Genomic DNA, 57,671 nt, shown 5'->3' with positions numbered 1-57,671 from the left:
CCTTCCCAAAAATCATCCTGATAATAACAAGTCTTCGCTTTTAGCGGCTTTGAAGGCTAAGGAAATTTTACGTGAAATGGGTTTTCCAGAAGAGAAATTGGACTCTGTGGGGCATGCGATCGAGGCGCACAGTTTCTCTGCTAATAAGCAGCCGGAAACGATAGAAGCAAAAATTGTCCAGGATTCTGATCGGATGGAGGCATTGGGTGCTCTTGGAATTATGCGAACCTTCTATGTTTCTGGAAGGTTGAACAGAGAACCTTATGACTCAAAAGATCCCTTTGCCAAAAACCGACCTCTTGATGATAAACAGTTTGGACTTGACCATTTTTATTGCAAATTATTTAAACTTCCGGAACTCTTGCAAACAGAAGGAGGCCGTCAGTTGGCTATCAAAAGAACGGACACTTTACACCTGTTTGTTAATGAACTTGCCAAAAACCTGGCTGCAGGAGAAGGAGAGGCTTTGGTCTTGGTCCGTGCATGTTACAAAGCAGGTAATGAGGGGTATGCGTTGTTTCATCATTCCGATCCTTTGGCTTTACAACGACCTCTTGAGGAAAATCGTTACGCTTTAGATACTTTACTCAAAGCTGAAGAGAAACCTTCATCCTTTATCATGCCATTTCTGAGTCGGCTTTACGAGGAAATCAGGGCAGACGAAAATCATTAATAGCGGATCCAAATCAATGGGTTCCGAAGCAAGAAAATTTATCGGGTTTGCAGGGTTTGTAGCCCGGTCTGCTTGCAGCCGGGATTTGTACTGGTACGATCCCGGCTGCAAGCAGACCGGGCTACACGTACTCTATTGATAATATAAGGTCTTTTTGTCTTTTATTTGACAATTTAATGTTAAGTAAATACACTTAAAATAATATTTATACATGGAGAATGGAATCATGCCTGAGCCAATAATATCAAATGAGCAAAAACTAGCCAAATTGGTTGTACTAAAGGTACTTGATAAATTGGGCGAAGGGATTGAAAAGACGGACGTGAATCTAGTGCTTGAACAAATACCCGAACCTAATGTTATGGTATGCGCATTAGATTTAGGTCAAAAAAGTCAGGACGAGGTTATAGCGATTCGATCAAAATTGTGGAAGGCACTTGAGTCAATTACAGGTTCAAAGATCGATAACATAACTATGGAAACCCCAGATAAACACTTTATGACGAAGCCTGCACATTGGACGATTAAAATCCGCGTTGATGAGTTAATTAAACATTACCCGAGTCTGTTCAATTCTCTCCTGTCAAACGCTTTTTCGTATGATGAGCAACAAACCCTGGAGCCTCGTTTTAAGGTAAATGGAATGGAAATGGGTGATTTTGAAATTGTGACCAAGTTAATGGGGCAAGATGAAGCGGAACAATTGGCGAGTCAATTGAGATCTGAGTTACCTAACCATGACATATATGCTTCTGTATCACGAAATGTTCAAGACAGATATCGAGTGATCATTCCACATGGGGTTCAGTTAATCGAAAAAGCCATGGATGCACGACAAAATTCAGCAGAGAAATCACTGCGATTTTTTCAGACTGACTCAGCATCTGTGAGTCATTCAGGAGAGGTTCCTGCCCCTGACTCATTCACTAAAAAATAGAATATTGCTTTATCCAGTCGTTACTTCGATGCCGTTCGGGCTGAGGAGCGCGATAGCGCTGTCTCGAATCCTTGGCACTGTACTAAGGCTTCGAGACGAGGCTACCGCCTCTCCTCAGCCCGAACGGCATCGAAGTAACGACTGGATAAAAAGCTTGATTTAAATATCTAAAAAACTGTAGCCTTGATGCAGCGATAGCGTAATCAAGGTTTTCCTATGGTTACTGCATGAAAACCTTGATTACGCTATCGCTGCATCAAGGCTACGCCTATTTTTAAATTAATTCTCTTAATGGCAGTGAGACTACCACCCTTGATTATTTCTGTCCGAGAATAACTATATATTGGCCTAAGGCAACCTGAAGTATCAAGTCATTAAGAATAAACTGTGCTCAGTATGATCAAATAAGATGTTTTTGTTTTTTAGTGAGCCAATGTATGAAAAAATACGCCATATATAAAAAAGATAAGAGAAATGTTTTATTCCAGACCCCAACAGGTATTTACGAAGTGTCTGAATTTATTTGGGCTTTGGTCTATTCAGAACCTTTCGAGCTGACGCCGTTACATGACAATTTTGATCTTTATGATGTGGCGCATACTAAAGCACATAAACGCCTCAGTGTATTTGAATTATTCTGTGAAACACCTGAAGAGGTTGCAACTCTTTTCAGAAACTATTTCTTAAAAATCTCCTTTCTTCTTTCTCAGGAGAGTATTGATTTTCTAGCCAAAAATCCTGCAAAACGTGCTTTATTAACTGATGCAGATCTGCTCATTACTTATTATAAAAGACTTAATCCCAATGATTCAGGAGATAGGGTTCTGAGCGCTGTAAATGCTCTTTCTTATGAAAACAAATTACATAAGTTTTTCTACTCACTAACAAGTTATGGCCAGCACCTGAAGCACCATTTTTACTCTGGCTATGTTGAATTGATGTCGCCAGTTACTTTGTTCATTGTAAGCCTTCACTTTCGTCTCATAGAAAAAGAACGACATACTAACATCCCGCAACAATTACTGACTCTGGAACAATGCAAGCGGTTTGCTGCAGGTATGAATTTAAATGATATTCCGGTTCGTTTTAGAGTGCTGCTTTACTGCTTAGATAACATGCCTGTGCCGAGTAGTGTTGCAGACGCATGCTCTATGTTAACCAGCATAGAAAGCTTTCCTATTATTAACAAAGAGCACAAGGCGAACTGTGCAAGTTGGATATTAAATAACGTTACCCCTTTTCCAACAACCCCTCAAGACGTGGCTGTAATGGTTGCTTCTGTTCAGCAAGCATTGGGTCAAAACACCTTAAATTTGATTTCATCCAGATTTCTTAATCCTCGTGTCTGTTATCTATATCTGCTGATACATATAAGTTGTACTCCTCTTGATAAACAACCAAAGCTAGAGGGATATGAACGATTTTTAACTAACAGACAAGAATGGCTAAATGTTCTTGCAGCTTATATCCCATTAATGGCTGATCCAGATGACTTTTTGGCAAGAATGATTGGTTTTTCACAAGGAAAAGAGTGGTTTGCAGACTTGCAACTGTCGGTTGGTTTCTGTACGGACTTAATGAATTCTATGGTCGGTAAGGTGGAATCAAGAAATAACGCTTCTGTAGTCAAATATTATTTTGATTTGATGCCTTTAGTATTGGCAAGGACTGAATTTGACCCCTGGTTTATCAGTGCCTTGACGCAACATAAATTTGAATTATTTTTTAAATCTTCTTTTTCATCAGGGAGTTATGGATACTGTCTTGAGGACTGTCAGGTCATTACAGATAAAACAGTTATTCAGAGTCTTTATGGGCGAATCAAGCCAGGATTAAATCAACGACAGAAAATCAGGTTTCATATTCTTTTTTCGAGACTGATGAGCGATGAGACAGAGCTATTAAATAATATCGTACTGGATATTCAGTTGTTGGAAGACGTATTAATACCTCTGGCACCATCTTATCCCAAAAATTCATTTATTAACCGTCTTCTGAATATTAATTACAACACGAGCCAGGAATTATTTTATAAAAACATTCTGAATAGAAATTTCGTATTCGCGGAATGGTTGCTTCTCCGTGGTTTTACGGTAAATCTGGATTGTTTCGCTTTAAAGCTAAATGAAGGCTTGTCTCTTGAACATAAAGCAGCACTACAGACCTTTTTAGCAAGGTCAAGTGTTACCACGACTCTGAGTAGCAGCAAAATTAAAATCATCAATGACGTGATTGATAAACAAGAACCAACCTTGTCTCTTCTTCCCGAAAGTGCGCGGGTCTTATTTGCACATGCTCACCTTACAGTGTTTAGAAAATTAAAATTGTTACCTAAAGACCTGAATGAATTTAATTATTTGCATCAGAGTAAGGAAATATTGGTTAATATGCTCATTCAATTATTTGAAAACATGGAGGCCATTCATCAAATTCAGGCTCTGGCTTTATGCGATCATGAGTTCATGACTTTTTTGTGGCATCTCTACAGTTGGCAAGAAGGAGATATTTCTATTTTAAATATCATGAAAACTATCATTACAACCGCACGTAATGCAACGTCTATGGAACGTTCATTTGCCCGGGCTTTTTTGGTATCGCAAGATCAGGTTCAGGATTTGCAGCAAGATGTTCAGGATCTTAAACAAGAGATTGCGGGTGTTTCAAAGCAATTAGATAGTGTACTAAAATTATTACAGCCCTCAAGAAACACTCCAGAGCCTGAACCAAGACCAGGCTCAAGAAATGAACTGCAATTTTTTTAAAGAAATCAATCGCATTTGCCCAGAGTGGCACTGTGTCGTAGCCCGTATTAGCGAAGCGTAATACGGGAAATTGCTTGACCACGTTATTGCCACTTCGATCCTGTATTACGCTTCGCTAATACAGGCTACAAAAACTTGCCTGAATGTGGAAAGGGGGCGTAAGCTATGCCGGTGTAATCTGGTTTAGGAGTTTTGATGAAGAAGCAACAGATGTATCAGGTAGATGCCTTCGCTGGTAAATTATTTGGCGGAAATCCGGCTGCGGTTTGCCCTTTGACTCATTGGTTGGATGATGAGCTCATGCAATCCATTGCTGCTGAGAATAATCTTTCTGAAACGGCCTTTATCGTTCCGACAGGTGAGCATTATGAAATTCGCTGGTTTACACCTAATACTGAGGTGGCCTTGTGTGGTCATGCGACTTTAGCCAGTGCTTTTGTTTTGTTTGAATTTTTAAATTATAAACACGATGAAATTCTGTTTCGTAGCAAAAGTGGGGAGTTGCGTGTCAGGAAAGCTGGCGATCTGTTACAAATGGATTTTCCGGCACTGACTTATACTAAAATAGATCCAACACCTTCTTTGTTAGAAGCGGTTAAGGTGAACCCTGTGGAAGTCTATGAAAGTACTTTTGATATGTTGTTCATTCTGGATAATGAAGAAGAGGTTACACAGGCAAATCCAGATCTGCAGGCAATTGGCAAGTTAAACAGCCGGGGTATCATTTTATCCGCACCGACAAATAGAGCAGATGTTTACTCGCGTTGTTTTTATCCTGGTTGTGATGTTCCCGAAGATCCTGTGACGGGATCAGCGCATTGCGTTATTGCACCTTACTGGTGTAATCGTTTAGGTAAAAATTCAATTCATGCATTGCAGGGAGGGAAGCGTCAGGGCGAGTTGTGGTGTGAGATAAGAAACGACAGGGTTTTATTATCAGGCACATGCCAACTTTATTTAGAAGGGACTATAGTGTTACCTTGAGCATAGCCATTTTAATATCGGCTCATTCGAGCAGGGAATGGCACAGGGTCGTAGCCCGTATTAGCGGAGCGTAATACGGGAAATTGCCACTTCGATCCTGTATTACGCTCCGCTAATACAGGCTACACACCTTGGAGAACTCACGGTGGGGCTTAGGTCGCTTAATTTAAAAGATAACTTTTATTGCCATACCTAATGCCATGCCAATCATCATCAGGTTTTCTGTTAATGAAATAAATCCTAAAGGCACGTTGCTGTCTCCGCCAACGCAAGCGCATTTTAATTCGCGCTTATCTATGTACACTGCTTTGAAGACGGAAACAGCTCCTATGAGTCCGATAAATAAAGCCACTGGAATGGAAATCCAGTGTAAAGCGCTGGCAATCATTAACAAGCCAGCCAATGCTTCGGCAAAAGGGTAAATATAGCTGTAAGGAACCCAGCGTTGGGCAAGCAAGTCATAATTCAAAAACATAGTGGAAAACCCTTCTATGTTTTGTAATTTTAACAAGGCGAGAACAACCATGCTTAATGAAATAAACCAACCCAGAGTGCGATTGGTAAAAAGATTGCCTGTAAACGCATAGCTCATCGCAATTGCCATTAAGGCGGTTATTGCGAAAAGAACGATTACGGGTCTATAACTTGTTGCTTTGGGATCCTGTAACTTTTTACCAAAAAAGCGGCATAAATCATCGTATCCACCAATACGTTCCCCATTGATAAATGTTTGTGGCGTTGTTTTGACATTATGTTTCGCCTTAAATTCATCCACTTGATCACGATTGGTTAACCAAATATCTTCAACGGCATAACCCTGTCGTTGCAACAGATCTTTGCTTTTAAGGCCGTATGGACAAATATGCTTTTCCATGACCATGCGATACAGGGTGGCTTTTTTAGTTAATTCGGTATTCATTGTGAGCCTGACGTGCCAAATAGAGAAGTCTTTTGATCATAAGCTGTAGACCGGTTGCTTGCAACTGACTCTTTTACCCATCTTTGTCATTCCCCGACCCACGTCGTCCTGACGACGTAGATCGGACTACTGCAAAGTATAGGTTGAAGAGACGACCGTTGCTTGCTATCGGCACGCTTCCCGGTTGCGAGCAACCGGGCTACGCCTCACTCTGATTCGTGTTCCTGCCAGTATAACTGTTCCGCTTCCTAACGGTCGCGGCTCGGTTTTCGTGCGTTCGTAGATACTTCATCGTGCACCAGAAACCGAGCCGCGACCGTTAGGAAGCGGAACAGTTATACTGGCAGGGACAGTGTTTCTGCTCTGAAGCCTTGGTTCCCTCAGACAAGCAGACCGGGTTACAGCTCTTGTGAGCTAGCGGCGGTCAAAAAACGTCACTTCGCCGGTTGTGATATCGTATAAACCGCCAATAATTTTGATGGTTTTGGCTTTTACCATATCCGCTAAAATGCTGCTTTTATCCAAAATGGTATTGATGCTGTTATGTACGTTGATTTTTGCTACTTCATTAACATAACACATGTTGCTTCCGTTGCGTTCTTCTGTAAAGGTTTTTTCCTGTTCAATGGCAGGGGTAATTTTATGTAACAGTTGGGTTAAATGCCCTAATTCCGCTTCGTCACAGGCGCCTTTAATCGCACCGCAATTGGTATGACCAAGCACTACGATTAATTTGGAACCTGCAATTTTACAGGCGAATTCCAAACTGCCAATAATATCTTCATTAACAATATTAGCTGCAATACGAATACTGAAAATATCGCCGAGCCCCTGATCGAAGATTAATTCTGCAGTGGTGCGTGAGTCTATGCAGCTTAAAATGGAAGCAAAAGGAAACTGGCCGTCAGCCGTGTCATTCATTTGTTGCAATAAATTGCGATTAAAACGCAGATTTTGCATGAAGCGTTGATTGCCTTTGCGCAATAAATCAATGGCCTGATTGGGCGTGATTTTTTGTTGTTCTTCTTTGCTTAGAGTCTTCATCTCGAATAAGCTCCTCTTTGGTGTGTATTATTCAGGCTTTAGTTGAAGATAGCTATTTTATACGGAATTGTAAATTTATTTCATAAATTATTTCAAAATCGTTAACGAAAATGCGTTTTAACTTAAGAGAGGTTGATTTAAAATAGGCGTAGCCTTAATTACGCTATCGCTGCATCAAGGCTACAATGTATTACTTTTATTTTCGTTTAGGGCTGGATTGTTTTAATCTGCTGCTGCCTTCTGTTTCCACCGCTGCTTCCTCTTTCTCCTTTTCTTTGCCTCTGGATATTTTAGGCGGCAGTTTCATGAAAAAATTTTTCAGACCGCGAGGTGAGGTATCACTTGAAGTCCCCGAGGCGGAGTGCTTAGGTGAATTTGGATCAGATGAACTGCCTGATTTAGGTGAATCCGGATCACTCATATTATTTCGTCCAGGTGAGCTGTTAGGGCTGCCTGAATCACTGTGATCGGGCGATGGTGAATGCGCCCTTGATTTTCGTTTGGGAGAGGTTTCATCTGAAGAACTGCCAGAAGAGCGATCCAGTTTCTTAAAGCCTGCACTCAAGCGTCCCAGAAAACTTTTTCTGGGGTTTGATGTAATCAGAGATGGCGGTTTACTACTGGCTGGCTGCTCATTTTCCCGTGCCGCAACCAATTGATCCATACTGGGAGTTCGTTTGGCAAAAAACACTTCGGGTTCTTTGGGTATATCATACTCATCTTCAGTAAAATCCTCTTCAGGATGAGTTTGTTCGCTGTTAAATGCATCGATGTCTTCCCCGCTGTAACTCTCAAGATTCAAATGACTATCATGTTCCGTTGGCGGTAAAAATTCATTTGAGGGCATCCAGCTGCTTAGTGAATGGATGGATATTGAAGAAGGTATACCTATAGTCTCATGGGATTGCTGACGCGAAAGCTGTTTCTCTGGAAATTGAATATTATAGGCTTTGATAAAGAGTAACTGGTATTTTTTCATTGCCAGACGAGACTGATTCAGCAAAGCCAATGTTTGCATATCCGGCGGAGTTTCAAGATCTTCCAGATTTAATTTAGGCAAACCAATTTCTGGCATGTCCAGATTTGCCAGATTTTTGGTGGTTAATTGAAAGCCAGGAATTCCGAGACTGTCCAAATCATGCTGAGTTAATTCAATTCTTTTTGCTGGATCAAAGTGTCCCATTTGTGAAATAGCCGCAGTGATGTATTTTTTTGCCGTGCTTTTGAGACCAGGCAGATCCTGGCAAAGTCCACTGAAATCATTCTGCATTGCAATTTTATAGCCTTTGGGAATATCACTGGTGTATTTATCAAGATTGTCTCTCCATAAGCCACCAAGCATACGTGACTCAGTAAAAAAATCACGCGCAGGTGTTGCATCGGGAGGCATAGGCACAACTGCTTCAGGAGCTACCCACAGGGCTGTGCCCAGATTTTCAGGTACATTTCTCTTATTTAGATCTTTGGCGAAATCATAGTCAATAATAAAGCATTTGAGTGTATTCTCATCAACACGCACATTATCGGGTTTCAGATCTCGATGAATGAGCCCTTTGTTAAGGATGCTTTCTTCACACGCCTTAAGCAAATTAATTGACAGAATGAGGCGTTGTTCCAGCGTCAACGCTTCCTTTTTATCATTCCATTTGGATATGTCCTTATTGATTATCTCAAGCAAGTCCACATCACCAACCGAGCGCATGACGGTATAACTGCTGTCATCAAAAAATACAGGCTCCTTGATGTGCAAATGTCCTGCTCTGGCCGTGGTTTTATATTCTGCGTTACGCGCGTTGATAAAAGCTGACGGTGTATGTTTTGCAGTATCACGTCGTTGCTTTTTCACTACTCTTTTTTTATCTTCCGGTTTTGTTTTAAATACATAATGCTTTGTGGGCGCGGCTTCAGGATTTTTGGGATCGTTTTCTTCCCACATTTTAATTGTATAAAGAATGGGATAGAGAAAAGAATAGCCACCGCTGCTGATAGGACGTTTACTCATCACATCATAACGATAACCGTTCCCATGCGTTGACTTTCTTTTAAAAATTTCTATGCTGTTATCAGAATAATAAAAGCCAACAGTGTTACTTTCATCGAAGCTGCCTGGCTGCATTCCAGGTATAAACGTAGCGTTTTTTTGTAAAAGGTATTTGACTAATAACTCTTGTTCTAAAGTGCCGGGGTTGGTTAAATCCATTTTCATTTTCATATGTCTGTCCTTGACATAACTCGCTTCATCTAAGTATAGTTAATGTGCAATATTTAATCAATTTTTGTGTTTTTTGTTTATTTTGCCCTGAGGCAATTTGTAAATAAAAATACCTTGGCTTATGATGCTGCCATTGTGTTTTTTATAGTGGATGTGAATCATGGGGCGCGGTTTTTTTCTTGCAGGGAGTAAACCATCATATTGTTTAAGAATTTATGACTTTGATAAAGTCATCACCATAAAACCGTCATTTGAAGTAGAAACAGATAATGCTTCAGTACAGAAGAATACTAAAAAAGACATTAAATCAGTCTTGGTTCAACCCGATCCTATCTTTGCTATTTGCTCCTATCTCGATTCACCAGATAATATTGTTACTTATCTTTCCTTGATTTTCAGGCAAAAACCGGTAGTTGTAATGGAAAAGGAATTCAAGGTGCACAGTGAGCGCATGAAACAGGAAATACACGCTTTTACCTTAACTGAGTTGTCTTTTGAGAACCTGCCTTATCCTGTGTGTGTTACTACCTTGCCCAAACGTACTGGCACAGTGGATGAAAAAACAGGCGAGAAGAATTCTGCTTATAAGAATGCCCGCGAGGCCTTAAAAGAAAGCAGAAAAAATATCCCTATGACAGCTATTATTCAATACTATATAGAAAGGAACATGCTGGATCCTCATCAATTAAGGCTTAGCTTTTATGATGATGACAGGAGCAATGTTGATACATTCCTGGAATTGAGTATTCCGGGTTTGAACCTATCTGTAGAAGGCTATTATGTTATTCCTGATAGAGAGGATTTCGAAACAGAAAAAGCAGGCTTTGGGCTTGTGTCTTCGAGGATATAGGATCGGCTGAGGATGAAAAGGATGAAAGGCAGGCAGGAACTTTTATATTGTTATGGGCGTTCCCATCAAACCAGGGCGGAATGCTTCAGGCCGGAAAGTGCCAGAGATCTGCAGAGCCTTGTTCATAATGACTATGAAGGCAGCCTGTTAGGGCGAGGCCGTGGGCTGAGTTACTCTGATGTATGTCTTAATAAAAAAGTCATATTAAGCGACAGGTTAAACCATTTTATTCACGCTGATGGAACACGTATTACTGCCCAACCGGGAGTCACACTTTCGGAATTATTTTCTCTTTATCCTGATAAATCACTGGCCGTAATTCCCGGTACTCTAAGGGCATCCCTTGGAGGTGCTGTTGCAAATGATGTTCATGGAAAGAATAACCCCAAATACGGCAATATAGGGCATCATATTAACTCCATTCAATTGATCATTCCCGATGGCCGGATCAAGACAAGCCCTGAGGAACATGCGGATCTCTTTTTTGCAACCATTGGGGGCTTGGGCCTTACCGGATTTATTGAAGAAGTGAATTTGAACTTATGCGACAAAAGCAAGTTTGTGCGCGTAAAAACAAAAGCGCTCCGTGACATTAGTGAGCTTTTTAACGATCTAAAGCACAGCCAGGACGAATATGCAGTATGCTGGTTGGATATGCTGAACCACAACCGTTTTTTATTAATGGAAGCGGAGCATATCAGTCGGGAATGTAATTTTCACCACAGGATAAAAAAAATTCCCTTTACATTACCGTTTAATCTGGTTCGTGAATGGAATATGAAATTGTTTAATAAATTGTATTTCAAGTTGCATCAAAGCGGGGAGTTTGAGACAGACATAGTCTTTTATAACAATCCCTTAGACACTATTTACGGATGGGACAGGATTTATGGCCCGCGAGGATTGGTACAATTTCAATGTGTATTTCCTTTTGAAAATGCGGAACATCATTATCAATCCATTTTAAAGATCATCGATCAATATGACGCAACTCCAGCTCTGGCGGTATTAAAAAAATTTACCAGGCCGGGGTTAGGTTTATTGTCTTTTACGCAACCTGGTTTTAGCCTGGCGATTGATTTTGCGAATAATACCCAAAATGGTGCAGCCATCAGACATCTTAATGAATACATCACTGAGATTACAGGAACAATTTATTTGGCAAAAGACAGTTTTTTAACCAAAGCACAATTTGAGTCCATGTATAAAAACAGCGACCAATTTAAAGAGGTGCTCGAAAAGTACAAAATCAATTCCAAATATACGTCTCATTTGTCAACACGATTGGGGATTACAGCATGACAACATGGATCATTTCAGGAGCCACATCCAAAATTGCCGAATCCTTTGCGTTAAAAGCAGCACAGGAAGGAAATCAACTGCTACTTGTGGGTCGTGTATTGGAAGACCTTGAGATTATTGCAAATGATATACGTATACGAACTCAAGCGCAGTGCGAGATTATGGTCAGCGATTTAGCATCTGGAACAATAGATCCATTAATCAAGTTCATTCAAAATAATGAGTGTTCTTTATTTCTTGCCCACGCACAAATGATTGCAAACGCAGATTTAAATGAAAAACACTGTGCCAGTCTTATTGAAACCAATTGCACTTCAACCGTTCAGATGATTAATGCCTATTTAAATTCAAAGCAACCGTTTTACAGAATTATTTATTTAAGTTCCGTAGCAGGGGATAGGGGCCGCTTTAAAAACAGTTTTTATGGGGCAACCAAGAAAATGGTTGATACTTATCTGGAAGGGTTGCTTAATACGCCTGATAGTTCCATAACTATAGCCAGACTTGGATTTATCGATACTCGCCTGACTTATGGAGAGCCTGGTATCTTTTATGCAGCAAAGCCCGAAGACTGCGGTCAATATTTGTTTTCAGCCAATCAGAAAGGGAAAAATCTGCTCTATTATCCTAAATTCTGGTTCTTTATTATGTTTATTATTAAAAGCCTGCCCTTGATGATATTCAAGCGGTTGAAATTTTAACCAATTTAAAATGCATCCATAATGTTCCGCTTCCTGACGGTCGCGGCTCGGTTTCCGGTGCACGATGAAGTTTATACGAACGCACGAAAACCGAGCCGCGACCGTGAGGAAGCGGAATTTTTGTTAAGGCACAAAGCCTGATTTAGCATTGGCGTAGTGCATAGACCAAGAGGCGATCAAGCGACAGTTGCTCGCAACCTCTGTATCGGCTTCCCGGCTTGCTTGCAACCGGGAATGGGTTTGGTTTTGTATTGACTTCATCTCACGAGCAGCGTCACTAAATTCGATTTTTAAATTATTGTAGCCTTGATGCAGCGATAGCGAAATCAAGGTTTTCCTTTTGTTTTAATAGCATATATGAATATGAAAACCTTGATTACGCTATCGCTGCATCAAGGCTACGGTTGTTTTATTAAAATGAAAAGACGTGGCTTACCTCTTCTTCCGTTTCAAAATCATGGCTGTATGCCAAACGGATAAGCTCGAGCTTTTTATGCAAATCTTCTACATTTACAGGCTCTTCAACCACATCAGTTTTAGGGGCTGGTTTATTGTTCTTTCCGGGTTGTTCCTGAGTTTTGCTTATTGGTGTTTCTACTATAGGTGCAAAAGGTTTCATGAACGTACCTAACTCCACTGGAGTGTCGCTTTCGCTATCATCCAGCCATTCTTCTTCAGATTGAAGATCACTACTTTCATCCAGTTCATCGTTTTCACTGACCTGCCTTTGAAACAATTGGCTTTTTTCAAGCATTGCCAAAGTATCATCACTGCTGGAATAAGGTTTGTTTTGTATTGTTGGCTTTAATTTTGTTCCCTGAATAATGGCCAACAAGAGAGCTTGTTTATCTTCTGACTCCGCTTTTTGTTGTGAATTTTTAGCTGAAGCCCCACTGTCTTTAACCTCAGTTTTTGTTTGGGACTGATCACTAGGCTTGGGATGAACATAAGGCTCGGGTGCTGGCGGTGCATTGGGGATATTTTCTGAGCCTGTGGTTTGTGCCTTAGTCTCTTGTTTCTTCGGTTCTGCCGCAGTCACTGTTGCCTGACCAACATTCAATTTGCCTTGGCAAGCATCAATTAATTGCTCCAGTTCCGTTTTAACCTCAGGAGATATATCAATGAGGATACCGAGTATGCGTGCTTTGCGGCACAAAGCCAGGATGTTATCACTGTTTTCTTTCAGAAAAGCTTTGTCATCTATTTTTAAAAAGACTAACAAGGCCTGTGTTATTAAAGTAAATTCCGTATTTTGTAATTTAGTTACGGTATTTAATGCTGATTTATACCTTTTTTGTTTGAATAATAGCTTCCTCTGAGCTTTATTCTTCAGGTTTTTTGCTTTATCCGCAAGAGCTGAAATCACTTTAGGTTTGGGGAAAAAGCGTCCTCCCTTGCCTTGCTTTTTATGTTCCTCGGTAGCCGATGATTCGCCAGGCGTTGCTTTCACTTCATCCTGTAGTTTTTTTGCTTTTTCCAGACAATCTACGGTTTTCTTTTCATAATGAGTTACTTTAGTGCAGATATCTTTAAATTCTTTAATTAACTCTGATTGCGGAATTTGCGTGGGCTTTTTTGCAGCGTTTGATGGCGCTGGCTTTTTATCCACTGGGGGTGCTGGAATGTGACTTACGGGTACAGCCGGCTCAGATTTTTTCACCAGTGGTGCTTCAGAACGCTTTGGTTCTACTGTGGGTAATGCAGGCAGAGGACGAGCCGGCGGAGTAACCGACTTTGTCTGCTGAACTTTATCTTCTTTTGGCGGTTCGGGCGCATGATAAGCGGGCGGAGTAAGGGGATCCGCTTCTTTTTTACGGTAAGGCTGCCCTGCGGTATACACTGGGGCCGCCGGAACGGAGGCTGGCTTATTCTCTTCTTTAGTTTGCACAGCGGTTTCGGTGTTCTGGGCTTTTTCACCTACCGGAGGTTGGGGGGCTGGGTAGGAGGGGGCTTTTATATGCTGTTCTGTAGCTTTTTTCTTATTTACTGGAGTTGGATTGTTCTTTACAGGAACCGTGGTTTGTCGCTCTTTGAACTTTGGTGCAGGAGGAGCCACTGGTGGCTTGGAGCTTACTTCTTGTTCGGGGCTGGTTACTGGCTTTTCATTGCTTTTTGCCTGGGTTCCTGGATTGGTATTTAATTGCGTGATTAATTCGTTGATATCCGCAATCCATGGGTTTGTTGTTAACTTGGGATCTTGATTTTCTATTGTTGCGGTCAAATCAGAGGTCGTTCTGGTTTTGATATCCTGGCTAAACAGGGCATTGATGCAAGAGATTAAGCGCGTCAGGAAAGTAGTTTCACCATCGGCTGCGCCAAACCATCTGCTGAAAAAGCTTTGTTGCGATTGGTGTTCTGATAATGCCAATTCCGACATGCTTTTGATTTTTTGTACACTTTGCTGTTGTTGTTCAGGAACAGTATTAGCCTTTTGTAATGGATAAAGATGGTGTAAATGTTCCAGAATATCTTGAGTTGCTGAGGAAAAATCACTGCTGTTTTTATAGAGTTCAAGAAGTTCACGAACAGTAGTTTCACTAATGTCACTATTAGATTTTTCTAATGCGATCAAATCCTGAATTGGTTTATCAAAATAACTGCTAAAACCAAGCCAAAATAAAAAGCGGGGTATAAAGCCAACATTAGCTTTGTAACGTAAAATAGATACCTGAATAATTAATTTATCGCTGATGTTCATGGCATTATCCTTTCAAAAAAAGAGCACTACTCAATATGATTCAAATAAGGTCAAAATGAATTATACATGACAACAAGAGAGTAATACTACCGTATAAAATACGATAATGAACAGCAGAAAAGTTTATTTTGATGCAATTCTATTAAATCTATTCGTAGCCCGGTCTGCTTGCAGCCGGGAATTGTGCTACTTCGATCCCGGCTGCAAGCAGGCCTGGCTACGCACTGTCTCTTGATCACATCTTTGCCATTACCCGATCTACGTCGTCCTGAGCGCGTCTTTTTGCGCGAAGGATCTCCAAATACTGTGGCACCATGCCACTTTCAGGAGATCCTTCGCGCAAAAAGACGCGCTCAGGACGACGTCGATCGGACTACACTTAAATGGACCAGGTGCATTCTGGCTCTTTGGCTTGTTTTGCATCCTGGGCTTCTTTAGCAACGGAACCTTGAGCAAATAATTTGGGAGTCCATGGAGTTGTTGTTACAGATGGCATATGATAGCGGCCCTCAGAACTTATTAAAGCTTCTTGCAGTTTTTTTAAATCTTCCGGGTAAAGAGGCAAGAACGATTCACGCATGTTGGGTGCAAATAATGAGTCAAAAAAATCATCTACCAATTTGCGCGCTTCACTTTCTTTTACTTCATGGTTAACAGTGCTAATCCGTACACAATGGACATCCTTATGGATTAATTTTTCGTAATTCTCAGGGTCTTTAGCAACAAACTTGTTTATAAGTGGATGCGAAGAATACATGCTTTTTGTATTTATTTGGATTTGAATGTTTGATGGTTTGTCGAAAGGCAAATAGAACTCTATACTACGGATATTAAGTTTTTTTATGCCTTCATCACTTTCCAGCCTTAACTCTATGCTTCTGCCACTCCAACGGATGCGGGCACTATAAGCAGTTGGAAACATAAACCCTCCTTGGTTAATTGTCACGAATGATTGTAATTCAATTTTTTTCGAATTGAAAGAAAACAAAGTGCCCGACAGTAAGTGAGCCAGTGAGGTGATGCTATACTTATAGAATATCCCCGTTTATGAGATATCGCAGATGAAGGAAAAAAGCGAAGTTTCCGGTTATGCAGAGGCTATGTTTTGGGGGACGGAGGGTGACATAGATGCCTTTGAACACAAAAAGATAAAGCCGCAATATAAAAACTACCTCAAAAAAATCGCCCATGGTGAAAACTTTGGCCATGCAGCCTTGAAGATGGTACTGCCTAAAAATGAGGAAATAGAAAAAAGAATTGAAGACATGAAAAATGCGGGCATCCATGTCAATGAAATTACTACTTATAAGGCTGTTTCTGAAAATGGAAAAATGACCACGGTAGAAGTTCCCATGTATGAGGTTTATTTCACCTGGTGGCCGGAGGAGGCTTTCTCAAACCCTTTCCGTGCAATGCCAAAAGATTCCAATCGTTCTCTTGCTCACGATATGCGCGATGAATCTGAAGATGAATTCGACGGCCCCGCACACCAAATGCTTTCCATGGAAGAAACGCATCAACATGTGTTGGCTCAGTTTGATGAGGCCAGTTCAATGCTGGATAATCTGAAAGACGAACTTGATAATACTGATCTGGATAATATAGATTTTGTCGATGCACAAAGAATAGCTGATTATTCTCTTAAGTTTTTGCAAAATTCAGAGAAATTCCTCGATGTTTCTGACGAAATAGAGACTTTAGAGACGCTTATCGCCGATATGGAGGCAGATCACACTCCTGAGGAAGAGCAGGAATTAATAGATCGTGTCAAAAAAAGCATCAGTCAAACACAAAAGTTAATGGAAACTTATACAGAAAAAAGAGATATGGAAATCAGCCAGGTGGAACAAGTCCTGGAAAAAGCGCGGAGCAGCCTACAACACAGTGAAGAAAATGGACAAAGATTATCTGATATTTCCAATTTAATAGAAAATAATCAAGTGACGGATTATGCCGCACTCTCTTCTTTGTTAGAGGAATACAACAAAGCGAATCCGGAGCGCCCTATTGCCTGGAATGATAATGTACCGGTGCAGAAATTATCAGAAATCGTAGGACAGTTCCTGCAAGAAAATCAGACGGAACAAATGGTATTAAAAACTCAGCTGTATTCTTCAGATCAGATACAGACATTAAAGGAAGAGATTTCCCGGCTTACAGATGAAATCAAGTATCTGAATAGTGAAATTGATGTTCTTGAGGGTAAAATTGAAAATGCTGATGTGGATGAAGTTAGTGAATTAGAGCAGTCGTTGAAGGAGAAACAGCAGAAGCGAGATGAAAATGTAGCACAATTGGATGTACTCAATAATCAGAAGGATCAGATATTAGGTACTTATTTCGGAAAAAGAGCAGATCATACGGTGGGCATTCCATTTAAATCTGAAACGAATCCTCATGGCCTTGACCCAATCGCTATGATTGATCAGGCCATCCATCTTCACGAAAATAATAAGTATACCTTTACTGGTGTGAATTGCGCGCGTTCTGTGAGAATGATTCTCGAGGCGGGTGGGCCTGCAAAAAGTGAGCTCCCTTCATTATTAACCAAGAGGCCGGCAATTGATACACCGCAGTCAGCCAAACATTTTGCCATGTATTTAAGGGCGCATCTTGAAAATCAGTCACCACAAATGAAGGTAGGATCAGTTGAATATTATCAGATAATGATGCAGGAAAAATTGAATCATTGCGAAGAGAATGCCCCGAATAGGCAACTGATTGAACAATGCAAAAACGTAATAGACACAGCAGCCCAATTACAACAAACAGGTTCCATAAAGAAGCGTGCTGCTGAAGAGATTTCGGAGGCCGCATTTAATCTTGCTGCTAGCCCTACTTATAATTTGAGTGCTTATGTTGCTGTCATGGAGAAATACGAGCGCTCTGAAGATCGCAGTCTGTTTTTTATGGATTTTTTAAAGAAAGCTAAAGACAAGGCTTCAGAACTCATCTCAAAAGTTTTTTCCTCTGATTCCACGAAAACTGGACCGGAACAAAAGCAAGAAAAAGCAGCTGATACGACTTTTTCTCAATTCAAAAACAGATTCTCTGCGTTAAAACAAAGTGACAGTGCTGCAACGACAGCCAAAGAATCTGTAGCCTTAGAAAAAGATTCCCCCAACCAGGCTGCTTCATTATAATTTAATGTGAGTTATGGATAAGAAACTCACGTTAATTTACTGTAGTGCTCCTGGAATCACAACACGCGAGTGTTTTTCTTAATATTTATTTGTTAGTATGATAAATCAGCATCATTTGAAGGACTGTCTAATGAAAAAATCAGGGATAATATCAATAGTATCAATGGGACTTTTGTGCGGTAGTGTTTACGCAGGTACTATATGAATAGTGGTCTGAGGCTGAATCATACGTACACTAATGGTGTTATGTTTAATCTGACTTATGTGGTATAGATTGGTAGCCTGTATTAGCGAAGCGTAATACGGGAATTTTGCCAGGGTGATTCCCGGAGCCGTTGCCATTAAGTTAAGCGCTACTCCACCGTACCGCGGCTTGTCCGCGGGATCCAGAGATCTAAGTTCGGAGTGAGATTCCTGGATCCCGCGGACAAGCCGCGGGACGGCGGAACTCCTTAACTTAATGGCAGTGATTCCCGGAGCCACATTGTCTCCGAAATCTACGTCGTCCTGAGCGCGTCTTTTTGCGCGAAGGATCTCCAAATACTGGCACCATGCCACTTTAGGGAGATCCTTCGCGCAAAAAGACGCGCTCAGGACGACGTGGATCAGGGGCTGGGGCAATTAGGATAATTTGCCAAGAATTTTGCACCTGTCTTTTCTTAACTTGGCAGCTAAGCGCTAATACGAGTTACAAAAAATAATCCCATCCTGAGAGAATAAATGCATCTTGAATATGACCATTTAGTATTTTCCCCATCTGATTTAACCCAGTTTATGGATAGTCCCTTTGCTTCATGGATGGAACATCTTGCACTAAGCAATCCAGACTTATTACCAGTCCCTGATCAACATGATGAATTGCTTGATGTCTTGCATGACATGGGGGCTCAGCATGAGGCTGAGCTGTTGGCGGCCTTTGTGGCCAGTGGTTTAAGCGTTGTTGATTTACATAAGAGGGCTGATTCATATCAAGCTACTTTAGAGGCGATGAAGAATGGTGTTGATGTGATTTATCAGGCTCATTTAGCGTTATCACCGTTTAAAGGATACGCTGATTTTTTAATTAAGATTGAAGGCCACAGTATTTTTGGCGCTTATTGCTATGAAATCTGGGATACCAAATTAGCCAAGTCGGTCAAACCCAATTTTCTGGTGCAATTATGCTGCTATGCTGAAATGTTGGAAGCCATGCAACAGTCGCGCGCGGAATGCATCACTATTGTGCTGGGGAACAAGGAAAAAAAGCGGTTTCGAATTAATGATTATCTTTATTTCTACCAAAACCTGAAGCAAAAATTCTTACAAGTACATCAGAATTTTAACCACAACCAGCATCCCGAACCTGCTTCATCAAGAAGCTGGGGACGTTGGAGTGATTATGCTGAGCAGCTGTTGGTGAAGGCAGATCATTTGATCCAGGTGGCCACTATTACTTCAGGGCAAATCAAAAAACTCAATAAAGCTGGCATTACGACTATGACCGATTTGGCGAATAGTGAGGCCAAAATCATCAAAGGAATGAAACCGGAAGTGTTTGAGCGTTTGAAAGCACAAGCCAAAATTCAAAAAGAAAGCAGCGGCAAAGAAATACCTGTTTATAAGCTGATTCCTAATGAAGAAGGTAAAAAGCGGGGGCTGGCCATGTTGCCTCCTGCTTCAAAAAAGGATGTCTTTTTCGATATCGAAGGTTTTCCTCTGGAAGAGGGTGGTTTGGAATATCTTTGGGGACTGGCTTATTTTGACGATGAGAACCAGCGCCAATATATGGATTTCTGGGCTCATGATAAAGAACAGGAAAAAGAAAGTTTTCAAGCTTTTATTACCTGGGTGTATCAACGCTGGCAACAAGATCCTGCCATGCATATTTATCATTACGCCAGCTATGAAATTACCGCTTGCCGTAAATTGATGGGCAGGTATGGCGTCTGTGAATATGAAGTGGATCAATTGTTACGTAATGAGGTATTTGTTGATTTATATAAAATTGTAAAAGCTGCTCTGTTACTAGGTGAACCACGTTATTCCATTAAAAATGTAGAGCATTTGTATCGGGCCAAACGGGATACTGAAGTAGGGTCGGGCGGCGATTCGGTAGTGGTTTATGAACGGTGGCGCGAACATCCTGATGGGGATACCTGGCAAAGCTCAAAGATATTAAATGACATTCGTGTTTATAATATTGATGATTGTAATTCTACTCAGGAATTAGTGAGCTGGTTAAGAGAGCAGCAGCAATCCAGTGGCATCCATTTTCTGGGCAAAACGGAACTCGTTGAGCCTGAAATAAAAGAAGAGCTTACTGAGCGGATTAAGCTTCGTGACCGTTTGCTTGAGCAGGCTTTGCGCCTGGAAAAAGAAGGCCAACACCCGTTAGCAAAAATCAGCTCTGTAGTCGCCTGGTCCATTGAATTTCATCGTCGTGAAGCAAAACCGGTTTTTTGGCGTCTTTTTGATCGCTTAGGCTTGAGTGAGGATGAGTTATTTGAGGATATTGACTGCCTGGCTTATTGTCAGCGCACTGCCAAACCTTCATATAAGCCCACTTCCAGAGCCCGTAATTTGGTCTATGAATATTCTTTTGATCCCGATCAGGAATTCAAAGGCCATGCCAAAGACTATTATATTCTGGGCAGTGAAACTCCTGAGGGCAAACAGGTTAAGGCTGCGTGTCGTATTGAAGACAGTGATTTGGAACACGGTCTCATTGCCTTACAAATAAAGGATGAACCCGAGGGGACTATTACTCTGGTTCCAGATGAGTTTGTTAATCCCGATCCCATCCCGCAAGCGCTTACACAGCAGGCGGAAGCTTTTGAAAAGGGTGGGTTGCAGCATACCGCAATAATTGATTTTTTGGGTAAATCCATCCCCAGAATCAAAGGGCATAGTGCGGGGGCAGCTATAGCTCCATCCCATGAGCCGCAACAACGGTTAAATGAGATCATTCAGGCAGTTTTTCAGCTGGATAACAGTTATTTAACCATCCAGGGACCTCCAGGAGCTGGCAAGACTTATACTGGCAAACATTTGATTGCTGAATTGATTAAACGAGGGAAAAAAGTAGGTATAACGTCCAATAGCCACAAGGCCATTAATAATTTATTAATCAACACTGCAAAATACTGTCAAAAAGAAGGTATTCAAGGACATTTTGCCTGCACCCGTAATACTGACTCTGCTATTGATGAGTTACAGATCAGGGTGTTAAGCAATCAGGACATTGCTGGTTTTTTGCAAGCGGGTTGTGTGGTGGGTACCACAGCCTGGGGTTTTGCCAGAGATGATCTGGAACAGGCTTTTGATTATTTGTTTATTGATGAAGCAGGGCAGGTTAGTGTGGCTAATTTAATCGCTATAAGCCGTTCAACGGCCAACATTATTCTGATGGGCGATCAGATGCAATTGGGCCAGCCGTCGCAAGGGAATCATCCCGAAGACAGTGGTTTATCCATTTTAGATTACTTGTTGCATTCAACCCCTACTATTCCTGATTCAATGGGGGTCTTTCTGGGAACAACCTATCGCATGCATTCGGCGGTTAACCAATTTATCAGCGAGGCAGTCTATGAGGGCAAACTGGAGGCTGCGGCAGAAAATGACGAGCAAATAATCACTATTCCTGCGGGTTACGAGGGCATTTTAAATAAAGAGGCAGGAATCATTGCCGTACCCGTGTTGCACGAAGGCAATACTCAGGCCAGTGATGAAGAGGTGGCGCGTATTGTTTCTTTGGCACATGAATTATTAGGCCGGACTTTCCATGCCAAAAATGGCAAACAAAGACTTATAGATTGGGACGATATCTTGTTTGTTGCCCCTTATAACTATCAGGTGAATAAGCTGAAAGCAGCACTTGGTGAGCAGGCACGAGTGGGCAGTGTCGACAAATTTCAGGGGCAGGAAGCTCCCATTGTATTTTTAAGCATGTGTGCCAGTAACGCTCATGAATCACCACGGGGAGTCAATTTTCTTTTTGACAAGAATCGCATGAACGTTGCGGTTTCCAGAGCGCAATGTCTGGCAGTGATTGTCTACTCGCCAGCTTTATTAGAGTCCGTTCCCGGCTCTATCGAACAAATCAGTATGATGAATATGTTTTGTCAATTAGTGAAGTAACATTTCCCGGCTGCAAGCAGACCGGGCTACGATCTTACTGTTTAACCTCAATGCCAAATGGAACGAAAATTTCTTGTCCGCCGATCCGCATTTGCGCAAACAATTTTACGAAACCTGTTTTTTCGGGTTCTATGTGAAACTCCAGGGTAGGGCCACCTCGGTCACTGCTTTTCGTGGGTTCTTTCCCCATGGGGTGGATATGCAAGACGGAATGATACTCTTCGCCAAACCCCACGATGTGGGCAAAAGCTCCCATGACAGGTTCAAGGCTGGTGAAGGATTTGTTGTCTTTGGTGACCGTGATTGTTCCCATTGCTGGCTTGCCTGCCTTGACTTCGCCGTCGAATTTTAAGGCGAAGGTATACTCATTTAAATGAACAACTGTGTTCACCGTTTTATTGATAATGGGTATTTGTTTTGATGGTACACCCATATCAGCCATGACATAGGTTTGCTGATTTGTTGCAAGCGGCGTGACATCTGCCCAGAGGCGATAGGCTCCATTTGTTTGGGGCGTAAAATCAAAGACAAACATACCTGTTTTTTTATCCATGACGGGATGAATATGGTGGTAATCAGACAGCGTTGGATCGATGATTAATAAATGCAATTTTTCCGTGTGAACGGTTTTCAAATCTGCCAGGGTAAGTTGTTTATGGCTTTTGCTGTCGATTAATTCAAGTTGTATCGAGGTCATTTTGCCTTTGGCCAAGGGCTCTTTCAGGCTTATTTCCAAGGACAGTGAATTCGGTGCAGTTTGCGCCTCATGATGTGCGTGGTTGTTTGTATTTGCCTGAAGGCATCCTGCATGAAGTATCGCTGTCATGAAGAGAGCCACTATTTTATGAAACATGCAAACATCCTTAACGGTTATGGTTATCAACCTGTTGATCATTCACTAATCCTTTGTTTTTTACAATAGAATATTTGTAGCCCGGCCTACAAAAACAGCTTAAGTAAGTGCCAATAGAACTGTTCCGCTTCCTGACGGTCGCGGCTCGGTTTTCGTGGGTTCGTATTGACTTTATCGTGTACCAGAAAACCGAGCCGCGACTGTCAAGGAGCGGAACTTTTTGTTGAGGTATAGATATTGTTAATTTTTAAACAAATTATGTGGATTTTTGAGCTAAAATAAAGTACTTTTTTGCTTTGACAGCAAATGAAAGGACTAACCATGAAATCTATTTTCCTTTTGCTTTTGATTCTTATTGTTCCGCAGACTCATGCAAAAAATCTGCGGGTTGGCACCACGTCTTCATTTCCTCCGTTTAGCTATGCGGCTACTGATTCGGGGCATTTATTTGGTTTTGATGTGGAGTTGATTGAGCAAATTTGTAAGCGTATCGACACGTCCTGCGAATTTGTGGTGATGCCTTATAATGATCTCTTTGTGGGATTAAAAAAAGGAACAATAGATCTTGCTGTGTCTGCCATTATTATTACTCCTAAAATGAAGAATGATTTTATTTTCAGTATTCCTTACTTAAAAAGTTACGGACGGTTTGTAACCACTAAAGAGTCTCCGATTAAAACAGTGGCGCAGATCCGTAACCAAAAAGTCGGAACCCGTAAAGACACTCCTTTCAATGATGCGGCTTTGCAGTTATTCAACAATAAAGTAACAGTTCAGGTGTACCCTGTATTGGCAACTCTTTTGGAAGCGCTAAAAAACAAAACTATTGACGTGGCTTTTATGAATAATGAAGCTGCCGAATATTGGGTTGCCAATGGCAGTAATGCTTATCGTTTTGTAGGAAAAGAGATAGCTGTAGGTAATGGTTATGTCATAGTAGGCAATAAGAGGATGCGTAAACTGATGCCGAAAATTAATAGCGCAATTCATGATATTGCCACAGATGGGACTTTTTTGAAAATTCATAAGCGTAATTTAAAATAAGTCGTGACTCAGGGTTGTAACCCGGTCTGCTTGCAGCCGGGAATTGTGCCATTTCCGTCCCGGCTGCAAGCAACAAAAATTCCGCTTCCTGACGGTCGCGGCTCGGTTTCTGGTGCACAATGAAGTCCATACGAACACACGAAAACCGAGCCGCGACCGTCAGGAAGCGGAACAGTTATGCTGGCAGGGACAGTGTTTTTGCTCCCTGCGGATAAGCTGAGGGGTTCCGAGAGTCTTGATCCCGGCTGCAAGCAGACCGGGCTACGACATCGTGCCACCATTCGACTCGGGTTTACTTGTCTGGACTGGATAATGTATAGTGAATTGATTCACTCTGTTTAAAGCAGCGATCGATTGAGAAAAAAGGAATTATTGATTTCGAGTCTTGGCAATACTATTGAGTGGTTCGATTTCGGGCTTTTTATTTTTATGGCGCCGATTATTGGCAGTACCTTCTTTCCTCAAACTACAGCAGGTAATTCTACGATAGAAGCGTTCATGGTATTTGCTGTAGGGTTCCTGTGCCGCCCCTTGGGGGGTATTTTGTTTGGTTACTTTGGCGACACCAAAGGCCGTGCAACAACCTTAAGAATTTCTATCCTGATTATTACACTCTCTACTTTTTTGATTGGCTTAATCCCTTCCTATCAGGATATCGGGATAACTGCCACCATCCTGTTTGTATTATTGCGTTTGATGCAAGGCTTTTCCATAGGGGGTGAATACAGTGGGGTCATGATATATCTTGCTGAATCCGCTCCTCCTGAAAAACGGGGTTTTGTTACCAGTTTTGCTGCTACGGGAGCTAATCTGGGATTTTTATTGGCAACACTTACCTTAATGGCGCTTCATTTTCTTTTTTCAGAAGAACTGATTAAAGCCTGGGCTTGGCGCTTGCCCTTTCTTCTTATCGGATTACCTGGCTCAATAATCATTTATTATCGTTTTAAATTATCTGAAACCCGCGTTTATTCTCAGCTTAAAAAAAATCACCATCTGGAATCAAGACCCTTTGCTGTAGCCCTTAAATATGCACCTTATCAGTTATTGAAAATTTTCGGGTTGACCTGCATGGGAGCCACTTTTTATTATGTATTTGTTGGTTATATGCCCATCTATCTGGAACATTATATTGGCTTTTCCATGGCACATGCCTTAAGACTGGAAAGTATCATATTAGTTATTATGCTGTTTACTGTGCCGTTGGCGGGCATCTGTGGTGATTATTTCACGCGAAAGAATATGCTGATGCTTACTTCAATGGGCATTATGTTATTGGCATTGCCCTGCTTTTATCTCTTGCAAGTGAAATCGTTGCCTCTGGCTATGCTGTCTTTAGGCCTGGCAACTTTGCTCAGTTCCATGGAGCAGGGTAATACCCTTACGGCTGTTGTCGAGAATTGCCCAGAGAATGTGCGTTACAGCGGCATTGCATTTTCTTATAATCTGGGAAATGCCTTGTTCGGTGGGACTGCCCCTTTGATTGTGAGCGTGTTGGCTGAAAAGCTACACCCCATTGCACCTGCTTATTATCTTATTTTAATGGCAGGTTTCAGTTTTATTGCTGCAGCTACATTACTCCGTAATAATCAGTCTCTGGGATTTCTTAAGTTAACGTGAGTTATGGGTAAGAACATTGATTTAAATAGATAAAAAACTGTAGCCTTGATGCAGCGACAGCGAAATCAAGGTTTTCTTTAAACACAAAAGTCAAAATGAAGGAAAACCTTGATTACGCTGTCGTGCATCAAGGCTACACCTATTTTAAATCAATCTAATTCACGTTAAGTTATGATGCGAGTGCTGCAGTAGTATAGCGTGGCTCGTTATCTTCTGCTTTCAGAGCTGAATTAAAAAACCAATTCTGAGAACTTAATGGAGTTAATTCTTTTTTCGTTATAGATCGCTGCTTGGGTGTTGCATGATCTTGGAAAGCATGTTTGCCATCAATAAGAATTGTTTCTGACTCTGATAAAAATGCTTGTACCGTTTCTCTAAATAAATCGCGTTCTTTAGGAGTGTCTATCCACTCACTGATATTACTGACATATACAGTATCTATCTGGACTGAATTTTCTCTCAATAACTTGGCAATGCTGGCAAACGTTTCTACTGCACAGATACTTTCTGTTATGAGTGCAATCTTGTCTGTCAAAGCAAGTCTTCTGATATGGGCATAACGCTCATCGGTAAAGAGCCAGCTTGTTGGTCTTTGGAATTCCAGTTCCACTTCTTCAAATACAGAATAATGGTCATCATAAGGAGGTTCTTCGCTGACATTCAAACTGAAACTAATACTGGTTGATTCAATTGAGTACAACCAAGGGTCTCTACCTATGTTTTTTCTTGCTCCAACGTAGTGACTCTTTTTTACGAACTGTGACATTTGCCTGACAAATTCTTGGCGATCGGTGTAACGCCCGACGAGCTTTAAAACATGATAAAGAAAGAGGGCGTTTTCAGGATTGATATCACAGATTAGGGCTCTTGTTGAAAGTCTCTGTGCCATAATATCGAAATTGTGCCAGCCGGAAAAGCCAATGTGGCAGGCTTGTGTTATCAATGGTTTTTGAGCTAATGTCCTTGCAGTTTCTGCTGAGCCGCGTTCATTGGTATTGATGTACACACCGCTATGCGTTGGCATAGGGGCTTTTAGTTCGAGGTTATCAAAGCGACGCAATCTTCTCGATATAGGATCTTCTTTAACACTTACAGGCAGGCGTGGTACAGGAATTAAATCCTCGATATTTTCCTGGAGCAATTTTTCAATACGTGCAGTTGACATGAGGTATTCCTGTATTTTGAAAATTTTATTTAAACTAATTGGACGAAAAGAATACTAAAAATACTTAAGGAAAAATTAAAAAGTTCATATTCTTTATTTGTTCAGCAAGAACTGATTCTTAGCTCGGCCTGCTGCCTGTTTGGTCCCGGCTGCAAGCAGGCCGGGCTACAGTCCGGAAAGTGGCGAGAGCCTTTTGTTCTAGCAGGATGGTTGTAATTCTGTATCCATGGCCAATAAAGTGTCTCGTACACTGGAACCTGTTGTAAATAACTGATGGGGATTTGTCTTGGCTGCTTGTGCCTGATAATGGATTTCCGCCAGTCTTTTGTATTTATTGACCAAATCAATAAAGTAGGTATCCTGGCAGACGTAAGATAATCGTGCTTTGACCAGAACAATTACTGCTTTACCACACAGTACGGCTTTTACCTCAGCGGACTCATGTTCTGCAGTAAAATCGGTGCTTTTAGAAAAGTCGATTTCTTGTGAGGAGGCAATGTCAAAAATAGTAACACAGCCTTTTCGATCCAGGCCATCAAAAGAGAGATTGTCGTCGAAAAACACATACAGCCCCTTTTTGTCTGAATTTATGGGAAATAACTTTCCATAGCGGTTGATTTTTGCCTGTTCATCAAATTGCTCATAATTGGATAATAAGCTAATCAGTTGACTTGATACGGCAGAATTGAAAATGGTTGTAGCTGCTTCTTTCTTTTCAGCCAAGGTTGGTGTTTTAACGGCAGTTATTTCCCTGGAACAAGGGATAATGTCGCGTAACTTGCTAATCACTGTTGGTGCGTCACTACCGAAAGTATTTAAAGTCATGTGAATGGCTTTATCTTTACTTATTGAAGTCGCAAAGCGATAAAAAGATTTTACAACGCAGGCATCATCCATGAGTGGGTAAAATAACCCTATTTTATTCCTGATATCAAGGGCGCGATCTTTATCGGCAAGAACATGATCCATCATCATGGAAGGAACGGACTTGTCAGGCATCATCTCTGTTTGCAGAAAAAATCGTATTAAATCATTTTGCTTTACCTTTGAGCCGCATTGCCTGATGCAAAGTGAAAGAAGGAGTTCGAAGTTTTCATAAAAAGAAAAGCAGTTAAATTGATTTGCATGTTGTTGGAGGAGGCTTTGTAAATCAATATCTGCTTTAAGTTGCTGGTTCAATAATTTATTTAACTCACTGCTCTTTAAAGATTGAATAAAAGCAGTTGAGGACTCGGTAGAAAAGCATTTCAGCAAGTCAATCAGGATGTATTCATTCGTTGTTCTGTGCCCCAGTGCATCACCGATGAGTATCGTTCCATTTAAATCCATATTAATAAAAACATGCATTGTGGTAGATCCTTTTCAGATAAGTTAACGTCAGTTTCGGATAAGAAGCTTGTTTTATCCCGTCGTTACTTCGATGCCGTTCGGGCTGAGGAAGCGCGATAGCGCTGTCTCGAAGCCTTGGCATGGTGCTAAGGCTTCGAGACGAGGCTACCGCCTCTCCTCAGCCCGAACGGATCGAGGTAAACACTGGCTCAAACAACTTTCTTATCCGAAACTGACGTTAAGTTATTGTTCTTTTTTTATGTGCAATATACTGAACTATTTTCTTTTTTGAAATTAAATTTTTAAGGCATGTTTATTATCATAGAGCAACGTCGTCCTGAGCGCTTCTTTTTGCGCGAAGGATCCAAATATTTTGCACTGTGCCTCTTTCGGGAGATCCTTCGCGCCAAAAGACGCGCTCAGGACGACGTACGGCCTTTCATCCAAATTGCAAAAATGAAAAGAAGGGATATACTTCATTTGGTGCCGGACAGACTATTCGTCAGGATTGTTCTCCGTAGTACAGGCAGACAGATTCATAGTTTTAAGTTCGCCGATCAATACCGAATCGAGAGCTTATGAAAATAAAAAAAAATCTGTGTTACCTTATATTATTGTTGTTGTCCCAATGTGCCTGGATTCAGTCTTGCCTTGCAGAGCCTGTTATCCGGCCACAATTCTATCGCATTGAAAATACCCATTTTACCATGCGAGATGGCGTAAGCCTTGCCGCGACCATTTATCGTCCAGTAAAAAAAGGACATTATCCTGTTTTATTAGAAGTGCTTCCGTACCGAAAGGATGACAGTTTCGCCAACAGGAATTATCAGCTTTACCCCTATTTTGCTGCTCATGGCTTAATTATGGTTAGTGTTGATATTCGTGGCACAGGCTCATCCGGTGGGAAAATCCCCTTACGTGAATATTCAAATCAGGAATTGGACGATATTAAAGAATTGGTACTGCAGTTATCGCAATTACCTGATGCCAATGGCAATGTGGGCATGTGGGGAATTTCCTGGGGTGCTTTTAATGCCATTATGACGGCTATGGATCCGCAAAAACCTTCAGCTTTGAAAGCCATTTTAATTGCTGATGGCAGTGATGATATTTTTTACGATGACGTCCATTTTATTGATGGAATTTTTCATGTGGACAGTTATGAACTGGACATGGAATCAGAAAACATTTTGCCCTCTCCTGCAAATAACTATTCTATAGACGAGGAGTATTTTCAAAACCGGTTTAACCGCTACCCCTGGTTTTTAAATTTAAAGGCACATAACAAAGACAGCAAGTTTTGGCAGGATAAATCCTTGCGTAAGCATTATCAACAGCTGAATATTCCCGTGTTTATGATAGGCGGATTGTCTGATGGATACCGTGACAGTGTGTACCGCATGATAAAATATCTGGATCCAGTCCAGGCACCTTCGCGCGCTATTATTGGTCCATGGAATCACGCCTGGCCTCATAACAGCAGTATTGGGCCACAAATAGGCTGGCGTAAAGAAGCTTTGCAGTTTTGGCATTATTATTTAAAAGGGGCACCTGTTAAAAAGCCTGAAATGAACATTTTGAGTTTGTTTCAGCGTGATGGCCATTTGCTGGCTGACCAGCCTGAGCAAATATCCGGGAACTGGCTGCATTTAAAATACAATACTCAGGATGTTCTGGCAGAGGATTGTTTAAGCATTCCTTTGTATGCGGAGGCTAAAAAATTGGTAACACCGCATCATGTTGGCTTCAATGCCGGGGATTGGTGGGGGGAGATTCCTGCTGACATGAAGAAGGAAGACCGAAATGCTTATTTAATGGATTCAAAGCCTCTGAAAGCTGACCGATCTTTTATGGGCATGCCCTTTATTCAATTAAAGGTTTCTTCCAGCCAACCTCGCGCCCATTTTGTTTTTCGTCTTGAAGATGTAGCGCCAGATGGAAGTGTGACTTTGGTTACCGGGAAGGCCATTCATGGGGATGATTTAATCTCCAGAATCAATCCGGCACCAATGATTCCCTATAAAGTTTATGACGTGCAGATTCCCCTGCATTTTTCAACCTGGACGTTTAAAAAGAGACACATTATCCGATTAAGTTTATCTACAGCACAATTTCCCATGTTTTGGCCAACTCCGGTTGATCCTGAAATTATTGTTCATAATTTTGAAAAAGCGGGGCAGGGGAAAAGAGTTTTATCCTTACAAAAGACGCCAGACATTAACAGCCCGCTGCGTAAAAAAAGAAAGGTAGAAGAGCCTGATTCTTTCGATGGTCATCAATATACTTTGTCCAGGACTGCTATTGATACACCTGGCGATTTACAGAGTCTGGCACAACACACGGCACCACCGCTCTTGCAGGACATGTTGCCCTTGTCGGGAGAAGAAAGCATCTTGCCTGTTCCTTTTCCTTTTGCAGGAAGTAATAATTCGCAATCGGAACAGGTTAAATTCTTTGACCAACAAACCCAAAAGTGGGTGATTGAATATAAAAATACGGACTATTATTGGGTGGGTAAACGTTTGTATTCTTACGCGCTTGGATATAATTATCAGACCCCGGATAAAAACAACGGGGTGATGATATTCCATAGTGAGAGTTTTAATAATGTATTTACTCCTAAGGAAGAGGGAGAGGGGGCGGAGTATAAAAAAATCAGTACTCGATCCCTTATTGATATCCGATCAGATAAACAAGAGATGCATATTCAGCTTACGCGGCAAATCTGGCTTGATAATGAATTGGTGGGAGAAAAATCCTGGAATAAAGTGATAGGGCGGCGGTAGGTTTTTTGTATTTAATGTGTGGCCCGATTCCCGTCGTCCTGAGCGCGTCTTTTGGCGCGAAGGATCTCCCCATAATGGCACCCACTGCCATTAAATTAAGCTCTCACTTCGCGGATTGGATTTTTTGCTCATAATTTGCACGATCTCTGACTGATGTGTATAATTTTGCAAAATGATGATTTTATCATTTTCTACTGGTGAATTTTATGTTTGGTCTGAATACTATTGTCGGAAAATCCTTTTTCAAGGAAGCAAAAGAGGATGAACTTTTAGTCACCAGCCGTTTTTTTACCTTGCAGGGAGAAGGCCCTTATCGCGGCCAGCCTGCGTATTTTATTCGCCTGGCCAAATGTAATCTTGCCTGTTCCTTTTGCGATACTTATTTTGACTCCGGTGACTGGCGATCGTTCACTTCACTTTTGGATGAAGCAACCCAGGTCATAAATGATTTTTTCACCAAACGCGACCTGCCAATCCCTGCCTGGGCCGAGAAGGAGCGGCGTAATATAGTGCTGGTTATCACGGGCGGAGAACCGTCTTTACAAAACAATGTGTCTGCCTTTTTAGACAAGGCGCAGCACTATTTTCGTAACACGCAGATTGAATCCAACGGTATTTCGGTTTTAGAGGATATGCCAGCAGGCACGACTCTGGTGGTAAGCCCTAAATGCCTGGAAAAAAAGGGTAAAGTGGTACGTTATCTTGAACCGAACAAGGACATGCTGGAACGGGCTGATTGCCTGAAGTTTGTCATGTCAGCGCCGGAAGATGACTATTATTCCCCTTACAGTGAAGTACCGCAGTGGGCGCATGACTGGGCTCAGAAAACCGGAAAGCCAGTGTTTGTCAGTCCCATGAATATCTATAAAAAAGAACCCCAGCGCGTTAAACGTATTCGCGATGAAGGGCGTGATCTTACCCTTGAAGAGCGTTCTGACATCAATGAAGTAGTCAGTTTCTGGGAACCTGAACTACTCGATTTAAAAAAGAACCAGCGTAATCATGAATACGCGGCGGAATATTGCATGAAACATGGTTTTACCCTTAACCTGCAAATTCATTTATTTGCAAGCCTGCCCTAGTGCTTCACCAATATTGAATTTGGAGGTTGGCGAAGCACTAGTAATTTTTATCCTTTATACGCTCTTACTCTGTTTTCATTCTAACTTGGTATAAATCGTCTAACTCGATCTGCTTGCAGCAGGGTTGTGCATTATTTGTCATTCCCCGATCTACGTCGTCCTGAGCGCGTCTTTGGGCGCGAAGGATCTCCTGAAAACGGCATGGTGCCACTGAGATCCCGGCTGCAAGCAGACCGGGCTACACATCCTGTCAGGATTCAGTGCCGATCAATCCGTCGCGCCAAAAGACGCGCTCAGGACGACGTAGATCGGGCACTACAAATTTAATGTGCGCTCTTGATTTGTTGTTGAACCTGAGCGATTTGTTGTTGCAAGGTGGTTTGGATTTGCTTCATTTGTGCTTGAGTTTGTGAGTTTACGGTTTGTATTTGGTTTTGCAGCTGGGTTTGCATTTGTTTGATCTGGTTTTGTAACTGGGTGTTCAAAGTAGTTATTTGCTGCTCTTGTTGTGCTTGTAGTTGCTTTATCTGCTCTTGAATTGTTGTGTTAAGCTGGACTATTTGGGCATTGGACGTTGCGGTGTCTGCGTACACTATATTGGAACATACAGCTAAAATAATTATTTTGATTAAATGTTTCATGGCAAAGATCCTTTTAGTGAAATCATTTTTACTTTAACCAATAATCCGCTGTTTGGAAAGTTCCAGACTATGGATTGTTGTGCAACCTCATCCTGAGCGCGTCTTTTTGCGTGAACTCCATGTGCTGGCACCGTGCCGATTTCGGGAGATCCTTCGCGCAAAAAGACGCGCTCAGGACGACGTGGCTTTGGTGTGAGTTATGGATAAGAAGCTTGTTTTAAATATACAAAAAACTGTAGCCTTGATGCAGCGATAGCGTAATCAAGGTTTTCCTATGATTTTTAAGCCTTACTGCATGAAAACCTTGATTACGCTATCGCTGCATCAAGGCTACACCTATTTTAAATTAATTCTCGAGCCCGAACGGCATCAAAGTAAATCAATACTCACGTTAACGTACTGTTCGCTTGTTGTCAGGAACCTGATTTTTTATGGTGATCCTATGGTACACTGCATGATTAAAAAAACGAGAGCGATTCATGATTAAAGTAGGGCAGTTTAACCGTTTAAAAGTAATAAAAGAGGTTCCTTTTGGTGTTTATCTCGATGCGGACGATTGGGACGAAATTTTATTACCCGGAAAATTTGTACCCAAAGGCACGCAAGTGAATGATATGCTGGAGGTTTTTGTCTATTTTGATTCTGAAGATAAAATCATCGCTACCACGCAAAGGCCACGCACCCAGGTTGGTAAATGTGCTTTTTTAAAAGCGATTGATGTCAATTCTGTAGGCGCCTTTCTTGATTGGGGGCTGGATAAAGACTTGCTGGTTCCAGGTCCTGAACAATACAGGCCTATGGAGCGGGATAAATCTTATCTGGTCTGTGTCAAGCTGGACAATAAAGGGCGCATTATTGCCAGTTCCAAACTGGATCATTTTCTTGATAAAACTCCAGTCCGCTACCAACAGGGAGATGAAGTAAGCCTCTTGATTGCGGAAAATACTCATTTGGGCACTAAGGTGATCATTAATGATCGCCATTGGGGCTTAATCCATAAAGGAGATATTTTTCAGTCGCTGATTTATGGCAAAAGAATACCAGGATACATTAAAACCCTGCGTGACGATGGAAAAATTGACGTCTCTTTGCGAAAAACAGGGCAAGACAATATTCATGACCTGGCTGAGCGCATCTTGGCCGAACTTCATAAAAAAGGTGGTTTCATGCCTTTACACGATAAAAGCTCTCCGGAGGAAATTCAGCGTACTTTGGGTGAGAGCAAGAAAAGTTTTAAAATGGCTATAGGCAATCTTTATAAGAGAGGCGAAATCAGTATTGAATCCAATGGCATTCGCCTAAGCGCCAAAAAATCGTAATTCATATTAACGAAAGCCGGGCTAAAGTTTAGCCCGGCAATTTCGGGTGCCCTATTTTACAATTTTGGTATTTTTCTTTTGAATTGATTTCTTAGGCGAGTGATCAGTTTTCACTTCTGGGTGCACTACATGTTGTTGATCGTGACGACGTGCATCTTGTGATTCATGTTTGAATTTTTTGCTTTTACTCATTTGTAACTCCTGATTAATTAAAATATAAGCATCCATGCAGTTTAAAAGTTAGTTTGTATTGTCTGGAAAAGCAAATTTATTTTTCATTTTGATTTTAAATTAATTGTTTGAATTTGAATTTATTCATATTTTATAAAAAATTAGCAATTATTTTGTTTTGTACTATAGTTCATACTGCAACATGCAATTAAAAGGATTAACTCAAAAGGAATTCATTATGAACAGAATAATACTGACAAGTTTTTCTGTCCTTGCATTAACTGTAGGACTGGTTGGTTGTAATACTATGAATACTGCAGCTAATACTGGCGTCACTGTAGTGAAAACTGGTGGTAAAGTAGTAAAAGCAGGAGTTGGCGTTGTTTCAACTGCTGGTACAGCAGTGGTTACTACTGTGGGTGCGGGAATTGATACTTTGGTTGGCCGTCGTGCTTCATCACATGACGTTAAGGTATATCAAAAGAAAGGCGTGATTTACCGTAATGGCCATCAGTATCGTGTTGAGAATGGACGATACGTTCTGGTACGTTAATAAGATTGTCTTATATCGCAGACCGTATTACGTATTCGTTAATACGGTCTGTGAGTTTAAACCAACTGCATAGCGTGTTCTGTTTCGTACAATTCTTTTGTTTCTGCGTGTTTCTTTTCTTCTGCATAGAATCCATATCCTTGATAAGCAGCCATTGTAGCTCCAGCAATAAATAATCCTATTCCTAAAGGTGTCGTCAAAAGGGTTGCAGCGGATACGGCCATCACCAACAAGCCCAATAAGGCCTCATGTAAAGCGATGCTTTCCCATGCCCTGAGAAGAAAAGAAGAATTGAGTCGTTCCTGATTCATTGCCAAAGAAGCCATATTAAGAACTTCATCTGCATTTTTTAACCGTGCATTGAGCAGGGCTGTATTTTGGTTTTCATCGGCATTATGAAACAGAAAAGCGCTGTGTTGCACTCGTTGCAACTGCTTATTCAGCAGAGAATGATACTCTTTATTTTCTGGCTCTTCGTCTATAGAGTGGCGCAAGGCTTCATACAACCGATATTCAATACGTTGAATCCGAGAGAGCATTTCTTTTAACGACTCATCGATAAAGGCGGGCTTTTTATCAATGAGGTTTACTGGTGATGCCCAGTAAAGCGCGTTTTTATCCCAGACGTGATTATAGAAAAATTTCCCTGTTTTTTTAGAGGTGATTGTTTGTGGAATTCCGGTGCTGACAAGAGTCAGAGGATGTAAGGTGATATCAGAAAACGCAGGGAATGCTTTGAGGGCATCATTGCTGCTTAATTGGCTTTTGAGTTCCTCAGAGATAATCTGGCATTCGGCTAATAAATCGAGCGCATGATTTTTGCAGGTATATGATTCGGAACTGTCAGGACCTTTGAGGGTGAAAAAATCGACTGTTAAATGAAAGGGCTTTAAGCGAGGTTCTCTGCCTTCTGCGAGAGCTTTTGCCTTTTCCGCATTAAAACGCGTGAAGCCATTAGCTTCTACATTTTGTGCAGCCAATTCGGCATTTAATTCCGCAACGACCTGATCTTCTGTCATCATCAGGGTGTAATAGCGTTTATATAAATTATCAAATTGTGCTTCGGGCACCTCAAAGCTTATGCCATGCAAGCCTTTGTTATCGAGCCAGCGCATCTGTTCCTGTTTTATAATCCCATGCCCGTCTTGTAAATCAATAGTTAAACCAAATATTGATTTTAAAAAATTTAAAAAGGGATTGGTTGTGGTGCTGGGTTGGCTGTAAAAACCAAGGCTATCAATGACCTCGACCGGCGCCTTATCTTTTTCTTGTCGTGAAAAAATTAAACAGGCATGTCCAAACGGGTTTGCCCCTGCATCGGTATCCATGACACAGTAAGTAACAAAAAATTTAGGAAAATGCATATTATCTCTATCTTATATGGACCTATGGTGTGTTATCAAAAAACACAGCGTGCGGCATAATAAGGCAGACATGATTTTTATACAACTTATTAATAAAAAAACAGCGCATCTCATTTTTTAAGTCATCAGCGATATTTTATAAGTTGTATTTAAAATACATCTTTATTATAATATAGGGGTCTTTACTTAATTAAGGATTCATCATGCTCATTCACCACAAGCCTGCCGAGAAATTCAGTGACAAGATTGCCTGGTTTTTAGTTAAATTCTTCCGCTTTTTTGCGGACACTTTTTTCCAGAAACGTTATGGAAATCGGGCTATTGTTTTAGAAACCGTAGCTGCAGTTCCCGGTATGGTTGGGGCGGCCTTACTGCATTTGCGTTGTTTAAGGAAAATAAAAAATGATGAAGGCTGGATAAGAACGTTACTTGATGAAGCAGAAAACGAGCGCATGCATCTTATCACTTTTATGTATATTGCCAGGCCGAACTGGTTTGAGCGCTTTATCATTTTTACGGCTCAGGCTATTTTCGTTGTTATTTATCTGACTATGTATGTCTTATCTTCCAAAACAGCCCATCGCTTTGTTGGATACCTCGAAGAAGAAGCGGTGATTAGTTACACTCATTATCTGGAAGAGCTGGATGCAGGAGCCATAGACAATTGTCCGGCACCAGACATTGCTAAAAGTTATTGGAATCTTCCTGATGATGCCCGATTACGTGATGTATTATTGGCTGTCCGTGAAGATGAGGCTGAGCACAGAGACGTAAACCATCAATTAGCTGACAAAATGGCAGAGGGTTACAAAATTTTAACGCGTTTAAAAGCTGAACCTGAATCTCGGGAGCAGGTTTTATAGGGGAACACTATGTATTTATCAGGGGAAAAAAATGACAAACAAACAGGATCATTTGCTTTGCTATAAACAAACACAAATAGAAAGTGGGGGGAAGCTGCAATTCTTTCTTGAGCAGCACAGTACCAAGGAGGGTAGTTGGGGGAGCCTGTTTCTTCATGAAGGGGAAATTGATTTTATATTGATGAATGGGGCAGGGGAAGAATTGTCCCGGACTCGTCTTAATCAGGCCAATCCCCAATTGCTGATTCCTCCTGCTGCATGGCATAAAATCATAGTAGTGAAGGAGCCGTTTAATGCGTCACTTGAATTTTACTGTACGCCGCATCGTTACTTTAGCAAAAAATACGGATTGGGAGCTGTGCATGCTGATCTTCTCTATACTTACCATAATTATTTACAGCAATTGGGGCCATTGAAGAGTCTGGATGTTGGTTGTGGTTCGGGACGCAATCTTTTATTTTTTGCAGCCTTAGGGCATGACATGACAGGAATTGATGTTAATGAAACGGCCATGAATCAGATTGCAGATATTGCGAAAAAGGAACACTTATCCCAGGTTAAAACGGTACTCCATGATTTGAACCAGCCGCTTGATTTGCAAAGTGAATATTATAATTTTGTATTTTCTACAGTGAGCTTACAGTTTTTAGAAAAGGAATCTGTACCCTCTTTATTAACGGGGCTACAGCAGGCCACAATGAAGGACGGTTTACATTATATGGTGTTTCCTGTTTATTCTGAGCTTTATTCTTTGCCTGCATCATTTACGTTTCTGCCAGAAAAAGAAGAGCTTTACCATTTTTATCAGGACAGTGGATGGTCCATACTTGAATATAAGGAGTCTGCAGGTTTATTACATAAAGTGGATGAATTTGGCCGACCAATGCAAGGATTGTTCGGTCATTTGCTGGCACAAAAAATTGTCTGAGTGAGGTGAACAGATGGCTGGATTGGATATTTCTATTTGCAGAGTATATAGTCCCCCCGCACAGAAAGAAGGGACATGGATCCTTGTTGACAAGCTGTGGCCGCGCGGTCTTAGAAAAGACGCTCTTGCCTTTGACTTATGGTTAAAGGAAATCACACCGAGCACTGAATTACGAAAATGGTTTCATCAGGATAGCGCAGGTAATTGGCTTGAGTTTGCGCAGCGTTATATAAAGGAATTGCAGGATAAACCAGAGCTGATAGAGCAGGTAAGACAACGGGCTGCGCATAGCCCGGTTACCTTGTTTTATGCTGCTAAAGATCCGGTACATAATCATGCCTTAGTGCTGCAAAAAGTTTTGCTCTCCTGGCCGGAAAGCCCAGATTTTTCCTGAGGCGTATAGAATAGGCGTAGCCTTGATGCAGCGATAGCGTAATCAAGGTTTTCCTATGGTCTTTAAGCCTTACTGTATGAAAACCTTGATTCCGCTATCGCTGCATCAAGGCTACAGTTTTTTATATATTTATCCTGTTAACTGGGCAACTTGCCAAGGCCAAGAAAAGAACCCAATTCGCTTTTATTGTGCAGTATATCTGCCAGGGTAAATTGCTTTAAAACATTCATAAAGGCTTGTTGGGCTTCATGTAAAACGGTTTTCAGTTTGCATACCGGGCTAATACAACAATTAGCTTTTTCTTTGTTAAAGCACGGTACCAAATCAAAATTGGGTTCAAGGGTTTGTATCAACGTCCCCAAATTCACCTCTGCTGGATTCGCTGCCATGACAATGCCTCCATTTTTACCCCGGATGGTTTTAATTAATCCTAACTTGGATAAATTATGAATTATTTTAATCATGTGATTGGTTGAAATGGTGTAGGCCTCTGTAATGTCTTTAATCGTGCAAATATTTTTTTTCAGGGAGATATAAATCAAGGCTCGTAAAGAGTAATCAGTGAACTGGGTTAACTGCATGGAATAATCCTGGCTTTTTGGACAATTGCTATTATTGCCTTTAATAAGGTACTTTTCAAATGTATCTTTATCAGGCCGTGAGGCTAGCCACCTCCAGCCATCTCTCTAAGGCGTGCAACTCGTTCTGCTGTTGGTGGATGGGTCATAAAGAGATGGCGTAATTTTTCGCCACTGAGTGGATTGATAATGAATAAATGCGCTGTAGTAGGATGTGTTTCGGCCTGTTGGAAATTACCCTGATGGTTGGCACTTTCCAATTTTAATAATGCATCTGCCAGCCACAGCGGTTTGCCTGTCAGTTCGGCGCCGCCTTTGTCGGCTTCAAATTCTCTGGAGCGCGACACGGCCATTTGAATTAAGCCTGCTGCCATGGGCGCGAGTAATATAAGCATCATGCTAAAAAGCGGGTTTGTTCTTTGGCCTTCCGCATTAACCCGTCCGCCAGTCATCATAAAGATGTTCGCAATACTGCTGATGGCACCGGCAATGGTTGCTGCTACGACACTGATAAAGGTATCACGATGCAGAACGTGGCATAATTCATGTGCCAGAACTCCGGTCAATTCTTCTTCATTCATACGGGTCAAAAGCCCTGATGTCACAGCCACTACAGCATTCTGAGGATTGCGGCCAGTGGCGAAGGCATTGGGTACTTCTGTTTCTACCAGATACACTTTGGGCATGGGAGTGTTTGCCTTGGAGGCTAATGAGCGAACAATGTTGTAGACAGGATGGCTTTCAGGCAAAGGCTGAGCCTTATACATTTTCAAGACAATTTTATCAGAAAACCAATAGGCACTAAAATTCATAATCACGGCTAACAAAAAGGCAATGATCATTCCTCCCTGGCCTGCAATCAACTTGCCTAAGACTATCATCAAGGCTGTAAGGGCTGCGAGAAAGATGAATGTTTTGATGTTGTTCATGATTTCCTATCAGATAATAATCATTATTATCAAACATAGCACAATTCTGGATGTTTGGGAGCCACGTCCTCCTGATCTGAAGTGTACACCCTGCCAAATCAGGGAGATCCTTCGCGCCAAAAGACGCGCTCAGGACAACGTGCACTATCATTAGGTTAAGCGATACTCCGCCGTCCCGCGGACAAGCCGCGGGACGGCGGAACTCCTTAACTTAACGAGTTCGGGATAAATATATATAAAAAACTGTAGCCTTGATGCAGCGACAGCGTAATCAAGGTTTTCATGCAGTAAGGCTAAAAGACCATAGGAAAACCTTGATTACGCTGTCGCTGCATCAAGGCTACGCCTATTTTAAATTAATTCTTTTAACTTAATGGCAGTATCCTCAGCCCGAACGGATCGAGGTAAATCAAGCTACTGTTTTTACAGGATTTTCAGACAGTTCCTCTTCTTTACTTTCAGAGCTTGCAAGTGATTCTGATGAGTCAAAGAACCGCAGTTTTCTTCCAGACGCCGAAGCAGACACAGACGCACATTGTTCAACAACAGGTTCTGTTGCTGGAATGCCTTGCTGATTCTGTTTTGTTTCACAGGCCTGATACAATTTCAACAAGATATTCAGACGATGTTCCGGAAACTGTCTGATAGCACGTTCTGATTGCGCGAAACTTTTATATGCCGTCATATGCGAATCATATTTTTCCATGTAGAACTTCGCCAAATCCTGGGCGTATTTTCTGTCTCCCTTTGCTTCCCAAAGTAATAATATGACCAGAGGATTCAGATTATTCATATGGGCTGCCACTTGTATTGCAGTCAAGCCATCATCAGAGCGCTGTTTTAAATCATGGACTACAGGCAGGATTTGAAGTAATGCCTTGTCCTCCTTGCTGGTAACCGCCTGGTGAATCTCGCATAAACCGAAGTGCTTTAAATCCCTTTTCTCAAATTCCTCGAAACAGGAATGAAGCTCTTTATCCGTTCTTGCTAAAAACTCTGGAGTGTCCTGAAGTTTGTTTTCTATTAAATGATCTGCCCCATGCAGTAACAAACAACGGATTATTGCCGGATTTTTTATTTCCACTGCAAAATGTAAGGGGGTGTTGCCTTGTTTATTTTTCAGATTGACATCAAGATTTTGATTACATAGCCAGCGTACCAAATCAAGATTACCACTACGCACTGCGTAATGTAGCACTGTATCTTTATTATCATTTTTAGCATCAAGCTTCGCACCGAGATGAGCGAGGTTTTGGGCTAAAGCCAAATAACCTTTATCCGCAGCGGCATGCAATAAAGTATGCCCCTGGTTGTAAGGGTAATCACCAAAGTGATAGTGCTTTTTAACATAGCTGGCTGCTTTGGAAGGGTTAATGGTAAGCAATTTGGGGATGACATCACAACGATCATTCATAACCGCACCTAAAAGGGCTGCATGAATGCTGGTTTCCGGAATGTCTTTGATGTGGCTGATCAATATATCAAGAACCGCTCCCTGGCCTTTTGCGGCCGCCATCACTAAGGCAAGTTCCAGTTCGTAAGGACGCTTGGCCTGCTTCTGATAGTTTTTATCAGCGAGGTATTTGGAAACAATCGTTGGATGACCGTATTGTGCCGCCATCATTAATGGAGTCAGTGCCTGGCTGTTGCTGATGTGTGGATTAGCGCCTCTGTTTAATAACCATTCGGTACCTGTTAAATCGCCGTTGAGCGCACAAATATGCAATAAAGTATTGTTTTCGGTGTATTGCTTGTTGAGATTGACTTTATCATTATAAAGTCCTTTGGCAATATCGAGATAGCCATGAAACAGAGCAATCACTATGGGATCATAACTCAAAACGTTTTCATTATAGGCATCAATGTTTTTTTGTTCGAGCAGCAAGGAGGCTGTCAGTGGATGCTTATAGCGCAGTGCAATATATAAGGCAGAATCACCATGGACATTGGTTGCATTAATTTCTGCTCCCAAACTTAAAAGCCATTCTACGACCTCGGTGTGGCCATTCCATGCGGCATTCATTAAGGGAGTATTTTGGTAGATGTCCCGCTCATTCAGGCATCCTTCCTGATACAAAAACTGCGCAATTTCTAACTGTCCAAAAAAGCAAGCCAGCAAGAATGGGGTGTATTTGTCCGTTTGCAAGGTCGCATTATTTTTCAGAAGGTATTTGGTTTTTTTCAGATCACCCTCACTAATGGCGTGAAACAAGGGGGTGTGGTGTTGCTCGTCCAACGCATCAATCTTGTCCAGCGGAATGCTGTCAGTTAAAAGAAGTGGATCGAACTCTTTCTCATTTACTGTTTTTGCCAATTCAAAAATTTTCATATAAACCCCTAAATCCTTTTTATGAGTTAATTGGCCCCTTGATTGAACTGTATTGTTTCGCTTTAAAGCGTGTTCCTCTGCAAACACGTGTAAAACAAAGTCCACAGCTTATACGAGAGGTTTGAATAATATTTTTAAATCTGAATCTGCTAAAACTGACGGCATGTATTTAGGATCAAATCAATGCCGGTTTTGCGAGGGAAGGAATCCATTGTGGGATAAAATATAAGCGAACTATAGTTCTGTATCCTGAGAAGAAATAATTCCTTTTTTTATAGTAGCTGGATGTATTTACAGATGCAATTGTCTTTTAAATTGATAAGTAGAATTCGCTACGCTCATGGTTTCCCGGATTAGCATCCGGGCTACAATGATTAGTACAGGCTATCAAATGTAGCCCGGATGCTAATCCGGGAAGCCATGAGCGTAGCGAATTCATTCTTAAAGTGTTTTAATCAGTTCTGATTTTTCTGCAACAACGAGTTCTGCTAACAGCTGGCGAATAGTGGCATGGCATCTGGCAGATCCCATAATGGAAAGATGGCTATGGCCATTTATCCTGGCGGCTGCTTCAGGGTGAGCCGTGACGTACTCCGGGATAATGCCCGCTTTGGGAACAATATAATCCTGTGTTCCTGTGATAAATTGATAGCGGCAGGCTGGATTTTTGACAATGTCATCACAGAGGAGGGTGAGAAACGCATTACCCTCATGCATGTCTTTCACTGAACGTGAAATGAAGGTCAGAGGTTTTCTTGCCAGGTACGAACCCTGAAAGGGGGCACAGATGCATACGGTTGCTACTATTTCAGGTTTTACTTTTCGCCGGGCCATTTCCTGGGCTGCATAAGCGGCAATTAACCCACCTCTTGAGTGGCCAATTAATACCACTTGCTCTGCTTCTGATTGCTCTAATTTTTGGATTAATTGTTCCGCAAAATCAACGACTCCTTTTCCGCTTAAACGGTGATCAAAGGCCAGCAGTTGCACTTCTTTAACAGAGTCGGGTGCATCACTCAGAATACCTTTAGCCAGATATTTCCCGCCACAAGCACGGTCTGCCGTGCCGTGGATGAAAAAAACAGAGATGCTTTTGGCGGAGGAATGATCTTTAGAATATCCCGGATTAGGAAAAACTACATTTCCCGGTGGAGTTGTAAGCCATTGTGAGACATGGCTGACTACACCGGCCGACGATTTGAAAAAATCTAACATATATTCGAACATGTACATCTACTCCAGGAACTTATCTATACCGTAGCCTTGATTACGCTATCGCTCTGAGTGATCCTCTCATAAAAAGATGCAAATAAACAGGATGATCTTCGCAAGTAGCCCCTCCACCTNCGGGGGAGGGTGCCCGACAGGGNGGGTGGGGGGATCAAAAAGACCACTCAAGATCTAATACAACATGAACTAACTGATAAAAAATCCTTTTTTGATCCCCCCATCCGCCCTGTCGGGCACCTTCCCCCGGAGAGGGGAAGGCGATTCTGCATAGATCTGAGTGGTGAGGATCACTCAGCGCTATCGCTCATCAAGGCATCTAAACCGTTGCGCTTACTGTGGGAGTTTCCATTTTTGGGGCTATTCCAAAGCTTATTTTATGCAATTCTATAGACACACAAGACCATGATTTTATTTGATAATGCTCTCCCGATTCAGGTCTGAATGATTTGTAATGCAGGTTTTCCAAAATGGTGTTGAGCTCATCCAGTGCATAAGATGCAAAAGAATTATAATGATAGCGGGTATCTTGTTTGCGGAAAAAGGCATTCAGTTTATTGATAACACTCTCAACAGAATCTAATGCCTGCAACTCATTATTGAACTCTTCGGCATGCTTTTTTCCTTCTTCGCCGTGACGTAACCAGCTTAACCAGCCAGGTTCAGTGCGTTCATACAATCCTTCTATGTTGTGCTGTTGGTAATTGGAATTTGCCTGGCTTATTGCACTTTTGATTAATGCAACCAGATCGGGAGTGTTTCCCTGATTTACTGATTCTTGTGGGCTGTGTTCTTCGCTGTTACCAAATAATGTATTTTTAGAGCGTGAAAAAGAGCGATTTTCTTTTGACGGCCTGCGTGTGACCCTCATGGGCCTATGAGCTGTCGGGAATGTTATTTGCCCTGTTGCCGTGTCTTCTGTTGTTTCAGAAGCTGATTTAGGCTCGACCGCTTTCGTCCCGTAACCGGTAAAACCTGCTTTCATTAAATCTTCTGTTCTTTTGCGTACATTTATTTCACTTTTTGAATGGCCCATAATAGATACCTCTTCCGTTTGGTATTGTCTGTTAAACTCATTGAACCCCAATAAATTAACCCTACTATACTTATTCTGGGTTTGCTTCACAAGATGGATTCTGAGGGATTTGCTTTTTCTTCTGGTTGTTCGCTCTGGGTCTGAACCGCTTTTCCAAACATACTGAATTTTTTCAGACTGTCCAGAACCATTGCATCCAGAGGGGATTCAATAGTCAGCACTTCATCCTCCTTGTCTGATTGCAGCCCATAGCCATTAGAGTCAAATACTTTGGAACGGTGGACCAAACGCAGATACTGTTCAAACCCTGTTGTATCAACTGACGTGTATCTGTTCTGTGCTAAAAACTGAAATGACTTATTGATTTGCTCGTCTTCTTTTTTACGTGAATCTTTACCGCAAAGGGTATCGAGATTATGCACATGAGGCTTTGGGCTTTGAAAGGGATCATGCCCATGGACATAAGTGATGAGGTAATCATTGTTACTGGCTGGGCGGGCAGTTTCTGTTTCTTTTGCCTGATCCCATCTGTTCCATATTAAGTAAATCAGCGGCCACATGGCCCGCTCTTCTTCAGTCATATTGGTTTTATCCTTGATGCAATCACTGTGAAACAGTAAATGAGTGATGTCTTCATGGATGTAATGTTCCAATTGGCCGTTTATTTCATCAATGGTCTTGGCCAGTGCTTCTTTGGTGGAATCATCATAAGTCACTTTTAAAAATCTGGCGGTTAATTCAAGATGATCAAAGCGCATCGGGGCATGGCTGAACAGGGTAATCCCGGTTTCATCGAGGGTGTAATCGATTAATTTTAAAGCCGGTTTGTAGCTTTTATTGGTTAAATGCACTAATTCATTTTTAGTAATAAATCCATGCTTTATCAGTAACTTGAGGCCAGAAAAGGAGGTGGTTTGAAAATCAACTATATCTTTTTGAGGTACAAAGGGGAGATTTTTTGCCAGTTTTTCATAGGCAGAAATAAATTCGTAGCCATGGTTGGAAAAAATAATGGCCAAGCGGCCATGGTTTTGGGAAAACAAGTCCAAAATCCTTAAAGTAAAATAGTCGCAATGTCCCCTGTCGGCAAGCTCATCACCAATAAGGCGAATCAGCACTTCCCTGTCTTTAATTGCAATTTTGTTGATGAATTGATTCAGTTGCTCAAGAACAGGTGGAACTTTTTTGATTATTTCGCTTCGCAGTTGCTTTAAGCGTTTTTTACATTCCTGGCTTGTTTCTAATCTGCTTTCTATTTGTTGTTGTAAGAGGAATAAGGATTGATATTGCGGGCTGTCTTTATTTTCTTCAAGGGATAATTGGGTTTTTATATTTTCAATGCGTTCTTTCGCATTAGTGATTTTCGTTCGCTCTAATTGGAGGAGTGTGGAGTTTTCCAGATATTCTTCCAGAATTTCTCCATAAGACTCATAGAGAGTGACAAACTCCTCATAGGTTTTTTCCGGTTGGGTTACTTCTTTTTTAAATTGGATAATTTGATATTGGAAGAAAAAATGCAGCAGCTTTACAGCATTTCCATGCAAGTCTCCCAAGGTAAGTGAGCCAAGATGAGTTTCCTGTTCAGAGGGATAAACATAAATATTGGTGGTTTTACTTATAACACGATTGACCATGTGAAACCCTGCCAGGTTTGGATGGCAAAAATCAACAAACCCGAAGTTCGTTTCCCACTGTGGCGGGAATCCATTCATCATTCCATGTCATGCATCATAAAGCAATTTTGGATTGCAGTAAAATTAATGTGCTCTGATTCGGGACGGAGTAGTGTTTCGGGATAGGAGCTTGATTTATCCAGTCGTTACTTCGATGCCGTTCGGGCTGAGGAGAGGCGCTAGCCTCGTCTCGAAGCCTTAGCACCATGCCCAGGCTTCGAGACAGCGCTATCGCGCTTCCTCAGCCCGAACGGCATCGAAGTAACGATTGGATAAAACAATCTTGTTATCCATAACTCACGTTAACTTAATGGCAGTGCGAAGGGGGAGAGGCTACTTGCACAGATCGTCATGTTTATTCACATTTTTTACCGCTGATTTTTTTTAATTATTTTTGATAATAAATTCAGTTATTTGGTTAATAATAAATCAAATAGTATTTGCATTCTTGAATGTATTGTTCTATCCCTATAGTAGACACGCAAATTAACAAAGGAGAAGGCATGAGGTAGCTGTACTTTATGGAGGTAAAGTGTAAGTCCAATCAGAAAAAACTCTGCTTATTTTAAGCAAACAGTAATCTCTCTGAGCGTTTTTCATGTGTAACCCACGAATTAGTGTTTCTTACTTTCATAAAGAAAAACACTGATTTAATTTACACTTTGAAAGGAGAATATGATGAATAAAGCAATTTTGGTTTTACTGGGTATGCTTGCTTTTCCACTGGCCAATGCAGACACAGTTGACCCCGGAACGGATTCAGGTACCTTAATTAACAGTGATACAGGAACCAATCCACAAAATGGGAATAATCCCGGAACGGGTATTAATAACGATGCTGGAACAGATGTACTGACTCCAACAACTCCTAATACCACGGATCCCACTACTACACCAACAGATCCTAATAATAATCTGAATAATGGTGCAACTGATAATCAGGGTACAACAACCCCTGATACAGGAACCACAACTCCAGATGATTCAGGAACTGGAACTGATACAACTCAATAACACCTGCTTTAAAACCCAGAGAAGCGTTCTTGTTTCTCTGGGTTTTTGTTTGTTTAAAATTGACCTGATAATGATTCCAGAAGGGTTTGTAGCCCGGTCTGCTTGCTGCCGGGATCAAGGCTCTCGGAATCCCCTCGGCTTGTCCGAGAGAGCCATGGGTTCAGAGCAGAAACACAGTCCCTGCCAGTATAACTGTTCCGCTTCCTGACGGTCGCGGCTCGATTTTCGTGTGTTCGTGTTGACTTCATCGTGCACCGGAAACCGAGCCGCGACCGTCAGGAAGCGGAATTTTTGTTGTGGCACAGAGTCTGATTTAGCATTGGTGTAAGGCTTAGACTAAGAGGTGATCAAGAGACAGCTGCTTGCAGCCAGGATCCAAGACCTCATCCCGGCTGCAAGCAGACCGGGCTACGGGGAGGTTTACCTTATTTCTGGGCAGGGGGTGTAATTGACATTTCCTGCTCACTGGATAAAGGCTGATTTTGATAGGAAACACAACTGTTTACTTCAATTTTTTTGTCTACAGTAATGGAACAATTGACGGTGTATCCTGCCTGATTAAACAGTAACAAGTTCAAATTGCCAGGCGTATCACCATTGATGTACATTTGATAATGTTGCGGGTTGGGTGCTTCCTTGATAAAAACATCGGCCATACATTCACTTAATTGGGCGCCTTTTTTATGTTGCACCATATAACAGTCCTGCATGACGTACAAAGCGACATTCAAAATTGCTGCTGAATATTGAGCGTCACTAACTGGGGCCCCTTTGGCAGGTTGGCCTGCGAATCCTTCAAGGCTCAGAAAGGTTAAGAATGTGAAGGCAATTGATTTGAAGGAAGACATTTTATCTCTGATTTTTATCGATTTAATTAAGTATAGAGTAATCACAAGAGATAGGTAAATACAGGGGTTAGAAATGTCATATTGTCCTGGCACCATGCCATCTTCGGGAGATCCTTCGCGCAAAAAGACGCGCTCAGGACGACCTAGTTTCGATGGTGGAGGGAGTTTTGAACCTTGAACCTACTCGGGACGGTGTAATCTGGGAATGGTCAATGCCTCGGCTCATATCAGCGTGTAGCGTGTAGCCCGTATTAGGCGTCAGCCGTAATACGGGATCGAAGGGGCAATGAGCTAATTCCCGTATTACGGCTGACGCCTAATACGGGCTACGAAATGGGTTATCCCGAATCCATGATCCAAACTGCTATCCCTGGTACCGTTCTAACCTTCTTTTAATGGCCGGCCACTCTGATAAAAGTATGCTGAAAACGACGGTGTCTGTGGTTACCGTTCCATGAAGAATCATGTGTTCACGCAATAATCCTTCTTCAGTTGCCCCCAGTTTTTTTATTGCGTGGTATGAGCGAAGGTTACGGGAATCGGTACCTAATTCTACTCTGTTAATACCCCACGATTCGAATGCCTGGGTCAACATGAGTAATTTAGATTCGCTGTTAATTCCGGTTCCCCACACTTCAGGGGTATACCAGCTATAACCTAAAGTAAGACGTTTATTGTCTAATTGAATGTCGTAAAACGCCGTGGCACCTTTAATCTGCTGATCTTTTTTGCAGCGCAGGACATAAGTAATCTGTTCCCCGGAAGACATTTTTACCAGACATTCATCAAACCAGGGATCAAAGAATTCATTGGTCGCTTTTTGCGGCATGTAATGCCATATTTGCTCATGATTGGCGGCAACGCCTAAGGCTTCACGATGTTGTGGTCCAACAGGTTCCAACTGGATAGATTTACCGTCTAAAATCGCTAACTCATCCAAAAGTGCCTGCATAGCTTATCCTCTTTCCATTATGCCATGGATTTGTTGATGCCCTTTATTCCAACAGCATTTAATACCAATCCATATAGTGGAACAAAAGCGATTAAACTGATAGTAATTTTGAAAAAGATATCTACCATCGCAATTTCTGGCCAATGTTGGCTTAGAAATGGATTAGAACAGTGATAAAAAGCAATTGCAAAAAAGAGTACTGTATCCACAATATTACCTATAGTGGTCGAAAGGGCAGGTGCCAACCACCAGGATGATTGATTTCTATAACGTTGAAACACGCTTATATCAAGAAGCTGTCCTGCGGCATAGGCAATGAAGCATGCCACAGCAATACGAAGCGGCATGGGGTGTAGCACCAGAATGGTGCTAAAGTTCAGGTTGTTTCCTGCTTCAATAGAGCTTGCGACAAGATAGGAAAAGATCAACCCAGGAAACATACTGATCAAAATAATCTGCCGTGCCTTGCTGGCATTCGCTATTCGGGTAGTCAAATCAGTTAAAATAAAAATAGCGGGGTAGGTGAAAGCACCCCAGGTGGTGTGACATCCCAGGATATCAAAGGGATATTGCACCAGCACATTGCTAAGCATGATAAGAAAAATGTGACAGGCAGAGAGTATCCAGACTGAATTCACTTTGACTTTATTGTTGTTCAATGAAGGGTACTCCTGGTTTCATTTCACCATGCATTTGTTTTAAATCGGATAATTACCGGTTCCTATTTGTTCTCTGGCTTCGTCATCCGTAAATAAAAATTTATAATCTCTTAAATTGGATTCCTGAATGGCTGCAATCGTCTTGGCTTCATTGGTAAAGGGTAAGTACTCTTCCGCAAAAGTGTAATGCCAGACCATTGCGTTTGGGTATCCGAGTTTTGCGAGGCTCAGGGCGACATGCTCACAGTTTTTTGCACTGTCATCTGTAAAGCTTACATCGACAAAGGAAGTGAAATCTGTCAGGAAATATTTATTTTCCACGGCTTGCTCGAGACATAATCCTTTATTGCTGCCATCAGAAAAAATGATGCCGTTTTTTATTTCTACAAGTTTATCATTCAGTAAAAAGACTCCGTCTTTTAATACATCATCACTGAAAGTAACGCCAAGAGTGTGTAATAATTCAATGGTTTTATCAGTGAGTTCGTGGTTTCTGGCGGTTAAGCCTATCACTTTTACGCCTCGGTCTTTTAATTGTTGGATCAACTCGGCAATGTCATTGTCAGGATCAACACAAACCATGTGGGTTGTGGCCTTTTGCACCCGGTTATACAGGGCAATGGCATTTAAGAGTGCTTGTGATTCTGTGTGCCCTTCAAGCGCGTATTGTTGCATACGGTAACGAAACCAGGCATCAAGTCCTATGGACTGTCCAACACGGCCAATGGTATCGTCAATGTCCAGAATGGCTAATGAACCCGGTTTGGCAGTAGAGAGTATGTGTTTTATATTAGTACTTTTTTCTACGGTACAGCGTATCTTATCAGTGTTTACTGCAGCGCTTTGCGCGCCTCTCTTTAGTGCAAAAAGACCTCTACCAAGCATAACGTTTACCAGTATAAATTTAATTGGCCATTATTTTCTCACAAAGAGCGTGAGAAATACATAAAAATAAACGGGTAGCAGGGTTCGATGTAGCTAGGTCTGTTGTAGCCCTGTCTGCTTGCAGCCGGGAATTGTGCCACTTCGATCCCGGCTGCAAGCAGACAGGGCTACGTACTGACTCTTCTACACATCTTTGTCCTTCATCGATCCACGTCGTCCTGAGCGCGTCTTTTGGCGCGAAGGATCTCCAAAAATTGGCACCATACCGCTTTCGGGAGATCCTTCGCGCCAAAAGACGCGCTCAGGACGACGTGGATCGGGGACTTACCGATTTTGGCCCAGATTTTCTTATATCAAGAGAACTCAGGAATAAGATCCTTGGCCGCTTCATCTGAAAGAACAGTGGGTTGCACAACAGGAAACAGGCTGTACGTTCTTCTGCCTTGAGTGGCTTTTTCCGCATTTTGCAAACTTTCCAAATCTGCAATTACCGGACTAATGTCAAATTCCAGAGTGTCAGAATGGCTGGTGTTCGCGATTAAAATACTGGCATGTTCTCTGCTGGGGAGCACAAATTCTTCATAAGCCGGCAACACGTCTTTATTCCATTGCGCCAAAGCATGCTCATAAGTACGGCCACGCTCTTTAACATCTCTCGCCAGGCGGCGTTCCCGGCATACATTCACATCTGTATCAACAAAAATGGAGACATCAAACAATGCGCGAAGTGCTTCATGGTGAAGGGTCAGAATACCTTCAACAATAATGATGTCATAAGGTTCTACATGTGTAGTTTCCTTTTTACGGCTAGAAGTACTAAAATCATAGTCTGGCATATCTATAGCGTTCCCGTCTTTTAATTGCTGTATTTGATGTACCAGGAAAGAAAAATCAATCGCATCAGGATGATCAAAAGAGGTTACGGTCATTTCTTTCAGACCTTTATAATAATTATCTGCCGAAACAACAACACAGCGCGCTCCGAAGTACTGAGCCAGTTGGGCACTAGTTGTTGTTTTTCCTGAACCTGACGAACCTGCTACTCCTATTACAAATGGCATAATCTTAACTCACAATGACAAAAAAAGATCTATTTTATCATTTGTTGGGCATTTGTAAACTTGATTCGCAATAATTTTTTTCTTTGTGTTCTTGTGGTGATCTTTATGACGCGGGGCTAATAAATATAGCTCCATTTGTTATTGTTTCCTACAGTATGGAGTACGGTATTAAAGTTGAATTTTTGTTTATTTGTTTTCTAATGATGCTGGAACAGACTGCGGGATTGCTTGATAAATACAGTTGAATTTTTTGGAAAAATTTCTTCTATACAACGACAGAACTAAAAAAAACCGCCAATAAGTATTGGCGGTTTTAAGAATAATGATTATACGTTTCCAACCCACTTCAGACCTACGTAAGGACCATCTAAAGCAAGGTTAGTAGTTTGAATAGCGTTATATCCTGAAGCCCAGAACTCCATTTCAAAGAAGTTCATCCACATCCAGCCAGCATCCAGAGTTAAATCACCTGATGGCATGGAGTAGGTATAAGTAGCACCAGTTTTTGCTTCCAGCATTGGAATAACAGCACGTTTGCTACCATAAGCGCCAGGAACAGTAAATACAGAACCTTCCATTTTACTGGTACCAGCTAACAATGCAGTAGCGCCTTTAGCGTACATAGCCAGGCCATTGCCCCAATTGTACATGTAATCAGCACCTACACGTGGACCGAACAGGTTTGATTGCAGTGTTGCAGCATCGTATTGTCCGAAGAGATCGCTGTATTCGCCAACATGGTGGTATCTGACATACTCAAAACCGCCATGGAAACGAATGTCTTTACGCTCACCGAAATCAACGTGCTGACCAAATTCCAGGTTAACGACATCCAGTGTTGGGATATCAACCAGGAACATATCATGCGCAATACCAAAAGGATTAACTGGTGTTGGTGCATACAGGTTAATGGTTTGATTTGTTGTGTGCTTGTAGTGTAACCAGTTCAGGTTTAAGTCATTACCGGTGTTGAAATGGTAAGAACCTTCCAAACGGAATCCCCAAGCCCAATCGGGTTGGAATTCATTGTAATACACATCAGGATCACCAGTTTGATCGAAAACTCCAGGAATAAAAATTGTTGGTCTATTGGAAGAACCAACAAATGCACCAACAGGACTAAAAGATGGAACCAGGTATACAGCTTGAACACCGAAATCCCAAGCAGAACGCTCGCAGGGAACTGTTACGTTACCTGGAGTGCAAACGGGACCCATAGTGCCTGCATATACAACACTACTCCCCAAAGTTAGCACAGCAGCAGCTGTTTTTGTAAAGCCTAACATAGGTGTATATCTCCTTATATTATTTTTATTTTTCCTTCATCTGTTTTGAAGGGACGGCACAGTATAGCAAAAAAAAATAATAATAAAATGCTATGCTCTTTGTTAGATCAATATGCTGTAAAAACAATAGGATAGATTTGCTTCCGAAACCCGTATTAGCATAGCCTCATACGGAACATACCGGGAGATATTGAGGCGTTAAATCCTGCACTTATACGGTCACAAAAAATGATGAATCTGTAGATTTTTTTTAAACTTGGGTTTACATTGAAGTTTCTTTTTTGAGAAAGGATTCACATGATTTCAATGACGGCGTACTGGCAACAATTCAAAGAGAATATCGATAATTTGCCGACAAGAACAGAAAATGAAGAATACACAAAGCAAATTGGCGTTGCCAACGAGATGGTGGCTCTTGGCGTTACCATAGAGCTGATGAATTTTACGACCATCAGCGGGGTTGTTGCCGAGTTACAGGGAAAAGCCAAATCGTACGGTAATGAGGTGCTTTACACTCAAGATAAGGAATACACGTTTTACTTGCCAAAGATAACCACTAAAGACAGCCTGATTTTTGCTATTGCTTATTATCAGCATTTGACTAATTACCAATCCGTCAGTTATCAAGGTTCAATTTTTATGTTTCGAGGGCGGGTTCTTGCTGCTGTAGAGGACAAAAAAGTGACCACCGCAATTCAAGCCAAGGCTTTACTGGGGGAAATACAGCGGTTTTGCCAGAGCGAGAATATTATCTTTAACAGCACTTTGTTTTTAAAACAAAAGCATGAATCAGCTAAAGAATATATTGACCGAATAGCAACAATTCCGGAGCAGCCCATTCCATCCGTCCATTCTGTTGAGACCAATGAATCAGATGAGCTTGGAGAGCTTAGACGCTCTCTTCAGGAATTGGAAGAGAGAAAAGGGCAATTGAACATCAAAGCCCAAAATTTTTACACTATTCTTGAGTCCTTTAATAGTTGCCATAACAAACATCAGACTGCCAATCTTGAATGGCAAAATACCAGCTATATTATGCAACTCTTTTACAGACTTCTTTCCTGGATTTATACACCGCAAATCATTGAAAATATGGAGCAGGCTGAGAAAGAGTTTGTCAGAGCAGAACATGATCTGAATCAAGAATTGGCTACTCATGAAACCGTCGGTTCCTATATCGCCGATTTGGAAGAAAAGCGACAGCTTGTTATTACAGATATTGAACTGTCAGAAGAGAAAATAGCCCAACTGCTGGCTTTGGCAGAGGTTAAGGAAACTCCAGTTGTTGAATTGCCGCAGCCTGTGCCTGAGAACCTTATAAGTGAGCAAAACTGTGAGCAGTCTGATGATGTTGAAGAAAGTGCTTCATCACATTCAGAGTATTTCAGTTTCTTCAAGCAGCATCTTCCCAGCCGGCATGTCCTTAACGCAGTCGCAGTAGGCGCTGCAGCCATTGCGGTACAGCATTTAACCTATGGATGATTGTATCAAACTGTAGCCTTGATTTCGCTTCGCTGCATCAAGGCTACATTTAAATAAGATTACTCAACCCAGTGTTGCATAGACCGTGGTTACACCAGTCATGTAATTCGCTGCGTTTTTTCCCTTTACTGACATCCACAAGCTAAACAATATTCCAACATTGGGGCCGAAGTTGTATTCAATGCCAGGTAAAAAAGAAAAGGTATATTGATTATTACTGCCTATATTGGCCACCTTGCCAAAAGCATCAAAACCGGGGAAGCCATAAAATCGTGACTGGTCGTTATAACGATAATTAAATTCCAATACTCCAACCCACTTCTGGGTTAACTGGTATTCAATAGCCCAATCCGCTTGAAAACCATACCCCACTTTTACTTTGCCCTGTGTTTGATAACCACCGCCGTAACTGTTAAATCCTGAGACTGCGGTGGTTTCAGCCGTGCGATAATTAACTTGCACCCGGGTGGAGAGGTAATGTTCGTTTTTGAATTGAATGTATTTATGCACTACAAAACCAATCCAGCGGCTGTAAGCACCTGCGCCATTAGCATCCAGCCCCAAATGCAGAGGGGATAAATTTTGATATTTCCCTGTAGGTATGAACTGAGCGAAAAGCAGTTTGATAAAAGGTTTCCAACTGTGAAGTTCCCCTTTCAGGAGCTGTATACCGGTTAAAACGCGTGTATCACCCAATTCACTGGACATTTTATTGAGTTGATATTGTTGGCTTACGGCAAATAATCCCTGAATGTCCATCCAGTCCGTTAATCCATAAAACACCAGTTGCTCATAACCGGAGGCATGCGTGTCGATGGTATTTACTTTTTTGCCCTGGTTATTAAAGGCTCCATAAGCATCTCTATAGGTAGCATAAGGCTGCACCGCTATTTTACCTTTAGCCACTGTTTTTCCGGAAATGGCAATGGCGGGGCCGGTAAACCAGGGTTCCAATGCATGTGAAGTGAAGGGTAATAAAAATAATGGGATAACTAAAAGCCGCTTCATCCTTGAATTTCCTTTTTCAACAAAGGCTATGGTACAGAATAGACTTAATTTTCATATAGATATCACAATATTGTAAATAGGATTTATTTAATTATTTTTGTGTAGCCTGTGATCACCATTGCCCTTATTGATAAGGGTGAAAATGGCGCAAGCTGAGGCATCACCAGGAAATTGCTTTATTTGGGGGAATAAAACTCAGGCCTGCTCCTTATTGACATGAATTAAAGGAAACCGAGCCGCGACCGTAAGGAAGCGGAACAGTTATACTGACACCATGCCAGTTTCAGGAGATCCTTCGCGCAAAAAGACGCGCTCAGGACGACGTAGATCAGCTAATATAGGCTACACGACAAGTAGTAAGCGATTGATTTCAATATATAAAAATTGTAGCCTTGATGCAGCGACAGCGTAATCAAGGTTTTCCTTTACTTTTAGACCGTAGCCCGTATTAGCGGAGCGTAATACGGGAAATTACTACTTCGATCCTGTATTACGCTCCGCTAATACAGGCTACAACCTGTCATTTACGGCTCTGATTTCCTCATCAACAGATGCATGATTCCTTCTAAATCAAAGGGTTCACTGATAGCCTTGAAGCCAAATTTTCCGTAGAATTTCCTTAAGTATTCCTGGGCATAAATAGTTACTGGCTGACCAGGGTATTCTTGCTCCAGGAACGTCAGGCAATGTTGTACCAATTGTTCGCCTGCTTTTAATCCGCGCGATGATTGCTTCACCAGCACGCGCCCAAAACTCATTCCTTCCCCATCTTTAAAAGGTAAAACCCGTGCATAGCCTATCATCTCATCATCTGCATAGAGCAATACATGGAAAGCTTCCTGATCGCGAAAATCCATGTCCTGATAGATGATGTTCTGTTCTACAACAAAAATAGCAGTCCTTAATGCCAATAAATCATATAATTCATCGGTGTTTAATTCAGTAAATCTTTTTATTAATACGTGCATCAGCTTAACCCTGGTAAATTAAAAACAACATCATCTATTTATTAGCTTTTATGATAAGTGCCATTAGCATAAACATTGTGGCCAAATCCGCAGTCCGCATCAGTACCTTCCTGAGTTACATTCACTTCGCCTGGTTTGGTAAATACAAGGGTTATTTTGCAGTGGCCGTATTCATCACTTTGATAAATGGCAGTATCACCGCTAATTGAGGCCTCACCTGACAGTTCACCAGTGTTGGCCATAGGTTCATTATTCACTTCATAAGGGTAAGCCAGCTCAAAGTCTATATCAAGCTTGCCGCCACCTTTGGCTTTCACCGTTAATTTGTTAGAGAAATCCTTGAATTTTCCACTAAAATGCATCAAAAAAGTGCCATTGACTTCAGCTGATGAGACGCTGTCACGAGAAGCCTCAAGTGGATTGATTGCGGCAAAAAGCAGGGCGGCAGTAAGAGCAGAGAGCGCTTTTTTCATTATGTTTATTCCTTGTTTGGGGTATGACTTAAATATACATTAAAATGATTCTATGTCATATTCTGCTCATGAAAGGATGCTTTGGAAGTGCAGTATTAAGTGAAACATGGCAGCGTGTCCTACAAAATAAATTGACCCTATGATGGGTGTTTAATCTGTTTCAGGAAGTGAAGATGATAACTTGTTATGTCCGTTACGTTATTGATCCGCTTAAAATCAGAGAATTTGAGCATTACAGCCGTTTGTGGATTCCTCTTGTTGAAAAAGCCGGCGGAGTGCATCATGGTTATTTTTTACCTGCAGAAGGTGCGAATAATATTGCTCTGGCACTTTTTTCTTTTCCCAGTTTGGCGCTTTATGAACAATATCGTGAAAAGGCAGCTCAGGATGAAGCCTGTCAGGCCGCCTTTCGCTATGGCGCTGAAACGGGTTGTATTATCAGTTATGAGCGTAGTTTCTTCCGGCCGATTTTACCAGAGTGAACAGTGAAAGCAGAGCAAGCGTAGAAAAAACCGTAGCCTTGATGCAGCGATAGCGCTGAGTGATCCGCTCATTTTTTCTGATTACGTAAAAAGAAGTGCAAGCGTTGGTATTTTCTGATCTAATAAGAGTTCTCACACCATTATTGGAGGAAAACACCATGCTTGCGAATGTATTTTGTCACAATTATTTAACAAAATCACTTTCTTGGTTACATACGAAGACAAGAAACACGTTAATAAGCCATGTACAAAGTGTGTTAGGAGGTCATGCGCAACTGACGTTGACGAGTATAGGAAGGCATTTACCCGGCAAGAGCAAGGTAAAGCA

The 57,671-nt window shown here is 41.6% G+C and carries 48 protein-coding genes (1 of these 48 running past the window's edge); 22 read left to right on the top strand and 26 right to left on the bottom strand.

All coding sequences use genetic code 11. The features are described from left to right. The 4 genes from B094_RS15765 to B094_RS0105380 form a co-directional block, all read left to right on the top strand. Window positions 1-673, top strand: partial view of an HD domain-containing protein gene (locus B094_RS15765; RefSeq protein ID WP_018576782.1) — the 3' portion only. It extends 188 nt beyond the left edge of the window; the window shows 673 of its 861 coding nt (coding positions 189-861); its start codon lies off the left edge, out of view; its stop codon occupies window positions 671-673. 226 nt (window positions 674-899) lie between these two features. After that, window positions 900-1,610: a hypothetical protein gene (locus B094_RS0105390; protein WP_018576781.1), complete on the top strand. Its 711-nt coding sequence runs from the start codon at window positions 900-902 to the stop codon at window positions 1,608-1,610. 437 nt (window positions 1,611-2,047) lie between these two features. Further along, a complete protein-coding gene (locus tag B094_RS0105385; RefSeq protein WP_018576780.1) occupies window positions 2,048-4,372 on the top strand; it encodes a hypothetical protein in 2,325 nt (774 codons plus the stop codon). A 195-nt stretch (window positions 4,373-4,567) separates the two neighbouring features. Then, window positions 4,568-5,356 carry a PhzF family phenazine biosynthesis protein gene (locus tag B094_RS0105380; protein ID WP_018576779.1) on the top strand — a complete coding sequence of 263 codons (789 nt, stop codon included), beginning with the start codon at window positions 4,568-4,570 and terminating at the stop codon, window positions 5,354-5,356. A 166-nt stretch (window positions 5,357-5,522) separates the two neighbouring features. Here the strand turns inward: B094_RS0105380 and B094_RS0105375 are convergent, their stop codons facing one another. The 3 genes from B094_RS0105375 to B094_RS0105365 form a co-directional block, all read right to left on the bottom strand. Continuing rightward, window positions 5,523-6,275 (bottom strand): MauE/DoxX family redox-associated membrane protein, encoded by a 753-nt coding sequence (locus B094_RS0105375; RefSeq protein ID WP_018576778.1) that lies wholly within the window; start codon window positions 6,273-6,275, stop codon window positions 5,523-5,525. A gap of 414 nt (window positions 6,276-6,689) precedes the next feature. Beyond that, window positions 6,690-7,319 carry a carbonic anhydrase family protein gene (locus B094_RS0105370; protein ID WP_018576777.1) on the bottom strand — a complete coding sequence of 210 codons (630 nt, stop codon included), beginning with the start codon at window positions 7,317-7,319 and terminating at the stop codon, window positions 6,690-6,692. Window positions 7,320-7,515: 196 nt separating this feature from the next. Then, window positions 7,516-9,531 (bottom strand): protein kinase domain-containing protein, encoded by a 2,016-nt coding sequence (locus tag B094_RS0105365; protein ID WP_018576776.1) that lies wholly within the window; start codon window positions 9,529-9,531, stop codon window positions 7,516-7,518. Between the two features lie 160 nt (window positions 9,532-9,691). Between B094_RS0105365 and B094_RS0105355 the strand changes: the two genes are divergently transcribed. From B094_RS0105355 to B094_RS0105345, 3 genes are read left to right on the top strand one after another with little or no spacing between them, the layout of a single operon-like run. Further along, entirely contained in the window at window positions 9,692-10,381 is a 690-nt protein-coding gene (locus B094_RS0105355) for a hypothetical protein (RefSeq protein ID WP_018576774.1), read from the top strand. Window positions 10,382-10,402: 21 nt separating this feature from the next. After that, window positions 10,403-11,683 (top strand): FAD-binding oxidoreductase, encoded by a 1,281-nt coding sequence (locus B094_RS0105350; protein ID WP_018576773.1) that lies wholly within the window; start codon window positions 10,403-10,405, stop codon window positions 11,681-11,683. Then, window positions 11,680-12,384, top strand: coding sequence for an SDR family NAD(P)-dependent oxidoreductase (locus tag B094_RS0105345; RefSeq protein WP_018576772.1), 705 nt, complete (start codon window positions 11,680-11,682; stop codon window positions 12,382-12,384). The genes B094_RS0105350 and B094_RS0105345 overlap by 4 nt, the downstream gene beginning before the upstream one ends. A gap of 412 nt (window positions 12,385-12,796) precedes the next feature. Here B094_RS0105345 and B094_RS0105340 read toward each other — a convergent pair whose 3' ends face one another. Together B094_RS0105340 and B094_RS0105335 are read right to left on the bottom strand one after the other, a co-directional pair. Next, window positions 12,797-15,082 carry a hypothetical protein gene (locus tag B094_RS0105340; RefSeq protein ID WP_018576771.1) on the bottom strand — a complete coding sequence of 762 codons (2,286 nt, stop codon included), beginning with the start codon at window positions 15,080-15,082 and terminating at the stop codon, window positions 12,797-12,799. A gap of 379 nt (window positions 15,083-15,461) precedes the next feature. Beyond that, on the bottom strand, window positions 15,462-16,004 hold the full coding sequence (locus tag B094_RS0105335; RefSeq protein WP_018576770.1) for a hypothetical protein: 543 nt from the start codon (window positions 16,002-16,004) through the stop codon (window positions 15,462-15,464). Window positions 16,005-16,143: 139 nt separating this feature from the next. On the opposite strand from B094_RS0105335, the gene B094_RS0105330 reads away from it, so the two are divergent. Together B094_RS0105330 and B094_RS0105320 are read left to right on the top strand one after the other, a co-directional pair. Further along, window positions 16,144-18,225 (top strand): hypothetical protein, encoded by a 2,082-nt coding sequence (locus tag B094_RS0105330; protein ID WP_018576769.1) that lies wholly within the window; start codon window positions 16,144-16,146, stop codon window positions 18,223-18,225. A 720-nt stretch (window positions 18,226-18,945) separates the two neighbouring features. Further along, window positions 18,946-22,341 carry a TM0106 family RecB-like putative nuclease gene (locus tag B094_RS0105320; RefSeq protein ID WP_018576767.1) on the top strand — a complete coding sequence of 1,132 codons (3,396 nt, stop codon included), beginning with the start codon at window positions 18,946-18,948 and terminating at the stop codon, window positions 22,339-22,341. A 34-nt stretch (window positions 22,342-22,375) separates the two neighbouring features. On the opposite strand, the gene B094_RS0105315 is transcribed toward B094_RS0105320, so the two are convergent. Then, window positions 22,376-23,194: a hypothetical protein gene (locus B094_RS0105315; RefSeq protein ID WP_040524046.1), complete on the bottom strand. Its 819-nt coding sequence runs from the start codon at window positions 23,192-23,194 to the stop codon at window positions 22,376-22,378. 321 nt (window positions 23,195-23,515) lie between these two features. Here B094_RS0105315 and B094_RS0105310 point away from each other — a divergent pair, with 321 nt between their 5' ends. Together B094_RS0105310 and B094_RS0105305 are read left to right on the top strand one after the other, a co-directional pair. Further along, window positions 23,516-24,238, top strand: a complete 723-nt coding sequence (locus tag B094_RS0105310) for a transporter substrate-binding domain-containing protein (protein WP_018576765.1) — start codon at window positions 23,516-23,518, stop codon at window positions 24,236-24,238. A 354-nt stretch (window positions 24,239-24,592) separates the two neighbouring features. Continuing rightward, on the top strand, window positions 24,593-25,858 hold the full coding sequence (locus B094_RS0105305; protein WP_018576764.1) for an MFS transporter: 1,266 nt from the start codon (window positions 24,593-24,595) through the stop codon (window positions 25,856-25,858). A gap of 169 nt (window positions 25,859-26,027) precedes the next feature. Here B094_RS0105305 and B094_RS0105300 read toward each other — a convergent pair whose 3' ends face one another. Then, window positions 26,028-27,023, bottom strand: coding sequence for an LIC_10091 family protein (locus B094_RS0105300; RefSeq protein ID WP_018576763.1), 996 nt, complete (start codon window positions 27,021-27,023; stop codon window positions 26,028-26,030). Between the two features lie 198 nt (window positions 27,024-27,221). Next, window positions 27,222-28,370, bottom strand: coding sequence for a hypothetical protein (locus B094_RS0105295; protein ID WP_018576762.1), 1,149 nt, complete (start codon window positions 28,368-28,370; stop codon window positions 27,222-27,224). 560 nt (window positions 28,371-28,930) lie between these two features. On the opposite strand from B094_RS0105295, the gene B094_RS15760 reads away from it, so the two are divergent. Together B094_RS15760 and B094_RS0105280 are read left to right on the top strand one after the other, a co-directional pair. Continuing rightward, window positions 28,931-31,138 (top strand): CocE/NonD family hydrolase, encoded by a 2,208-nt coding sequence (locus tag B094_RS15760; protein ID WP_018576760.1) that lies wholly within the window; start codon window positions 28,931-28,933, stop codon window positions 31,136-31,138. Window positions 31,139-31,344: 206 nt separating this feature from the next. Further along, window positions 31,345-32,220, top strand: a complete 876-nt coding sequence (locus B094_RS0105280; protein ID WP_018576759.1) for a 7-carboxy-7-deazaguanine synthase QueE — start codon at window positions 31,345-31,347, stop codon at window positions 32,218-32,220. A gap of 323 nt (window positions 32,221-32,543) precedes the next feature. Here B094_RS0105280 and B094_RS0105275 read toward each other — a convergent pair whose 3' ends face one another. Beyond that, window positions 32,544-32,861 carry a hypothetical protein gene (locus tag B094_RS0105275; protein ID WP_018576758.1) on the bottom strand — a complete coding sequence of 106 codons (318 nt, stop codon included), beginning with the start codon at window positions 32,859-32,861 and terminating at the stop codon, window positions 32,544-32,546. A 274-nt stretch (window positions 32,862-33,135) separates the two neighbouring features. Between B094_RS0105275 and B094_RS0105265 the strand changes: the two genes are divergently transcribed. Both B094_RS0105265 and B094_RS0105260 read left to right on the top strand, forming a co-directional pair. Then, window positions 33,136-33,348 (top strand): hypothetical protein, encoded by a 213-nt coding sequence (locus tag B094_RS0105265; RefSeq protein ID WP_018576756.1) that lies wholly within the window; start codon window positions 33,136-33,138, stop codon window positions 33,346-33,348. Next, window positions 33,341-34,180, top strand: coding sequence for a CvfB family protein (locus B094_RS0105260; protein WP_018576755.1), 840 nt, complete (start codon window positions 33,341-33,343; stop codon window positions 34,178-34,180). Before B094_RS0105265 ends, B094_RS0105260 begins: the two co-directional genes overlap by 8 nt. Before the next feature lie 51 nt (window positions 34,181-34,231). Here B094_RS0105260 and B094_RS17430 read toward each other — a convergent pair whose 3' ends face one another. Beyond that, on the bottom strand, window positions 34,232-34,372 hold the full coding sequence (locus B094_RS17430) for a hypothetical protein (protein WP_018576754.1): 141 nt from the start codon (window positions 34,370-34,372) through the stop codon (window positions 34,232-34,234). A gap of 217 nt (window positions 34,373-34,589) precedes the next feature. Between B094_RS17430 and B094_RS0105250 the strand changes: the two genes are divergently transcribed. Next, on the top strand, window positions 34,590-34,904 hold the full coding sequence (locus B094_RS0105250) for a hypothetical protein (RefSeq protein WP_018576753.1): 315 nt from the start codon (window positions 34,590-34,592) through the stop codon (window positions 34,902-34,904). Between the two features lie 56 nt (window positions 34,905-34,960). On the opposite strand, the gene B094_RS0105245 is transcribed toward B094_RS0105250, so the two are convergent. Further along, a complete protein-coding gene (locus B094_RS0105245) occupies window positions 34,961-36,268 on the bottom strand; it encodes a hypothetical protein (protein WP_018576752.1) in 1,308 nt (435 codons plus the stop codon). A 203-nt stretch (window positions 36,269-36,471) separates the two neighbouring features. Here B094_RS0105245 and B094_RS0105240 point away from each other — a divergent pair, with 203 nt between their 5' ends. From B094_RS0105240 to B094_RS0105230, 3 genes are read left to right on the top strand one after another with little or no spacing between them, the layout of a single operon-like run. Continuing rightward, window positions 36,472-37,131, top strand: coding sequence for an alternative oxidase (locus B094_RS0105240; protein ID WP_018576751.1), 660 nt, complete (start codon window positions 36,472-36,474; stop codon window positions 37,129-37,131). Window positions 37,132-37,162: 31 nt separating this feature from the next. After that, window positions 37,163-38,059, top strand: a complete 897-nt coding sequence (tehB, locus tag B094_RS0105235; RefSeq protein ID WP_018576750.1) for an SAM-dependent methyltransferase TehB — start codon at window positions 37,163-37,165, stop codon at window positions 38,057-38,059. A gap of 13 nt (window positions 38,060-38,072) precedes the next feature. Next, window positions 38,073-38,453: a DUF488 domain-containing protein gene (locus B094_RS0105230; protein WP_018576749.1), complete on the top strand. Its 381-nt coding sequence runs from the start codon at window positions 38,073-38,075 to the stop codon at window positions 38,451-38,453. Window positions 38,454-38,590: 137 nt separating this feature from the next. Here B094_RS0105230 and B094_RS0105225 read toward each other — a convergent pair whose 3' ends face one another. The 6 genes from B094_RS0105225 to wip form a co-directional block, all read right to left on the bottom strand. After that, window positions 38,591-39,034 (bottom strand): Rrf2 family transcriptional regulator, encoded by a 444-nt coding sequence (locus B094_RS0105225; RefSeq protein WP_018576748.1) that lies wholly within the window; start codon window positions 39,032-39,034, stop codon window positions 38,591-38,593. 83 nt (window positions 39,035-39,117) lie between these two features. Next, entirely contained in the window at window positions 39,118-39,963 is an 846-nt protein-coding gene (gene htpX / locus B094_RS0105220) for a zinc metalloprotease HtpX (protein ID WP_026253895.1), read from the bottom strand. Window positions 39,964-40,369: 406 nt separating this feature from the next. Beyond that, the gene (locus B094_RS0105215) at window positions 40,370-42,289 is read right to left on the bottom strand and encodes an ankyrin repeat domain-containing protein (protein ID WP_018576746.1); all 1,920 of its coding nucleotides are present in this window, start codon (window positions 42,287-42,289) and stop codon (window positions 40,370-40,372) included. Window positions 42,290-42,730: 441 nt separating this feature from the next. After that, window positions 42,731-43,516 (bottom strand): alpha/beta hydrolase, encoded by a 786-nt coding sequence (locus tag B094_RS0105210; RefSeq protein WP_018576745.1) that lies wholly within the window; start codon window positions 43,514-43,516, stop codon window positions 42,731-42,733. Between the two features lie 319 nt (window positions 43,517-43,835). Then, a complete protein-coding gene (locus B094_RS0105205) occupies window positions 43,836-44,552 on the bottom strand; it encodes a hypothetical protein (protein ID WP_018576744.1) in 717 nt (238 codons plus the stop codon). An 86-nt stretch (window positions 44,553-44,638) separates the two neighbouring features. After that, on the bottom strand, window positions 44,639-46,267 hold the full coding sequence (wip, locus tag B094_RS0105200) for a Dot/Icm T4SS effector Wip (RefSeq protein ID WP_156412816.1): 1,629 nt from the start codon (window positions 46,265-46,267) through the stop codon (window positions 44,639-44,641). Between the two features lie 633 nt (window positions 46,268-46,900). Here wip and B094_RS0105195 point away from each other — a divergent pair. Then, the gene (locus tag B094_RS0105195; RefSeq protein WP_155823636.1) at window positions 46,901-47,239 is read left to right on the top strand and encodes a hypothetical protein; all 339 of its coding nucleotides are present in this window, start codon (window positions 46,901-46,903) and stop codon (window positions 47,237-47,239) included. A 425-nt stretch (window positions 47,240-47,664) separates the two neighbouring features. Here the strand turns inward: B094_RS0105195 and B094_RS0105190 are convergent, their stop codons facing one another. The 6 genes from B094_RS0105190 to B094_RS0105165 all read right to left on the bottom strand — a co-directional run bounded on the left by B094_RS0105190 (window position 47,665) and on the right by B094_RS0105165 (window position 52,930). Beyond that, window positions 47,665-48,183 carry a hypothetical protein gene (locus tag B094_RS0105190; protein WP_018576741.1) on the bottom strand — a complete coding sequence of 173 codons (519 nt, stop codon included), beginning with the start codon at window positions 48,181-48,183 and terminating at the stop codon, window positions 47,665-47,667. A gap of 268 nt (window positions 48,184-48,451) precedes the next feature. Further along, window positions 48,452-49,039 (bottom strand): GNAT family N-acetyltransferase, encoded by a 588-nt coding sequence (locus B094_RS0105185; RefSeq protein WP_018576740.1) that lies wholly within the window; start codon window positions 49,037-49,039, stop codon window positions 48,452-48,454. A 17-nt stretch (window positions 49,040-49,056) separates the two neighbouring features. Continuing rightward, window positions 49,057-49,698: a 7-cyano-7-deazaguanine/7-aminomethyl-7-deazaguanine transporter gene (locus tag B094_RS0105180; RefSeq protein ID WP_018576739.1), complete on the bottom strand. Its 642-nt coding sequence runs from the start codon at window positions 49,696-49,698 to the stop codon at window positions 49,057-49,059. Between the two features lie 39 nt (window positions 49,699-49,737). After that, a complete protein-coding gene (locus tag B094_RS0105175; protein WP_018576738.1) occupies window positions 49,738-50,583 on the bottom strand; it encodes a DUF2608 domain-containing protein in 846 nt (281 codons plus the stop codon). A gap of 353 nt (window positions 50,584-50,936) precedes the next feature. Continuing rightward, complete coding sequence (udk, locus tag B094_RS15755; RefSeq protein ID WP_018576737.1) at window positions 50,937-51,644, bottom strand: uridine kinase; 708 nt, start codon at window positions 51,642-51,644, stop codon at window positions 50,937-50,939. A 326-nt stretch (window positions 51,645-51,970) separates the two neighbouring features. Continuing rightward, complete coding sequence (locus B094_RS0105165; RefSeq protein WP_018576736.1) at window positions 51,971-52,930, bottom strand: Lpg1974 family pore-forming outer membrane protein; 960 nt, start codon at window positions 52,928-52,930, stop codon at window positions 51,971-51,973. A 297-nt stretch (window positions 52,931-53,227) separates the two neighbouring features. On the opposite strand from B094_RS0105165, the gene B094_RS0105160 reads away from it, so the two are divergent. Further along, window positions 53,228-54,412: a hypothetical protein gene (locus tag B094_RS0105160; protein WP_018576735.1), complete on the top strand. Its 1,185-nt coding sequence runs from the start codon at window positions 53,228-53,230 to the stop codon at window positions 54,410-54,412. A gap of 63 nt (window positions 54,413-54,475) precedes the next feature. Here the strand turns inward: B094_RS0105160 and B094_RS0105155 are convergent, their stop codons facing one another. From B094_RS0105155 to B094_RS0105145, 3 genes are all read right to left on the bottom strand, one after another. Further along, window positions 54,476-55,420: a hypothetical protein gene (locus tag B094_RS0105155; RefSeq protein WP_018576734.1), complete on the bottom strand. Its 945-nt coding sequence runs from the start codon at window positions 55,418-55,420 to the stop codon at window positions 54,476-54,478. A gap of 524 nt (window positions 55,421-55,944) precedes the next feature. Then, on the bottom strand, window positions 55,945-56,388 hold the full coding sequence (locus B094_RS0105150; protein WP_018576733.1) for a GNAT family N-acetyltransferase: 444 nt from the start codon (window positions 56,386-56,388) through the stop codon (window positions 55,945-55,947). Window positions 56,389-56,429: 41 nt separating this feature from the next. Then, a complete protein-coding gene (locus B094_RS0105145) occupies window positions 56,430-56,861 on the bottom strand; it encodes a hypothetical protein (RefSeq protein ID WP_018576732.1) in 432 nt (143 codons plus the stop codon). A gap of 173 nt (window positions 56,862-57,034) precedes the next feature. Between B094_RS0105145 and B094_RS0105140 the strand changes: the two genes are divergently transcribed. After that, window positions 57,035-57,343 carry an NIPSNAP family protein gene (locus tag B094_RS0105140; RefSeq protein WP_018576731.1) on the top strand — a complete coding sequence of 103 codons (309 nt, stop codon included), beginning with the start codon at window positions 57,035-57,037 and terminating at the stop codon, window positions 57,341-57,343. Window positions 57,344-57,671 lie beyond the last annotated feature (328 nt).

The sequence above is a fragment of the Legionella shakespearei DSM 23087 genome (assembly GCF_000373765.1).
GTDB lineage: Bacteria > Pseudomonadota > Gammaproteobacteria > Legionellales > Legionellaceae > Legionella > Legionella shakespearei.
The sequence above is the reverse complement of the archived record's forward strand: the minus strand, read 5'-3'. Positions and strand labels throughout refer to the sequence as shown.

Excerpts from the sequence above, each read along its gene's own strand:
- B094_RS0105275 (WP_018576758.1), bottom strand. The coding sequence starts at position 32,861 with ATGAAACATTTAATCAAAATAATTATTTTAGCTGTATGTTCCAATATA.
- B094_RS0105260 (WP_018576755.1), top strand. The coding sequence starts at position 33,341 with ATGATTAAAGTAGGGCAGTTTAACCGTTTAAAAGTAATAAAAGAGGTT.
- B094_RS0105295 (WP_018576762.1), bottom strand. The coding sequence starts at position 28,370 with ATGCATGTTTTTATTAATATGGATTTAAATGGAACGATACTCATCGGT.
- B094_RS0105335 (WP_018576770.1), bottom strand. The coding sequence starts at position 16,004 with ATGTTTCCAACTGCTTATAGTGCCCGCATCCGTTGGAGTGGCAGAAGC.
- B094_RS0105265 (WP_018576756.1), top strand. The coding sequence starts at position 33,136 with ATGATTTTTAAGCCTTACTGCATGAAAACCTTGATTACGCTATCGCTG.
- B094_RS0105375 (WP_018576778.1), bottom strand. The coding sequence starts at position 6,275 with ATGAATACCGAATTAACTAAAAAAGCCACCCTGTATCGCATGGTCATG.
- B094_RS0105345 (WP_018576772.1), top strand. The coding sequence starts at position 11,680 with ATGACAACATGGATCATTTCAGGAGCCACATCCAAAATTGCCGAATCC.
- B094_RS0105315 (WP_040524046.1), bottom strand. The coding sequence starts at position 23,194 with ATGTTTCATAAAATAGTGGCTCTCTTCATGACAGCGATACTTCATGCA.
- B094_RS0105330 (WP_018576769.1), top strand. The coding sequence starts at position 16,144 with ATGAAGGAAAAAAGCGAAGTTTCCGGTTATGCAGAGGCTATGTTTTGG.
- B094_RS0105350 (WP_018576773.1), top strand. The coding sequence starts at position 10,403 with ATGAAAGGCAGGCAGGAACTTTTATATTGTTATGGGCGTTCCCATCAA.
- B094_RS0105175 (WP_018576738.1), bottom strand. The coding sequence starts at position 50,583 with ATGCTTGGTAGAGGTCTTTTTGCACTAAAGAGAGGCGCGCAAAGCGCT.
- B094_RS0105365 (WP_018576776.1), bottom strand. The coding sequence starts at position 9,531 with ATGAAAATGAAAATGGATTTAACCAACCCCGGCACTTTAGAACAAGAG.
- B094_RS0105390 (WP_018576781.1), top strand. The coding sequence starts at position 900 with ATGCCTGAGCCAATAATATCAAATGAGCAAAAACTAGCCAAATTGGTT.
- B094_RS0105385 (WP_018576780.1), top strand. The coding sequence starts at position 2,048 with ATGAAAAAATACGCCATATATAAAAAAGATAAGAGAAATGTTTTATTC.
- B094_RS0105355 (WP_018576774.1), top strand. The coding sequence starts at position 9,692 with ATGGGGCGCGGTTTTTTTCTTGCAGGGAGTAAACCATCATATTGTTTA.
- B094_RS0105310 (WP_018576765.1), top strand. The coding sequence starts at position 23,516 with ATGAAATCTATTTTCCTTTTGCTTTTGATTCTTATTGTTCCGCAGACT.
- B094_RS0105300 (WP_018576763.1), bottom strand. The coding sequence starts at position 27,023 with ATGTCAACTGCACGTATTGAAAAATTGCTCCAGGAAAATATCGAGGAT.
- B094_RS0105240 (WP_018576751.1), top strand. The coding sequence starts at position 36,472 with ATGCTCATTCACCACAAGCCTGCCGAGAAATTCAGTGACAAGATTGCC.
- B094_RS0105185 (WP_018576740.1), bottom strand. The coding sequence starts at position 49,039 with ATGCAGGCACTTTTGGATGAGTTAGCGATTTTAGACGGTAAATCTATC.
- B094_RS0105370 (WP_018576777.1), bottom strand. The coding sequence starts at position 7,319 with ATGAAGACTCTAAGCAAAGAAGAACAACAAAAAATCACGCCCAATCAG.
- B094_RS0105340 (WP_018576771.1), bottom strand. The coding sequence starts at position 15,082 with ATGAACATCAGCGATAAATTAATTATTCAGGTATCTATTTTACGTTAC.
- B094_RS0105380 (WP_018576779.1), top strand. The coding sequence starts at position 4,568 with ATGAAGAAGCAACAGATGTATCAGGTAGATGCCTTCGCTGGTAAATTA.
- B094_RS0105140 (WP_018576731.1), top strand. The coding sequence starts at position 57,035 with ATGATAACTTGTTATGTCCGTTACGTTATTGATCCGCTTAAAATCAGA.
- B094_RS17430 (WP_018576754.1), bottom strand. The coding sequence starts at position 34,372 with ATGAGTAAAAGCAAAAAATTCAAACATGAATCACAAGATGCACGTCGT.
- B094_RS0105320 (WP_018576767.1), top strand. The coding sequence starts at position 18,946 with ATGCATCTTGAATATGACCATTTAGTATTTTCCCCATCTGATTTAACC.
- B094_RS0105210 (WP_018576745.1), bottom strand. The coding sequence starts at position 43,516 with ATGTTCGAATATATGTTAGATTTTTTCAAATCGTCGGCCGGTGTAGTC.
- B094_RS0105280 (WP_018576759.1), top strand. The coding sequence starts at position 31,345 with ATGTTTGGTCTGAATACTATTGTCGGAAAATCCTTTTTCAAGGAAGCA.
- B094_RS0105225 (WP_018576748.1), bottom strand. The coding sequence starts at position 39,034 with ATGCAGTTAACCCAGTTCACTGATTACTCTTTACGAGCCTTGATTTAT.
- B094_RS0105160 (WP_018576735.1), top strand. The coding sequence starts at position 53,228 with ATGATTTCAATGACGGCGTACTGGCAACAATTCAAAGAGAATATCGAT.
- B094_RS0105245 (WP_018576752.1), bottom strand. The coding sequence starts at position 36,268 with ATGCATTTTCCTAAATTTTTTGTTACTTACTGTGTCATGGATACCGAT.
- B094_RS0105155 (WP_018576734.1), bottom strand. The coding sequence starts at position 55,420 with ATGAAGCGGCTTTTAGTTATCCCATTATTTTTATTACCCTTCACTTCA.
- B094_RS0105250 (WP_018576753.1), top strand. The coding sequence starts at position 34,590 with ATGAACAGAATAATACTGACAAGTTTTTCTGTCCTTGCATTAACTGTA.
- udk (WP_018576737.1), bottom strand. The coding sequence starts at position 51,644 with ATGCCATTTGTAATAGGAGTAGCAGGTTCGTCAGGTTCAGGAAAAACA.
- wip (WP_156412816.1), bottom strand. The coding sequence starts at position 46,267 with ATGATGAATGGATTCCCGCCACAGTGGGAAACGAACTTCGGGTTTGTT.
- B094_RS0105165 (WP_018576736.1), bottom strand. The coding sequence starts at position 52,930 with ATGTTAGGCTTTACAAAAACAGCTGCTGCTGTGCTAACTTTGGGGAGT.
- B094_RS0105145 (WP_018576732.1), bottom strand. The coding sequence starts at position 56,861 with ATGAAAAAAGCGCTCTCTGCTCTTACTGCCGCCCTGCTTTTTGCCGCA.
- B094_RS15760 (WP_018576760.1), top strand. The coding sequence starts at position 28,931 with ATGAAAATAAAAAAAAATCTGTGTTACCTTATATTATTGTTGTTGTCC.
- B094_RS0105195 (WP_155823636.1), top strand. The coding sequence starts at position 46,901 with ATGATGAATAAAGCAATTTTGGTTTTACTGGGTATGCTTGCTTTTCCA.
- B094_RS0105190 (WP_018576741.1), bottom strand. The coding sequence starts at position 48,183 with ATGGTGCCAGGACAATATGACATTTCTAACCCCTGTATTTACCTATCT.
- tehB (WP_018576750.1), top strand. The coding sequence starts at position 37,163 with ATGACAAACAAACAGGATCATTTGCTTTGCTATAAACAAACACAAATA.
- B094_RS0105230 (WP_018576749.1), top strand. The coding sequence starts at position 38,073 with ATGGCTGGATTGGATATTTCTATTTGCAGAGTATATAGTCCCCCCGCA.
- B094_RS0105215 (WP_018576746.1), bottom strand. The coding sequence starts at position 42,289 with ATGAAAATTTTTGAATTGGCAAAAACAGTAAATGAGAAAGAGTTCGAT.
- B094_RS0105205 (WP_018576744.1), bottom strand. The coding sequence starts at position 44,552 with ATGGGCCATTCAAAAAGTGAAATAAATGTACGCAAAAGAACAGAAGAT.
- B094_RS0105150 (WP_018576733.1), bottom strand. The coding sequence starts at position 56,388 with ATGCACGTATTAATAAAAAGATTTACTGAATTAAACACCGATGAATTA.